This is a genomic window from Aeromonas sp. A04 (genome assembly GCF_047780465.1).
GTDB classification, from domain to species: Bacteria; Pseudomonadota; Gammaproteobacteria; order Enterobacterales; family Aeromonadaceae; genus Aeromonas; species Aeromonas bestiarum.
The window spans coordinates 458,174-515,844 of the sequence record NZ_JBLNHP010000001.1 but is presented as its reverse complement, the minus strand read 5'-3'; the positions used below and the strand labels follow the sequence as shown (position 1 = coordinate 515,844).

General features: G+C 61.7%; 41 protein-coding genes and 1 pseudogene (2 of these 42 running past the window's edge). 22 read left to right on the top strand and 20 right to left on the bottom strand.

Going from position 1 to position 57,671, the window contains the following annotated elements; genetic code table 11:
• A protein-coding gene (locus tag ACM3N8_RS02230) for a hypothetical protein (protein WP_416015387.1) crosses the window boundary here: on the bottom strand, nucleotides 1-446 show its start. 1,555 nt of this gene lie to the left of the window's left edge; only the first 446 of its 2,001 coding nucleotides appear in the window; its start codon is at nucleotides 444-446; its stop codon lies off the left edge, out of view.
• Nucleotides 447-580: 134 nt separating this feature from the next.
• Entirely contained in the window at nucleotides 581-1,132 is a 552-nt protein-coding gene (locus tag ACM3N8_RS02225) for a lipoprotein (protein ID WP_043138398.1), read from the bottom strand.
• Nucleotides 1,133-1,457: 325 nt separating this feature from the next.
• Between ACM3N8_RS02225 and ACM3N8_RS02220 the strand changes: the two genes are divergently transcribed.
• The 7 genes from ACM3N8_RS02220 to ACM3N8_RS02190 are packed head-to-tail and all read left to right on the top strand — an operon-like array spanning nucleotide 1,458 to nucleotide 16,980.
• A complete protein-coding gene (locus ACM3N8_RS02220) occupies nucleotides 1,458-2,621 on the top strand; it encodes an isochorismate synthase MenF (protein WP_290016765.1) in 1,164 nt (387 codons plus the stop codon).
• Nucleotides 2,618-4,285, top strand: coding sequence for a (2,3-dihydroxybenzoyl)adenylate synthase (locus tag ACM3N8_RS02215; protein ID WP_290016764.1), 1,668 nt, complete (start codon nucleotides 2,618-2,620; stop codon nucleotides 4,283-4,285). The genes ACM3N8_RS02220 and ACM3N8_RS02215 overlap by 4 nt, the downstream gene beginning before the upstream one ends.
• Nucleotides 4,286-4,308: 23 nt before the next feature.
• Nucleotides 4,309-5,235: an amonabactin biosynthesis bifunctional protein AmoB gene (amoB, locus tag ACM3N8_RS02210; RefSeq protein WP_290016763.1), complete on the top strand. Its 927-nt coding sequence runs from the start codon at nucleotides 4,309-4,311 to the stop codon at nucleotides 5,233-5,235.
• Nucleotides 5,232-8,345, top strand: a complete 3,114-nt coding sequence (gene amoF, locus ACM3N8_RS02205) for an amonabactin biosynthesis non-ribosomal peptide synthetase AmoF (protein WP_290016762.1) — start codon at nucleotides 5,232-5,234, stop codon at nucleotides 8,343-8,345. The genes amoB and amoF overlap by 4 nt, the downstream gene beginning before the upstream one ends.
• 29 nt (nucleotides 8,346-8,374) lie before the next feature.
• Nucleotides 8,375-9,124 carry a 2,3-dihydro-2,3-dihydroxybenzoate dehydrogenase gene (dhbA, locus tag ACM3N8_RS02200; protein ID WP_103472460.1) on the top strand — a complete coding sequence of 250 codons (750 nt, stop codon included), beginning with the start codon at nucleotides 8,375-8,377 and terminating at the stop codon, nucleotides 9,122-9,124.
• Between the two features lie 21 nt (nucleotides 9,125-9,145).
• Nucleotides 9,146-15,382 (top strand): amonabactin biosynthesis non-ribosomal peptide synthetase AmoG, encoded by a 6,237-nt coding sequence (amoG, locus tag ACM3N8_RS02195; RefSeq protein ID WP_416015386.1) that lies wholly within the window; start codon nucleotides 9,146-9,148, stop codon nucleotides 15,380-15,382.
• Complete coding sequence (locus ACM3N8_RS02190) at nucleotides 15,379-16,980, top strand: amino acid adenylation domain-containing protein (protein ID WP_290016758.1); 1,602 nt, start codon at nucleotides 15,379-15,381, stop codon at nucleotides 16,978-16,980. The genes amoG and ACM3N8_RS02190 overlap by 4 nt, the downstream gene beginning before the upstream one ends.
• Nucleotides 16,981-17,056: 76 nt before the next feature.
• Here the strand turns inward: ACM3N8_RS02190 and ACM3N8_RS02185 are convergent, their stop codons facing one another.
• Nucleotides 17,057-18,001: an amonabactin ABC transporter substrate-binding protein gene (locus tag ACM3N8_RS02185; RefSeq protein ID WP_103472412.1), complete on the bottom strand. Its 945-nt coding sequence runs from the start codon at nucleotides 17,999-18,001 to the stop codon at nucleotides 17,057-17,059.
• Between the two features lie 159 nt (nucleotides 18,002-18,160).
• Here ACM3N8_RS02185 and amoD point away from each other — a divergent pair, with 159 nt between their 5' ends.
• Nucleotides 18,161-18,886 (top strand): amonabactin biosynthesis phosphopantetheinyl transferase AmoD, encoded by a 726-nt coding sequence (gene amoD, locus ACM3N8_RS02180; protein WP_290016756.1) that lies wholly within the window; start codon nucleotides 18,161-18,163, stop codon nucleotides 18,884-18,886.
• A gap of 69 nt (nucleotides 18,887-18,955) precedes the next feature.
• On the opposite strand, the gene ACM3N8_RS02175 is transcribed toward amoD, so the two are convergent.
• The 5 genes from ACM3N8_RS02175 to ACM3N8_RS02155 form a co-directional block, all read right to left on the bottom strand.
• Entirely contained in the window at nucleotides 18,956-19,759 is an 804-nt protein-coding gene (locus ACM3N8_RS02175) for an amonabactin ABC transporter ATP-binding protein (RefSeq protein ID WP_290016755.1), read from the bottom strand.
• Nucleotides 19,759-20,826 carry an amonabactin ABC transporter permease subunit 1 gene (locus ACM3N8_RS02170; RefSeq protein ID WP_290016754.1) on the bottom strand — a complete coding sequence of 356 codons (1,068 nt, stop codon included), beginning with the start codon at nucleotides 20,824-20,826 and terminating at the stop codon, nucleotides 19,759-19,761. The genes ACM3N8_RS02175 and ACM3N8_RS02170 overlap by 1 nt, the downstream gene beginning before the upstream one ends.
• 14 nt (nucleotides 20,827-20,840) lie before the next feature.
• Nucleotides 20,841-21,857, bottom strand: a complete 1,017-nt coding sequence (locus ACM3N8_RS02165; protein WP_043137052.1) for an amonabactin ABC transporter permease subunit 2 — start codon at nucleotides 21,855-21,857, stop codon at nucleotides 20,841-20,843.
• 71 nt (nucleotides 21,858-21,928) lie between these two features.
• On the bottom strand, nucleotides 21,929-23,902 hold the full coding sequence (locus ACM3N8_RS02160) for a siderophore amonabactin TonB-dependent receptor (RefSeq protein ID WP_290016752.1): 1,974 nt from the start codon (nucleotides 23,900-23,902) through the stop codon (nucleotides 21,929-21,931).
• Nucleotides 23,903-23,959: 57 nt separating this feature from the next.
• On the bottom strand, nucleotides 23,960-25,195 hold the full coding sequence (locus ACM3N8_RS02155) for a siderophore amonabactin export MFS transporter (protein ID WP_416015385.1): 1,236 nt from the start codon (nucleotides 25,193-25,195) through the stop codon (nucleotides 23,960-23,962).
• A 256-nt stretch (nucleotides 25,196-25,451) separates the two neighbouring features.
• On the opposite strand from ACM3N8_RS02155, the gene ACM3N8_RS02150 reads away from it, so the two are divergent.
• Nucleotides 25,452-26,204, top strand: a complete 753-nt coding sequence (locus tag ACM3N8_RS02150; RefSeq protein WP_290064454.1) for a hypothetical protein — start codon at nucleotides 25,452-25,454, stop codon at nucleotides 26,202-26,204.
• A gap of 15 nt (nucleotides 26,205-26,219) precedes the next feature.
• Here the strand turns inward: ACM3N8_RS02150 and ACM3N8_RS02145 are convergent, their stop codons facing one another.
• The 3 genes from ACM3N8_RS02145 to ACM3N8_RS02135 all read right to left on the bottom strand — a co-directional run bounded on the left by ACM3N8_RS02145 (nucleotide 26,220) and on the right by ACM3N8_RS02135 (nucleotide 30,241).
• Entirely contained in the window at nucleotides 26,220-26,681 is a 462-nt protein-coding gene (locus tag ACM3N8_RS02145) for a DUF2919 domain-containing protein (RefSeq protein ID WP_042871506.1), read from the bottom strand.
• 152 nt (nucleotides 26,682-26,833) lie between these two features.
• Nucleotides 26,834-27,781, bottom strand: coding sequence for a magnesium/cobalt transporter CorA (corA, locus tag ACM3N8_RS02140; RefSeq protein WP_011705843.1), 948 nt, complete (start codon nucleotides 27,779-27,781; stop codon nucleotides 26,834-26,836).
• A gap of 810 nt (nucleotides 27,782-28,591) precedes the next feature.
• Nucleotides 28,592-30,241 carry an electron transfer flavoprotein-ubiquinone oxidoreductase gene (locus ACM3N8_RS02135; protein ID WP_290016750.1) on the bottom strand — a complete coding sequence of 550 codons (1,650 nt, stop codon included), beginning with the start codon at nucleotides 30,239-30,241 and terminating at the stop codon, nucleotides 28,592-28,594.
• Between the two features lie 126 nt (nucleotides 30,242-30,367).
• Here ACM3N8_RS02135 and ACM3N8_RS02130 point away from each other — a divergent pair, with 126 nt between their 5' ends.
• The 5 genes from ACM3N8_RS02130 (at nucleotide 30,368) to aroG (ending at nucleotide 36,170) form a co-directional block, all read left to right on the top strand.
• A complete protein-coding gene (locus ACM3N8_RS02130) occupies nucleotides 30,368-31,120 on the top strand; it encodes an electron transfer flavoprotein subunit beta/FixA family protein (RefSeq protein ID WP_416015384.1) in 753 nt (250 codons plus the stop codon).
• A gap of 94 nt (nucleotides 31,121-31,214) precedes the next feature.
• Nucleotides 31,215-32,144, top strand: coding sequence for an electron transfer flavoprotein subunit alpha/FixB family protein (locus ACM3N8_RS02125; protein ID WP_043137068.1), 930 nt, complete (start codon nucleotides 31,215-31,217; stop codon nucleotides 32,142-32,144).
• A gap of 224 nt (nucleotides 32,145-32,368) precedes the next feature.
• Complete coding sequence (serC, locus tag ACM3N8_RS02120) at nucleotides 32,369-33,457, top strand: 3-phosphoserine/phosphohydroxythreonine transaminase (RefSeq protein WP_043555460.1); 1,089 nt, start codon at nucleotides 32,369-32,371, stop codon at nucleotides 33,455-33,457.
• 171 nt (nucleotides 33,458-33,628) lie between these two features.
• Entirely contained in the window at nucleotides 33,629-34,912 is a 1,284-nt protein-coding gene (aroA, locus tag ACM3N8_RS02115) for a 3-phosphoshikimate 1-carboxyvinyltransferase (protein ID WP_290016748.1), read from the top strand.
• A gap of 202 nt (nucleotides 34,913-35,114) precedes the next feature.
• On the top strand, nucleotides 35,115-36,170 hold the full coding sequence (gene aroG / locus ACM3N8_RS02110) for a 3-deoxy-7-phosphoheptulonate synthase AroG (RefSeq protein ID WP_103472423.1): 1,056 nt from the start codon (nucleotides 35,115-35,117) through the stop codon (nucleotides 36,168-36,170).
• A 92-nt stretch (nucleotides 36,171-36,262) separates the two neighbouring features.
• Here aroG and ACM3N8_RS02105 read toward each other — a convergent pair whose 3' ends face one another.
• Nucleotides 36,263-37,858 carry a methyl-accepting chemotaxis protein gene (locus ACM3N8_RS02105; protein WP_290016746.1) on the bottom strand — a complete coding sequence of 532 codons (1,596 nt, stop codon included), beginning with the start codon at nucleotides 37,856-37,858 and terminating at the stop codon, nucleotides 36,263-36,265.
• Nucleotides 37,859-38,122: 264 nt separating this feature from the next.
• Here ACM3N8_RS02105 and hutW point away from each other — a divergent pair, with 264 nt between their 5' ends.
• On the top strand, nucleotides 38,123-39,490 hold the full coding sequence (hutW, locus tag ACM3N8_RS02100) for a heme anaerobic degradation radical SAM methyltransferase ChuW/HutW (RefSeq protein WP_098984223.1): 1,368 nt from the start codon (nucleotides 38,123-38,125) through the stop codon (nucleotides 39,488-39,490).
• A 65-nt stretch (nucleotides 39,491-39,555) separates the two neighbouring features.
• Here hutW and xseA read toward each other — a convergent pair whose 3' ends face one another.
• Nucleotides 39,556-40,914, bottom strand: coding sequence for an exodeoxyribonuclease VII large subunit (gene xseA, locus ACM3N8_RS02095; protein ID WP_416015383.1), 1,359 nt, complete (start codon nucleotides 40,912-40,914; stop codon nucleotides 39,556-39,558).
• Nucleotides 40,915-41,318: 404 nt separating this feature from the next.
• Here xseA and ACM3N8_RS02090 point away from each other — a divergent pair, with 404 nt between their 5' ends.
• Together ACM3N8_RS02090 and ACM3N8_RS02085 are read left to right on the top strand one after the other, a co-directional pair.
• The gene (locus ACM3N8_RS02090) at nucleotides 41,319-41,702 is read left to right on the top strand and encodes a hypothetical protein (RefSeq protein WP_290016744.1); all 384 of its coding nucleotides are present in this window, start codon (nucleotides 41,319-41,321) and stop codon (nucleotides 41,700-41,702) included.
• An 11-nt stretch (nucleotides 41,703-41,713) separates the two neighbouring features.
• The gene (locus ACM3N8_RS02085) at nucleotides 41,714-42,079 is read left to right on the top strand and encodes a hypothetical protein (RefSeq protein ID WP_290016743.1); all 366 of its coding nucleotides are present in this window, start codon (nucleotides 41,714-41,716) and stop codon (nucleotides 42,077-42,079) included.
• Between the two features lie 165 nt (nucleotides 42,080-42,244).
• Here the strand turns inward: ACM3N8_RS02085 and ACM3N8_RS02080 are convergent, their stop codons facing one another.
• The 5 genes from ACM3N8_RS02080 to ACM3N8_RS02060 form a co-directional block, all read right to left on the bottom strand.
• Nucleotides 42,245-43,159 (bottom strand): DMT family transporter, encoded by a 915-nt coding sequence (locus ACM3N8_RS02080; protein ID WP_098984220.1) that lies wholly within the window; start codon nucleotides 43,157-43,159, stop codon nucleotides 42,245-42,247.
• A gap of 176 nt (nucleotides 43,160-43,335) precedes the next feature.
• A complete protein-coding gene (locus tag ACM3N8_RS02075; RefSeq protein ID WP_103472428.1) occupies nucleotides 43,336-43,758 on the bottom strand; it encodes an ExbD/TolR family protein in 423 nt (140 codons plus the stop codon).
• Entirely contained in the window at nucleotides 43,758-44,510 is a 753-nt protein-coding gene (locus ACM3N8_RS02070) for a MotA/TolQ/ExbB proton channel family protein (protein WP_416015382.1), read from the bottom strand. The genes ACM3N8_RS02075 and ACM3N8_RS02070 overlap by 1 nt, the downstream gene beginning before the upstream one ends.
• A gap of 2 nt (nucleotides 44,511-44,512) precedes the next feature.
• Nucleotides 44,513-45,268, bottom strand: a complete 756-nt coding sequence (locus ACM3N8_RS02065; protein ID WP_416015381.1) for a TonB family protein — start codon at nucleotides 45,266-45,268, stop codon at nucleotides 44,513-44,515.
• A gap of 261 nt (nucleotides 45,269-45,529) precedes the next feature.
• Complete coding sequence (locus ACM3N8_RS02060; protein ID WP_241278068.1) at nucleotides 45,530-47,398, bottom strand: potassium transporter Kup; 1,869 nt, start codon at nucleotides 47,396-47,398, stop codon at nucleotides 45,530-45,532.
• A 438-nt stretch (nucleotides 47,399-47,836) separates the two neighbouring features.
• On the opposite strand from ACM3N8_RS02060, the gene guaB reads away from it, so the two are divergent.
• From guaB to ACM3N8_RS02035, 5 genes and pseudogenes are all read left to right on the top strand, one after another.
• Nucleotides 47,837-49,300, top strand: coding sequence for an IMP dehydrogenase (gene guaB, locus ACM3N8_RS02055; protein ID WP_290016738.1), 1,464 nt, complete (start codon nucleotides 47,837-47,839; stop codon nucleotides 49,298-49,300).
• A gap of 83 nt (nucleotides 49,301-49,383) precedes the next feature.
• The gene (gene guaA / locus ACM3N8_RS02050; RefSeq protein WP_416015380.1) at nucleotides 49,384-50,964 is read left to right on the top strand and encodes a glutamine-hydrolyzing GMP synthase; all 1,581 of its coding nucleotides are present in this window, start codon (nucleotides 49,384-49,386) and stop codon (nucleotides 50,962-50,964) included.
• A gap of 382 nt (nucleotides 50,965-51,346) precedes the next feature.
• On the top strand, nucleotides 51,347-51,619 hold the full coding sequence (locus ACM3N8_RS02045; protein WP_043140676.1) for a hypothetical protein: 273 nt from the start codon (nucleotides 51,347-51,349) through the stop codon (nucleotides 51,617-51,619).
• A gap of 587 nt (nucleotides 51,620-52,206) precedes the next feature.
• The gene (locus tag ACM3N8_RS02040; RefSeq protein WP_290016736.1) at nucleotides 52,207-55,761 is read left to right on the top strand and encodes an ATP-binding protein; all 3,555 of its coding nucleotides are present in this window, start codon (nucleotides 52,207-52,209) and stop codon (nucleotides 55,759-55,761) included.
• 308 nt (nucleotides 55,762-56,069) lie between these two features.
• Nucleotides 56,070-56,360: pseudogene (locus tag ACM3N8_RS02035) on the top strand (leucine-rich repeat domain-containing protein); the annotation flags it as partial.
• Nucleotides 56,361-56,501: 141 nt separating this feature from the next.
• Here ACM3N8_RS02035 and ACM3N8_RS02030 read toward each other — a convergent pair.
• Nucleotides 56,502-57,329 carry a bifunctional transcriptional activator/DNA repair enzyme AdaA gene (locus tag ACM3N8_RS02030; protein ID WP_290016735.1) on the bottom strand — a complete coding sequence of 276 codons (828 nt, stop codon included), beginning with the start codon at nucleotides 57,327-57,329 and terminating at the stop codon, nucleotides 56,502-56,504.
• A 51-nt stretch (nucleotides 57,330-57,380) separates the two neighbouring features.
• Nucleotides 57,381-57,671, bottom strand: the end of a protein-coding gene (locus ACM3N8_RS02025; RefSeq protein WP_241324820.1) for an SDR family oxidoreductase. 474 nt of this gene lie beyond the right edge of the window; 291 of the gene's 765 nt are visible here — the last part of the coding sequence; its start codon lies beyond the right edge, outside the window; the stop codon is at nucleotides 57,381-57,383.

The following is a 57,671-nucleotide window of genomic DNA, read 5'->3' as shown; positions in this document are numbered from 1 at the left end:
TTGGCGGAGGCGTAGGGCAGGGAGAGGGGATACATGCCTTGCGGCACTTCATCGGCCGGGAAGCCGACGGCCTCGGCCATGGCCAGCACCCGCTTGCCGAGGTCGGCCAGGGTGCCGCCGCGGGCCAGGTTTTGCGGACCGTTCACCAGATGGGGGCCCATGCCGGACTGATAGTTCAGCGCGTACATGGCCTCTTCGGAGTATTCATAGGATTCGATGCCGGCGGCGAAGTCGAACGGAGTCGGCTCATCGGCGCGGTTGGCATCCAGCACATCCAGATCCAGCCCCAGCGCTTCGGCCAGCGGCTCGCCGGAGAGCTCGAATTCGGTATAGGCCAGCATGTTGGCGGCGGTGTTGAATGTCTTGTCTTCCACCTTGACGGCAGCCTGTACGGCGCCACTGAGCAGTGCGCAGGCGATCGCCTGTACCAGTACGGTTTTTCTCATGTCCCTTCTCACCATATGTTTGATTTTATTATGACGCTTCTCATGAATCTAAATGAGAATGGTGTGCATTATGTACCAAGGCGATGGGCTTGAGAAGAGAAAAGCCGCGCTCCGAGAGGGGCGTGGCCTGAGGGTCACAGCAGCTTGAAGGGGATGACCAGTCGGCCCGGTTCCACCTTGAGCGCCTCGACCTTCTCCTTGATCCTGGCTTCGTTCTTGCGACTGCCATCCAGCCGATAGACGGGGGTCTGGGAGAGGAACAGCGAGAGCGACTGGTTGAAGGTGGGCAGCAGGGGGGTGAGGGCGGCGCCCACGTCGGCCGGCTCCGTCTTGACCGAGATGAGCTCGAGATCGCGCAGGTAGATGGCGCCCTGTTCGGCCACATAGTCGGGGCGGGCGCTGAGGGAGAAGCGGATCTTCATCTGCTGGCTGCCAAGGGGGCTGCTGACCTGCAGATCACCGGCAGCATCCAGCTCGACCCGATCGGCGCGGGCGCGGCCGATGCGGCTCTGCATCTCGTCCAGGCGGATCTTGCTCGACATGATGCCGGGGATCCCCAGCTGTTTCTCGAAGGCGACCCTCTCTTTGAGGTATTGGTTGATTTCGCCTTCGCTGACGTTGTACTGGGTGAGCGAACAGGCTGCCAGCAGCAGGCTGAGGGGGAGCAGAAGCAGGTGCTTTAACATCGACAGTTCCGTGAGTTGAGATAAGTGACCAGAAAGATGGCGCCATCTTAGGGGGAAATGCCCCTGGCTGCCAGTCTGGGTACACAGCTGCCGTTTTTGTCGCAGCCTCATATGGGGTGTGGGCTGTGTCTTCATACGAGTAACCCTTTCGGTGCCTGGCATGGCAGGCCGCCAGTGGCGCGGTTTGCCCAATATCCACAGATAAGTTCCAGTTTTATCGATATAAAAATCCCATTGACCGGGTGATTTCAAAGCGAGTATTTTACCGCCGCACAAATACAAATTGATAATCATTATCATTTTGAATCATGTTTGAGGGTGTAACGTGGATACTCTTGTGATGGAAAATAGCGCACCTGCCCAGGCTGCGTCTCCGCCCGATTTCTTGTTTACCTCAGGTCAGGGCACGATCAGCGCCTACGATCTGGGCCAGCCTATCACCACCCCCGCCTGCGAATGGCCCTTGCTGGAGCGACAGATAGCCAGGGCGCTGGCGGCGGCCGAGGCTGCAGGGCAAGCCAATCCGCTGCTGATCGGTGCCTTCGCCTTCGACCCGGCCGACGCCTCCTGCCTCTATGTGCCCGGCAGTTATGAGCGGGGAGAGCGAGCGCCCGCGGCGGAGCGTGCCGCCGAGGCCAACCGGGTCATCTCGGTGCAGAGCACGCCGGCGGCGGCCGAGTTCAAGACATCGGTCAGCTCGGCGCTGGATGCCTTCGCCCAGGGTCACCTCGCCAAGGTAGTGCTGTCGCGCAAGCTGATCCTCACGCTGCACAAACCCGCCGATCCCGAGCAGGTGCTGGCCCGGCTGATGAGCCAGAATCCCCATGCCTTCCACTTCTCCCTGCCGCTCGGGCAAGATCGCCGCCTGCTCGGCGCCAGCCCCGAGCTGCTGTTGCGGGTCAGCGGGGGCGAGGTGTTCACCCACCCGCTGGCGGGCTCTGCCAAGCGCGGCGGCGAGCCGGCGCAGGACCGGCAGGTGGCCCGGGATCTGCTGGCCTCCCGCAAGGATCAGCATGAACACCGTTTGGTGATCGACGAGATCCGCCGGGTGCTGACACCGCACTGCCGCGAGCTGGCCATTCCCGCCAATCCCACCCTGATGAGCACGGATACCCTCTGGCATCTGGGCACGCCCATCGCCGGCCAGCTGCATCCGGGTCAGGCTTCTGTGCTTTCCCTGGCCTGCCAGCTGCATCCGACCCCGGCCCTATGTGGTTACCCCACAGAGCTGGCGCGCCAGTTCATCCTCGAGCAGGAGCCCTTCCGGCGCGCCCTGTTCAGCGGCATCGTCGGCTGGTGCGACAGTCAGGGCAATGGCGAGTGGGCCGTGGTGATCCGCTGCGGCGTGCTCGATGGCCATCAGGTGGAGCTGTTTGCCGGCGCCGGCATAGTGGCAGGCTCGGATCCCGCCATGGAGTGGGCCGAGACCGGCACCAAGCTCGGCACCATGCTCAAAGCCCTGGGCCTGAGTCCGGAGGTGGCACAATGACTCAGCCCAACCGCTTCCTGCCCTATACCCGCTGGCCCGCAGAGCTGGCGGATCAATACCGAGCCAAGGGCTATTGGCGCGGTGAACCCTTGACCGCCATGCTGGCGCGCCAGTGCGAAGTGGCGCCGGATGCCGATGCCATCCTCTGCGGCGAGCGCCGCTTCAGTTATCGCGAGCTGGACGCGGCCTCGAGCCGACTGGCCGGGCGGCTCGCCCGCCATGGCCTGGGGGTGGGGGATACCGCCCTGGTGCAACTGCCCAACGTGGCCGAATTCTATCTGGTGTTCTTCGCCCTGCTCAAAGTCGGCATAGCGCCGGTCAATGCGCTCTTTAGTCACAACCGGCTGGAGCTCCTCTCTTATGCCGAGCAGATCATACCCCGCCTCTTTATCGGCTCGCTCGCCCATCCGCTGTTTGCCAACGGGGATCGCCACAGTGACCTGCTGCGAGGCATAGGTGCCGAGCTGGTGTTGCTGGATGGCGAAGCGGGCGAACTGGGTCTGGCCCACTGGCTAGGGGCGCGAGATGACATGGGCACGGCGCCCCTGAACTATGGCCCTAGCCCGGCGGACGAGGTGGCCTTCTTCCAGCTCTCCGGCGGCAGCACAGGCACTCCCAAGCTCATTCCCCGTACTCACGACGACTATCTCTACAGCGTGCGCCGCAGCAATGAGATCTGTGAATTGGGGCCCCACACCCGCTATCTGTGCGCCCTGCCGGCGCCTCACAACTTCCCCCTGAGCTCCCCGGGTGCCCTGGGGGTGTTCGAGGCGGGCGGCGCCGTGGTGCTGGCGCCGGATCCCGGCCCCATGAGCTGCTTCCCGCTGATAGCCCGCCACGGCGTCAACCTCTGCTCTCTGGTGCCGCCGGCGGTCTCCCTCTGGTTGCAGGCGGCCGAGGCGGACCCGTCCGTGCGCCGCCAGCTCGAGAGCCTGGCCTTGCTGCAGGTGGGCGGCGCCAAGCTGGCCGAGGCGGTGGCGCGCAAGATCACCCCGCTGCTCGGCTGCCGGCTGCAACAGGTGTTTGGCATGGCCGAAGGCCTGGTCAACTACACCCGGCTGGACGATAGCGATGACAAGATAATCCACACCCAGGGCCGCCCCATGAGCCCGGACGACGAGGTGCGCATCCTTGATGAGGCGGGCAATCCGGTCGCTCCCGGCGAGCCTGGCGCCCTGCACACCCGCGGCCCCTACACCTTCCGCGGTTACTACCAGAGCCCGGCCCACAACGCCCGGGTGTTCGATGCCGAGGGCTTCTACTGCTCCGGCGATCTGGTGGTACAGGATGCCGATGGTTACCTCACCGTGGTCGGGCGGCAGAAGGATCAGATCAACCGGGGCGGCGAGAAGATAGCGGCGGAAGAGGTGGAAAACCAGCTGCTGCACCACCCGGCCATCACCCAGGCGGCCCTGGTCTCCATGCCCGATAGCGCCATGGGGGAAAAGAGCTGCGCCTTCATCGTCAGCACGGATCCCGCCTTGAAGCCGCTGGCCTTGCGCAAGTTTCTGCGCGAGCGCGGGGTGGCGGACTTCAAGCTGCCCGACCGTTTCGAAACCCTGGACGCCCTGCCGATGACGGCGGTGGGCAAGATTGACAAGCAGGGGCTGCGGGCGCGCATTGCGCACGCCATCGCCGCCAACCAGTCCCTGACAACAGCATAAAACTAAAAAGGAATCATGACGTTATGGCTATCCCAACCCTGAACAATTACGCCATGCCCAGCCAGTGGAAGGCCAACAAGGTCAACTGGTCTCTGGATCCCAAACGCGCCGCCCTGCTGATCCACGACATGCAGGAGTACTTCACCGCCTTCTATGGCGAAAACAGCCCGCTGATCGCGGATCTCACCGAGCGCCTGGCCGCCGTGCGCAAGCAGTGCAAGGCACTCGGCATCCCGGTCTTCTACACCGCCCAGCCCAAGGATCAATCCCCCGAAGATCGCGCCCTGCTCAACGACATGTGGGGCCCGGGGCTCAACAAGCGGCCCGAGCTGCAGCAGGTGGTGGCAGCACTCTGCCCAGAGCGGGACGATATTGTGTTGGTCAAGTGGCGCTACAGCGCCTTCCAGCGCTCCGAGCTCGAGCAGATGCTCAAAGCGCTGGGACGGGATCAGCTCATCATAGGCGGCATCTACGGCCATATCGGCTGCATGATGACCGCCTGCGACGCCTTCATGCGTGACATTCAGCCCTTCTTCCTGGCGGACGGGGTGGCGGACTTTTCCCTGGCCGACCACCAGATGGCGCTGGACTACGTGGCGACCCGCTGCGGCAAGGTGATCCCCTGCGAGGAGGTGCTGGCCATTGCCCCGGCTTCCACCTCTGCCACCCAGAGCAATCCGTTGCTGACCAATCCATTGCTGACCTACGAGGGGCTCAAGGCGCGGCTGCTGAGCCATATCGACGAGGACGAGGGGGAGTTTGATCCCGACGAGAACCTCATCGACTACGGCCTGGATTCGGTGCGCATCATGTCCCTGCTCACCGAATGGCGCGCCGCCGGGGTGGAGCTCGGCTTCGTGGACTTGGCCAAGCTGCCGACCCTCAACGGCTGGTGGCGCCTGATCGAGAAGAAGCTGGCCGAGCAAAACACCCTGGAGGTGGTGCAATGAGCCGCTTCCCCTTGACCATACCCCAGCAGGGGCTCTGGTCCGGTCATCTGCTCAACGACGACAAGGCGATGTTCAACACCGCCGAGTGCATCGCCTTCGATGGCAAGGTCGACGCGGCCGTGCTGGTGGCCGCGCTCATCCGGGCTGTGGGTGAGTGCGAGGCGCTCAAGGGCCACTTCGAAGAGGATGGGGAGGCGGTCTGCTTCGTTTCGGACGAGGCACAGCTCGCCTATGGCGAGGTGAACCTGGCGAGTGACGACGAGGCCGCCGCCCGCGGCTGGGCCTGGGCCGATCTGCGCCGTCCGTTCGAGTTGACCAAAGAAGCCCCCTGCCGCTTCGCCCTGCTGCGCGGCCCCGGCCGGGATTACCTCTACAGCTGCGTGCACCACATAGCGCTGGATGGCTTTGGCACCACCTTGCTGTTCCAGCGCATCGCCGAACTCTATGGCGAAGGGCTGGCAGGGGCAGTGCCGTCGCCATCGCCGTTTGGCCTGCTGGACGAGGTGCTGGCCGAAGAGCTGGCCCGCGAGGATAGCGGCAAGAACGCCGCCGCCCGCACCTTCTGGCAGGAGCAGTTGCAAGGCTGGCCCGAGGTGAAATCCTTTGGCGAGGCCCGCGCCCCCATCGCCGCCGAGTTTATTCGCGAGAGCCGCCCGCTGCCGGCGGCGCTGTGGCAGGCGCTGACCGGCTTTGCCGACGAGCACAAGTTGGGTTGGCCCGATCTGCTGCTGGCCGGCCTCTCGGCCCAGTTGTCCCTTGCCAGCGGTCAGGAAAAGACCCTGCTTGGCCTGATGATGATGAACCGCATCGGTTCGGCCTCCCTGACCGTGCCCTGCATGCAGATGAACATCACCCCCCTGGCTCTCGCGCTTGGTGAAGAACTGGATCTGGCGGGAGCAGCCGGCGCCGTGGCCAAGGCCAAGCGCGGGGTGCGCAAACACCAGCACTACCGCTACGAACTGCTGCGCCGAGACCTTGGTCTGGTGGGGGGCGACAAGCGCCTGTTCGGCCCACTGGTCAATATCATGCCGTTCGATCATGCCCGCCGGTTTGGCCCCCTCAGTGCCCATATTCTCAACATCAGTGCCGGCCCTGTGGAGGATCTCACCATAGAGGTGCAAGTCGGCGCCGACGGTCAGCCCAGACTGGATCTGGACGCCAACCCCGGTTGCTACCAGCAGGCCGATCTGGCGGCCATCGCCGATACCCTGTTCGCCCTGCTGGGCCGCTGGCTGGCCGAGCCCACCCTGACTCTGGGAAGCCTCAAGGCCGACTGGCTGGCCGAGCAGCGGCTGGCTGCGCTGATCACTGGCCCTGACCATGAAGTGATCAAGGTGCGCCCTGTGCTGGATGCGCTCTGCCACTTCGCCGCCCAGACCCCGCACAAGATTGCCTTGATACAAGGGGAGGTGAGTGTCAGCTACGAGGCGCTGCTGACTCGCTGCGAGCAGATGGCGGCGGCCCTGCAGGCGTCCGGTGTGCAGCCGGGAGATAGAGTCGGCGTCATGCTGGCCCGCACCCCCCAGGCCATCTTCGCCCAACTGGCTGTACTCCTGGCGGGCGCCGTCTATGTGCCGCTAGACCCCGAGCAGCCGCTGGAACGTCAGGGCCACATACTGCGGCTGGGGGAGGTCAAGACCCTGATCACCCAGGCGGAATATCGCCACAAGCTGGCCAGCCTGTTTGAAGGTCGTACTCTCCTGGCGGGGGATCTGGTGAGCGACGATCGGCTCAACCAGCCGGCCGCCGGTCGCGCCGTCGCCTACCTGATGTTCACCTCCGGCTCGACCGGTCTTCCCAAGGGGGTGGCGGTCAGTCACGGGGCGCTGGATCACTTTGCCGCCGCCGCCCGCTGCCGCTATCACCTGGATGAGGGGGCGCGGATGCTGCAATTCGCCCCCTTCAATTTCGACGCCAGCATCGAAGAGGTGTTCGCCACCCTGAGCGCCGGTGCGACTCTGGTGCTGCGCACCGACGCCCTGCTCGAATCCATTCCCGCCTTCGTGGCCGGGGTGGAGGCGCTGGGGATCACCCATCTCGATCTGCCCACCGCCTTCTGGAACGAGTGGGTGGTGTCCCTCGGCGCGGGCCAGGCCCATATCCCGGCCAATCTGGCTACCGTCATCATAGGCGGCGAGGCCGTCTACCCCGAGCAACTGGCCCAGTGGCAGCGTCAGGGCCGCACTGATGTGCGCCTCTTCAACACCTACGGCCCCACCGAGACCACTGTCGTGGTCACCACTCAGGAGTTGCAAGGGGAAGACCCGACTCAGGCCCAGCTGCCCATAGGTCTGCCGCTGCCCGGCATGCAGGCACTGATCCTGGGGGCGGGGGAGCAACCCGCCGAGGAGGGGGAGCTGGTGCTGCTCGGCCCGCAGCTCGCCAACGGTTATGTGGGCAGCGCGCAGAGCGCGAATGTGCAGAGTGCACAGGGCGGTTTCGGTACCCTGAGGGTCGGCGCGCAGGAGCTGCCCGTCTATCGCACCGGCGATAGAGTGCGCTGGGTGGCCGGTCGTCTGGTCTATCTGGGCCGGCGCGACAACGAATTCAAGATCAGCGGCTACCGGATCCAGCCCGGCGAGGTGGAGGCCCAGTTGCTGGCCCTGCCCGGGGTGGACGAGGCCTGCGTGCAGGGGGTGAGCATCGGCAGCGTGCGCCGGCTGGTGGCCTTCGTGGCCGGGTCCGAGCGCGACAGCCGGGTCATCAAGGCGCAGCTCGCCAAGGTGCTGCCTGCCGCCATGATCCCCACGGACTATCGCCACTATGACCAGTTGCCCCGCACCGGCTCCAACAAGCTGGATCGCAAGGCCCTGCTGGCTCAGTACCAGGCGGGGGGGGAAGCCCTGACGCTGGGCAGCGAGACCGAGAACAGGGTCGGCGCCATCTGGCAACAGATCCTGGGGCTGGCCACCATGGCGCCCGCTGACAACTTCTTCGAGCTGGGGGGCCAGTCCCTGCAGACCATACAGATAGTGAACCGGCTCGGCGCCGAGTTCGGGGTACAGGTCAAGGTCTCCGATGTCTTCGATCATCCCCGTCTGGATGAGTTCTGCCGTTTCCTCGATGGCAAGCTGACCGAGGATGAAGAGAGCGTGGAGATGGTCTGGTGATGGGCAAGATGACGAAGGAGCAGCAAAAAATGGCGTTTGATTTCACTGGCAAGCGGGTCTGGGTAACCGGGGCCGGACGTGGCATAGGGTTTGAGGTGGCGCAGCAGTTCGTGGCCGCCGGCGCCGAGGTGATCGGGCTGGATCAGGCCTTCCCCCATGCGGATTATCCCTTCACCACCCGGTTGCTCGACATTCGCGACTCAGGGGCGGTCAATGCCTGCTGCGAGGGACTGCTGGCGGACGGCGGGCTGGATGTGCTGGTGAACGGGGCCGGGGTCTTGCGCCTCGGCCCCACCGAGACCCTGAGCGATACCGACTGGGATGACTGCATGACGGTCAACGCCAGCGGCGTCTTCTACCTGCTGCGGGCCCTGGTGCCCCATTTCAAGGCGCAGCAGCACGGTGCCATCGTCACCATAGGCTCCAACGCGGCCCATGTGCCGCGCATGCAGATGGCTGCCTACTGCGCCTCCAAGGCGGCGGTCACCAGCCTGACCCAGACGGTGGGGCTGGAGCTGGCCCCCTTCGGGGTGCGGGTCAACCTGGTGTCGCCTGGCTCGACGGATACCGAGATGCTGCGCGGCATGTTGCCCGATGAAGGAGCCATGGCCCGCACGATCAAAGGGCTGCCGGATCAGTTTAAACTCGGCATCCCACTGAACAAGATCGCCACCCCCCGTGAGATCGCTAATACCGTCCTCTTCCTGGCCTCGAGCCTGGCCAGCCATATCACGCTGCAGGATCTGGTTGTCGACGGCGGCGCCACCCTGAGCGCCTGATCCAAGAGGCTGAGATAACTTATGAACAACATGATTGCGTTGCTCCAGCAGCTGGAGCGCCAGGGAGTCAAGCTGGCCTTGAACGACAAGGGCCAGCTCATCTCCCAGTCGAGCAAGGAGGCGGTGACCCCCGCCATCGGCGCCCAAATCAAGGCGCACAAGGACGAGCTGGTGCGCTGTCTGGCGGCCCGCGCCGCCTTCGAGGCGCCTATCGTCGCCGAGGGCGCCCTGCAGGGGCCGCTCTCGTCGTCCCAGAGCGGGCTCTGGTTTATCGAGCAGTACGAGGAGGCCTCCCACCTCTACAACATGCCGGTCTATTTTCGCGTCAAGGGAGAGCTGGACACGGCGGCGCTGGAGTTTGCCTTCGACCACCTCTTTGCCCGCCACCCCAGCATGCGCACCCGTTTCGTCAAGGACGAGGCGGGCAGGGGGGCGCAGGAGATACTGCCCCACGCGCCCTTCAAGCTGCATATAGAGGATGTGAGCGCAGAGCCCGAAGCCGAGCGTGAAGCCTATGTGGCCAGGCGAGTGCGCGAAGAGATAGGCCGCCCCTTCTCCCTGACCCAGGGGGATCTGAGCCGGGTGCACCTTATTCGCCTCGGCGAGTGCGAGCACGTGCTGCTGATCACCCAGCACCACATCATCTCCGACGGCTGGTCGGTCAAGAATATGTTTGCCGACTTGAAGCGTGCCTTCCTGGCTCATCAGAACCGTGCGCCCTTGCGTGTGCCCGAGTTGCCGCTCACCTACCTCGACTATGCCCACTGGTTCAACTCGCCGCGTTTTCTGGATTATCACGCCGAGTTCAAACCGTTCTGGGTCGACCGGCTCGGTGGCAGCCCCGAGGTACACGGCCTGCCGCTCGACAAGCCGCGCCCGGCCCATCAGGCCAGCGGCGGCGAGCTGGTCTTCTCCACCATAGACAACGCCCTGTGGGAGAGCTTCAAGCGGCTGTGCCAGCGCCACAACACCTCCAACTTCATCGGCCTGCACGCCCTGTTCGCCCTGCTGATGGTGCGCCAGAGCGGGGAGAAGGAAGTTGTCATAGGCACGCCGCTCGCCTACCGCGAGCGCCATGAGATAGAGTCTCTGGTGGGCTTCTTCGTCAATACGCTGGTGCTGCGCACCCGGCTCGACGGTCGCCCCAGCTTTGTCGACTACCTGCAGCAGTGCCGGGAGGAGGATCTGGCGGCCTTCGATCACCAGCTCTACCGTTTCGAGGCGCTGGCCGAGGCCATAGGCGCCGATCGCACCACCGCCATCAACCCCATCTTCCAGATCATGCTGGTCTATCAGGCCAAGGTGGATTTCAACGATCTCATCCCCGGCTGCCAGCTGGTGGAGGAGACCTCCCCTGTGCTGCCCGCCAAGACCGACATCTCGGTCAAGGTGACCGAGCTGATGGATTCCGTCAGGGTAGACTGGCTGTTTGCCACCGCCCTGTTCGAGCGAGAGACCATCCAGGCTTACGCCGATCGCCTGCTGCACCTGATGCGCGCCGTGGTGGCCGCCCCCGACACCGATATCTGGCAACTGCCGCTGGAGGCGGGCACAGACCAGACGGCGCTGGCCGCCGAGCTCGCCGACCTGCCGCGGGACTACCCGAGCCGGGAGACCCTGCTCTGCCATATCGAGCAGCGGACCGGGCAGTTCCCAGGCGCGCTGGCGGTGAGTGACGGCGAGGGTGCCCTGAGTTATGGCGAGCTGGAGGCCCGAGCCAACCGGCTGGCCCATTGGCTGCAATCCTGCGGCGTCACCCCGGGCGCCGCCATCGGCATCCAGGCCAGACGCGATGTGGCCTTCGTCATCGCCCTGCTCGCCTGCTGGAAGGCGGGGGCGGCCTATGTGCCGCTCGATCCCGCCTATCCCGCCGAGCGGCTGGCCCATATCCTGAGTGACGCCAGCATTGCGCTGGTGCTGGGGGGAGAGCCGGATGCCCGGCTCGCCGAGGCCATCAAGGGCACAGATGCCGGTTACCACAACCTGCATCGGCTGGCGCTGGATGGGCTGCCAACCAGCGCTCCCGCCATCCCCCGGGACGCCGCTATGCTGGCCCAGATCATCTACACCTCCGGCAGCACCGGCCTGCCCAAGGGAGTCATGGTGGAGCAGGGCAGCCTGGTCAACCTGATGGCGGATCATGCAGATCGCATCGCCCTTGATCAGGATGGCGCCATGTTCAACTGCATGTCCCTGTCGTTTGATGCGGGCAACATGACCACCTTGCTGCCGCTCTACTGCGGCGCGGCCCTGCACTTTGGCGAGCCGGGGGAGGGGGTGATCAGTGCCGCGATCGCGCGGGGCGCCAGCCACATGATTTTGCCGACCGCCCTGCTCGCGAACCTGCTGCCCCCGACGGATCTCGGCTCCCTCAAGGCCATCGGCTTTGGTGGCGAAGCCTGCCCGAGCAGCCTGGTGGATCGCTGGGGGGCGCGGGTGGCGCTCTACAACATGTACGGCCCGACCGAGTGCACAGTCACTGCGCTCTGCGCGCGGCTCGTGCCGGGTCAGCCCATCACCATAGGCCAGCCCATCAGCAACCTGAAGGCGCTGATCCTGGACGAGGGGGGCAACCTCTGCCCCGTGGGAGTGCCGGGCGAGCTCTGCCTGGCCGGCCTCGGCCTGGCCCGCGGCTACCTCAATCTGCCTGATCGTACTCAAGAGGCCTTTATCGAGCTCGCCTTGGCGGGTCGTACTTGTCGCCTCTACCGCACCGGTGATCGGGCCCTGCTGCGCCGCGACGGCAAGGTCCAATATCTGGGCAGGCTTGACGAGCAGATCAAGCTGCGCGGCTATCGCATCGAGCCCGGCGAGATAGAGACGCAAGTCGCCGCGCTGTGCCCGGCCATCCGCCAGATCAAGGTGGTGGTGCAGGAGGGTCGTCTGCTGGCGTACGCCTGCCTGCATGCGGGGGAGAGCGAGCCGGACGCCGAGGCCCTGCTGCAACGGGCCGGCGAATGTCTGCCCGAATATATGGTGCCGGTGAAGCTCTGTTGGCTCACCGAGATGCCGCTCACCCCCAACGGCAAGCTGGACCTGCGCCGCCTGCCTGCCATTGACTGGCAGGAGAGCAAGGCCGAGCCACAGAGTGAGCTGGAGCAAACCGTGCTCGCCATCTGGCAGGGGGTGCTCAAGCAGCCCCTCGGGGTGGAGGATGACTTCTTCCGCTTGGGGGGTGACTCCATCCTCAGCATCCAGCTCACCACCCGGTTGCGGGATGCGGGGCTGCACTGCAGCGTCAAGGACGTGTTCGAAGCCAAGACGGTGCGCCGCCTCTGCCGCCAGCTCGGCCAGCAGCAGGCGGTCAGCCACCAGACCGAACAGGGCAACCTGGTCGGCGACTTCCCGCTCCATCCCATACAGCACTGGTTCTTCGAGCAGGGCTTCGCCAAGCCCGGCCACTGGAATCAGGGGGTGATATTGCGCCTGCCCGCCGGGGTGGATGATGACACCCTGGCCGGCTGGCTGACCACTCTGCGCCAGCATCATGACGCCCTACGCCTCGCGGTCACCCCGGCCGGTCAGCGCTATCTGGCCGAGCTGGCGCTGCCGCCCTTGCCGACCCTGGATGCAGGAACACTCGGCGGTGCTGAACTGCAGGCCCGCCTGACCGAGCTGCAGGGGGATCTCGATCCCGCCAGCGGCCACACCCTGGCCTGGGCCCGCCTGCGCAACCTGGCCATAGAGGGTGAGGCCGATCCTGTGGAGGGGCTCTTCCTCGCCTGCCACCATCTGGTCATCGATGCCGTCTCCTGGCGCATTCTGGCCGAGGATCTCGCCCGGGTGAGCAGGGGCGAACCCCTGCCCGCCAAGGGCAGCAGCTATCGCCAGTGGGGCGAAGGGCTGGCCGCCTATGCCCTGCGCGAAGAGGATCAGCTGGCGTTCTGGCTGGCCCAGGGGGAGGGCAACCAGCGAGGACTGCTGGAAGCGCAGCGCGCCGAGGATGGCCGCGCCGCCGCCAGCCTGCTGCAATTGGACAAGGAGACCACGGCCCGCTTGATCGATCCGGCCAACCAGGCCTTCTTCACCCGGGTGCCCGACCTGCTGCTGGCCGCCCTGACTCGCACCCTGAGCGAGCTGGGTTATGGCGCACGCCACTGCGTGATGCTGGAAGGGCACGGCCGTGAGGCCATCGATGCTGAGCTCGACGTGAGCCGCACCCTGGGCTGGTTCACCAGCGCCTATCCACTGGCGCTGGCCGATGAGCCGGAGTGGGATGTGCTGGTGTGCACCACCAAGGAGCGGTTGCGGGCCGTGCCGGACAAGGGGGTGGGTTTCAACGCCCTGCGTCTGCACCACCCCCGTGGTTGGGAGCTGCCCGAAGCCCTCATCGTCTTCAACTACCTGGGGGTCAGCCATCAGGGCGTTGCAGATCAGCCCTGGCAGCCCCTGCCCATGGCGCCGGGGGCACCCTCCTCACCGGACAACCTGCCGCGGGAGCTCATCAGCCTGCACGGGGGCGTCTATGACGGCTGCCTCACCCTGCGTCAGGTCGGCGCCCTCAACCAGCAAGGGAGCGATGCCCTGATGGTGAGATTGGCGGCCAACCTGCGTGCCCTGGTGGATCACTGTTGTGAGGTGAGCGCCCCGCGCCACACCCCGAGCGACTTCCCGGGGCTTGGCCTCTCGCAAGCGGCGCTCGATCGGGTGCTGAGCGGGCGCGAGGTGGAGACACTGCTGCCCATGACCTCGCTGCAGCAGAGCATGCTCTATCACAGGGCGCTGGCGCCTCGTGACACGGCTTACCACCTGCAGACCGAGATGGAGTATCGCCAGCCACTGGACCTGGCTGTCTACCGCCAGGCCTGGCAGGCGCAGATCGCCCGCTGGCCGGCCCTGCGCAGCGAGCTGGTGCTGGCGGATGGGGTGGCGCTGCAGCGCATCCTGCGCCATGCCGAGCTGCCGTTCCATCATCAGGATCTGGTGGGGGATGAGCAGGCCGAGGCGCGCATCTCGGCCTATCGCCAGCAGGATCTGGCCCGCCCGATCCCGCTTGATCAGGCTCCCTTGTTGCGGGTCGCCTGCTTCAAACTGGCGCCCGATCACCACAAGGTCATCTTCAGCGCCCACCATGGCGTGCTGGATGGCTGGAGCGGCCCAGTGCTGCTGGGCTCCCTGCATCGCTGCTACCAAGCCCTGATGAACGGCCTGCTGCCGCAAGCCGAAGCGGATGGGGCCTGGCTCGCATTTGGCCGCCATATCGCGAGCCAAGCCCGCGCCAGCGAGGCCTACTGGCAGGGGCGCGCCGAGTTGCTGGCCCGACCCAACGATCTCTCCCGCCTGTTCGGGGTGGCGCTGGAGCCGCAGTTGACGCAGCACAGGCCTGCGGTGTGCGGCCAGACCCTGGCGCCGCAGGTGTCGGCTCAACTGGAGGCTCGCGCCCGCGAGCTGGGGGTGACCACGGGCTTGCTGGCCCAATACGCCTGGCATCGGTTGCTGGCCCGCCGCTGTGGCGACGACATCACCCTGGTGGGCAACGTGACGCCGGGCCGGGATTTCCCCATCGAGGGGATCACCCAGAGCGTCGGCCTCTATATCAACAGCCTGCCGCTCATCCTGGATTGGCGCACCGAGGCGACCCTGGCCGAGCATATAGGCAGGCTGCAGTCGGACTCGATGGCACTCAATGAGCACGGCACCCAGTCGCTCGCGGCGCTGACGCAAGGCAGGGCTCGCCTGTTCCAGAGCCTGTTCGTGTTCGAGAACTACCCTGTGCCGGCGCTGCCGGAGGAGCCAGAGCCCCATCAGCTGGTGCCGCGCTTTGGCGCCGTGGTGGAGAAGGTGGAACTGCCGCTCTCCCTGGTGGTGAACGCCCGCGGCGGCCGGCTCAATCTGCGCCTCGAGTTCGACGGGGATCTGATCCCCATGGCGAAGGCAGAAGCCGTGCTGGCCGCCTGGCTGGCCGAACTCGGCTGGCTGGCGGGGGCGAGCCTTGCGCTGCCGGCCAGACCCGACGAGATGAGCCTGCCTGCCCCAGTGGCCGTGCGCGTCGCGGCGCCAGTCGCTGAGTCCTGCCCGCCCGCGGCCCGTCCGCTGGTGGCCCTGTGGGAGCGCCAGTGCGGCGTGCCCGGCGTCTGGCAGCAGACCCTGTGTGAACTCGGGGTGGATTCGGTGCAGCAGCTCGCCCTGCTGGCGGCCCTCAATGCCGCCTTCGCCGGCGAGCGTGCGCCGCTCACCCTGCGGGATCTCAAGGCCCATTCATCCCCCTGCCAGCTCTATCAGCACTGGCTGGTGCGACTGCCCGAGGAGGTGCTATGACGGTTCTGACCCAGATTGACCAGGCTCCCGTCAAACCGAAAGCCCATCGGGAGTTGAGCCCTCCGCAAGGCGGGCTGGCAACCGAACAGACCCTGGGCTCGCGCCTGGCCGATTGCCTCGCCGCCACCCCGCTGGCCCCCGCCATCGGCATGGGCGGGGTCGGTATGAGTGAGCAAGGCATGAGTGAGCACGGCACGGGCGAGGCCGGCCCCGGCGCCTGGCTCAACTATGGCGAGCTCAGCCTGCGGGTCGGTCAGATCGCCGCCCGCCTGCAGGGGCTGGCGGTGGGGGAGCGGGTCGGCCTCTATCTCTCCCGCAGCCCCGATCTGGTGGCCAGCCTGCTGGCCTGCCTGCGGCTCGGTCTCACCTTCGTGCCCCTTGAGCCGGACTTTCCGGTCGAGCGGCTGCAGGGGATCGCCCGTCAGGCCCGGCTCTCGGCGGTGATCTGCGATGGAGATCGGGAGGTGCCGACCTTCGGCTGTCCGCTGCGCTCCCTCGCTGGTCTCGGTCACGCGGGGACTGCGGCTGTGCAGTGGCCCAAGGTGGACGATGCGCTGACGGCCTACATGATGTTCACCTCGGGCTCTACCGGCGAGCCCAAGGGGGTGGTCATCAGCCGGCGGGCCCTGCTCTGCTTCCTCGACGGGATCCGCGAGCGGCTCGGGCTCTCACCTAACTGCCATTGGCTCTTTATCACCACCCCGGCCTTCGATATTTCCTTGCTGGAGATGCTGGGGCCGCTCTGGGGCGGGGGCCGCTTGACGGTGGCCGGCGGCGAGCACAACAAGGATCCGCTGGGAATGATGGCGCTGCTCGAGGCGGATCCTTCCATCAACTGGCTGCAGGCCACCCCGGCCTGCTGGCGCATGCTGCTCAAAGCTGGCTGGCAGGGGCGCGAGCGCCTCATCGCCCTGTGTGGCGGCGAGGCGCTGGACTCGGGATTGGCCGAGCAGCTCTGTGCCCGCACCCAGCGGCTGTGGAACTGCTACGGGCCGACCGAGGCCACCGTCTGGTCGCTGGTGAGCGAGGTGCGCTGGCCGCCAGCGGAGGGGCAGATCACCATCAGCCACAGCCTGCCCGGCTACCGCCACTGGGTGCTGGACGAGACGGGGCAGCAGGTCGCAGAGGGGGAGTGCGGCGAGCTTTGCATCGAGAGCCCGGCCCTGTGTGAAGGCTACTGGCGCAAGCCTGGATTGACGGCGGCGGCCTTCCTGCGGGTTGATGCCCATCGCCTCTATCGCACCGGCGATCGGGTGCGCCGACTGGGGGCGGATCGCTTCCTCTACCTGGGACGGCGCGACGATCAGGTCAAGCTGCGCGGTTTTCGCATCGAACTGGGGGAGGTGGAGGCGGGCCTTCGCCGTCAAACCGGGGTGCAGGAGGCGGCGGTGCGCCTCTTTGGCGAGGGGGACGAGGCCATGCTGGTGGGCTATGTGGAGGCCAAGGTCGGGGTGACCCTCAATCGCCTCGCCCTGCGCAAGGGGCTGCAGGCCACGCTGCCGCACTACATGGTGCCGGCGCGGCTCATTCTGCTGGATGCCCTGCCCAAGACCGGCAGCGGCAAACTGGACAGAAAGGCGCTGCCACTGCCTGAATAGGTTCTGCCCGAGTGCCTTGATAAACAAAGAAGCCCGCAAATGCGGGCTTCTTTTTGACTGTCATATGAGGGCGGGCTTATTGGGTGATGGGAGCCGCGTCCGGTTTGGCGAGCAGCTGCTCGACGTCGTCGATCACCTTGAGGGCCGCCTGGGGGCCGCCGGTGGAGGTCCACAGCGAGCCGTCCACGGCGCCAAAGCGCTTGCCCTTGATGGCGTTCAGTTGCTGGAAGGCCGGGGTCTGCTCGGCCTGCTTCATGGCATCCACCGCATCGCCGCTGGCGCTCAGTGTGCCTATCACCAGCCAGTCACCGTCCAGCAGGTTGAGGGATTCGAGGCTCAGGGCCGGGGAGTGGGGGGTCTTGTCGCCGATCTGGTGGGTCGGACGGGCCAGCCCCATCTCTTCCACCACGCTGCTGGCGAAGGTGCCGCCGTGCATGTAGCTCGGGCCCTTCGGGTTCCAGCGCACTATGCTCAGGCGCTCGCCCTGATGCTTGGCAAGCTTGCTGCGGGCCTCCTGCAGGCGGGCGTCATACTGGGCGAGGAAGGCCTTGCCCTCGGCATCCCGGTTCAGCACGTGGGCGCTGCGATTGAAGATCTCCTTCCAGGAATCGCCCCAGTTGCCGGTGACCACTGTGGGGGCTATCTCTTGCAGCAGGGTCAGCAGCTCGGGCTTGGTCTGGCCGGTGAGGATGAGATCCGGTTCCAGATCGATCAGCCGCTCCAGATTGGGGTTGTCCAGATCGCCGACCACGGCGATATCCTTGCCCGCCTTGGTCAGCAGGTAACGGGGCAGTGTGCCCTGGCCGCGACCGTTGACGGTGCCGACCGGCTGCAACCCCAGGGTCAGGGCCGTATCCAGATCGATTTCGCTCAGCACCACCACTCGCTTGGGCTGGGCGGGCACGACCTGGGTCTTGCCATCGGCATCGGTCACCTGACGGGTCTCGGTGCCGGCCTGGGCCTGAAAACCGACCAGGCTGGCCAGCATGAGCGCGGCGGCCAGAGGGGAGGAGATCTTCATCGTTACATCCTTCTTGGTGAAATCAGCGAAAAACCGGGCCCCAAACGGGCGGCCTTATGCTATCACAAATTCAAATGATAAAAATTGTCATTTGTGTTTGTGGCGTAAGGAGAGGGCGGTTTGCTACCATGCTGGTTCTCCAACCAAGGGCTCTTTGTGATGTTCATTGCCACTGCGCCAGCCTGTTCACTGGACCGTTTTATCCTGCAGGCCGATAGCCTGCCGCTGCCCGGTTTTGCGGAACTTGCGCTGCAGCGGGTCTGCTTCGATCCCGCTGCCTTCACCCCGGCTTGCTATGAGCAGGCCGAGATCCTGCTGCCCGCCAGCTTGCAGCGTGCGGCCCCCAAGCGGCTGGGGGAGTTTCTGGCCGGCCGGTTGGCGGCCCGTGAGGCTCTGCACTGCTTTGGGCTTGGCGATCATGTGGTGGCCATAGGATCGGCCCGCGAGCCACGCTGGCCTGCGGGGTTTGAGGGCAGCATCAGCCACAGTCTGTTGCAGGGGCGCGGCATGGCCCTGTGCGCGGTACGTCCGGCCCAGGCTGGTATGGGGCTGGATCTGGAAGCCTGGCTGGAGGATGGGCAGGCGAGCGAGCTCTGGCCCGGTATCGTGGATGATGAGGAGTGGGCGCGGCTGCAGGATTGTCCGCTCGGCCCGGCTCCGGGATTGACTCTGGTGTTTTCCGCCAAGGAGAGCCTGTTCAAGGCGCTCTACCCCAGGGTGGGGCGCTATTTTGACTTTCTCGATGCCCGCTGGCTGGCCATGACGGAGCAGACCCTCACCCTCGAACTAAAAAGTGCGCTGACCCCGGAGCTGCCCGTCGGCTGGCACTGTACCCTGCACTGGCAACGCTTGCCGGGGGGCGTGCTGACCACGCTTGTGCTCTGAACGTGCCTCTGCCGCTCGGTGTCATGGGATAAAAAAACCGCCATCAAGGCGGTTTTTTTGATCCTGCGTTCAGGCCTGCTGCTGCATGGCAAAGGTGTGCGGGCGGCGGCGCGGCACTATGATGGGGGCGCCATCGCCGGGGGCGTGCAGTATGTCCACGTCCGTCTGGTAGAGGCGGTCGATGAGGGGCTTGGTCACCACCTCGCGAGCCGGGCCCATGGCCTGGATCTTGCCCTCGCCGATGGCGATCAGCTCGTCGCAGTAGCGGGCGGCGGTGGCGAGATCGTGGATGACGATGAGCACAGTCTTGCCTTCGGCGGTGATCTGGTGGATGGCCTCCATCACCTCGGTCTGGTGGCCTATGTCCAGCGCGCTGGTGGGTTCATCCAGCAATATGATGTCCGCGTCCTGGGCCAGCACCATGGCCAGCCACACCCGCTGGGCCTGGCCGCCGGAGAGGGAGCTGGCGCTCTGCGCCAAGATGTCGCCAAGCTGCATCCGCTCGCAGGCCCAGCGCACCATGCGGGCATCCTCTTCGCTCCACTGATTGAACCAGCCCTGATGGGGATGGCGGCCGTACTGCACCAGCTGTTCGACCTGAATACCGGCGGGCACCAGGGGGCGCTGGGGCAGGTAGGCGAGCTCCCGGGCCAGCGCCTTCATGCCGTAACTCTCCAGCGGTTTGCCCTTGAGCAATATCTCACCGGATTGGGGCTGCTCCTGGCCCGCCAGCAGCTTGAGCAGGGTGGATTTGCCACCGCCATTGGGGCCGACTATGCCGACCAGCTTGCCCTTGGGAATGGTGAAGGAGATGTCGTTGAAGACGGGCTTTTGCTGATAGCCAAAGTGGAGGCGATTTAGGGTGAGGGTCATCAGTCGGTTCTCTGTCTGTCTTTGATCAGAATAAACAGCAGCAGTATGCCGCCAAGAATACGGGTCATGATGCCGGTGGCGACCTCATGGGGACTGGCCAGCACCCGCACCAGGGTGTCGCTCGCCAGCAGCAGCAGGGCGCCGCACAGGGCGGCGATCCACAGCGGCACTATGCGATCCCGGCTCATCCAGGAGGCGAGTATGGGGGCCGCCATGGCGATGAACACCACTGGGCCGCCGATGGCGGTGCCAAGGGCTGCCACGATGATGGCCTGGGCCAGCACGCCGAGCTGCACCCGGTTGACGTTCACTCCCAGACTCTGGGCCGTGATGGGGCCCAGACGCAGCACGCCCAGGGCGCGGGAGAGATAAATGATCCAGGGGCAGACCAGCAGGATCAGGATCCCCACAGGCACGACTGTGTTGTAACCCTGGCCGACGAAGTTGCCCATGTTCCACAGGTAGAGGCTGGTGAGGTGCACCAGCGACTGGGTGGACATCACGAACTGGCCGATGGCGTTCATCAGCTCGGAGACGCCGATGCCGATCACCACGAACAGATAACCCTGCTCCCCCGGCTTGTTGCACAGGGCGTAGAGCACGGCGGCGGCAAACAGGGCGCCCAGCGGCGCGGCCCACCAGGGCCAGCTGCCCAGGGTGAGATAGAGGGAGAAGGCGATGATGGCCAGCGACGCCCCCTCGTTGACCCCTATCATGTCCGGGGTGGCGAGGCGGTTGCGAATGAGGGTCTGCACCAGACAGCCGGAGAGGCCCATGGCGGCGCCTGCCACCAGCACGGCGACGATACGCGGCAGCCGGATCTTGAAGACAGTCACTTCATCGAGCCGGCTCCCCTCGCCAAGCAGGGTCTGCACTACCCCCAGCATGGTGAGCTTGCTTGAGCCCAGGGTCAGCGCCAGCAGGGAGAGCAGTACCAGGGCCACCAGGAGCCCCAGCGTGATGAGCCAGGCGCGGCGGTGCAGCAGCAGGGTGCGCTCACCCAGTCGCAGGCAGAGGGTGCCGGAGGGGAGGGAAGCGTTCAGCTGTGTGTTCATTGGATTGTTCATGAGGCAGGGCGACCTTATTTGACGGCCAGCAGGGAGCGGAAGCCGCCGCTGCGCACCACCATGATGAGCACGGGGGCACCGATCAGCGCCAGGATCACCCCGTTGGGCAGCTCGAACGGCTGGATCAGCCAGCGGGCCAGTATGTCGGCCCCCAGCAGGAACAGCACGCCAAACAGGGCGGAGAAACGCACCTGGATGGCGAGGCGTACCGGCTCCACCAGACGGGCGCAGTAGGCGGCCAGGAAGCCGACGAAGCCGATGGGGCCGGCGATGGCGATGGCGCAGGCGGTGAACAGGGTGGCGGCCAGCAGCACGCCGATCCGCACCCGGGTCGGCCGTATGCCGAGCGCCTGGGCCTGGTTGTCCCCCATCTGCATCAGGGTGAGCTGGCGGCACAGGGCCAGGGTCAGCAGCAGACCGGCCAGGGCGAAGGGCACCACGGTGAGCACGGCGTCGAGATCCGAGGCGGCCAGCGACCCCAGGTTCCAGAAGCGGAACTGCTCCAGCACCACCTTGTTGGAGAGCAGCAGGAAGTTGGAGAGGCCGCCAAAGGTGGCGGAGAGGGCGACCCCCACCAGGATGAGCTTGAGCGGATTGGAGCGCCCCACCATGAGGCCGAGACCCAGTACTATGAGGTTGCCAAGCAGGGCACCCATGCCGGACCAGAGCAGGTAACCGTAGGCGGATTCGACGCCAAAGTAGGTCAGCCCTATCACCAGGGCGAACACGGCGCCGGCGTTGACGCCGAGCAGGCCGGGCTCGGCCAGCGGATTGCGGGTGGCGCTTTGCAGCATGGAGGCCGCCAGCGCGAGACAAACACCCACCACCAGGGCACACAGGGTGCGGGGCAGACGCAGGGTATGAATGATCATGGCGAGCTTTTCATCGGCCATGAGGGCGGGATCGCCCAGCAGAAATCCGGCGACCTCGCGGCCACCATAGACACCGGCACCCGTGGCCAGTGACAGACAGATCAGCAGGAACAGGAGAACAACTCCCAGCCAGAACAGCTGTGTTTGGTGTCTGAGCACCCGGCTACTCCTTATTGTCGAGGCGATAAAACGGAAAAAGGGAGCCCTGGACCGGGCTCCCGAACGGGGGATTACAGCTTGTAATCCACGCCGGCATAGACGGTGCGACCTTCCAGGATGAAGTCGGCGTCGGTGGCGACCTGATCACGCTGGGTGTTGGTCAGGTTGGTGATGCCGAGTTTGAAGTCGAGCGCCGGGGTCACCTTCCACTTGGTGTTGACGTCCAGGGTCTGGTAGTGCTTGGACTTGAGCGCCTGGGAGTTGTGCATCGGTACCTTGATGAACTGGCTGCCCACGTATTGCCAGGCCAGGTTGGTGCTGACGATCTCGGTGGCTTGCCAATCCAGGCTGAGGTTGCCGGTGTGATCCGGGGTCTTGGCCAGATCCTCGCCCGTGCTCTTGTCTTCGGAGTCCAGCAGACTCCAGTTGCCGGTCAGCTTGAGGTCGTCTCGCACGTCGACCCAGCCGTTCAGCTCCAGCCCTTTCACCCGCGCCTTCTTGACGTTGAGGTAGGTCATGACGGTTGGACGGTAGCCCGGGCCCCACTGATCGCTCTGGATCAGATCCTCGATGTCGTTGTGGAAGCCGGTCACACCGGCGCCGAAGCGAGCGCTCTCGTAGGCGGTGCCCAGCTCATAGCTGACGGCGGTTTCCGGTTTCAGGTTCGGGTTGCCGACCACCTTGCAGGCGCCACGGCAGGCGGTGGTGGCGAAGCCTTCGCTGGACTGGGCCAGAGTCGGTGCCTTGAACGCCTTGCCGGCGCCACCCTTGATCACCCACTCGTCGCTCAGCTTGTAGAGCGCATAGGCGCGCGGGCTGAACTCGTTGCCATAGGTTTCGTGGTGGTCGAGGCGGCCGGAGAGGGTCAGCGCCAGATCTCCCAGGCTGAACTCGTCCTGCAGATAGAGGGCGCTCTGGCTCGCATCCACGCTGCCGTTGGTGATGCTGCGGCTGTGCTCCAGCTCGGTCTTGCGCATCTCGGCGCCCGAGGTCAGCAGGTGATCCCCCAGATAGCCGCTCAGCTGGCCATCGACCGTGTGGTTGGTCTGGGTGACATCGGCGGCGCCGCCATTGAGCTGGGAGTCATCCATCAGATCCGTCTGCTCGAAGTAGTAGCGGGCGCGGCTGTCGAAGTGCTCCCAACGGCCGTTGTGGGTGACTCCCAGGCTCAGGCGATCGAGCTTTTGCACGTTGTGCGGAGTGGCCGGTGCGGTCGGGGCACGGGGCACGTTGTTGAAGTAGCTGTCCATGTCGTTCTGGTTGTAGCCCAGATCGAAATCGATATCCTGGTTGTCACTGACCAGCCACTTCAGGCTGGAGAGCATGTTGACCACTTCCCGTTTTTCCAGCGCATCGGCATCCGGGTTGTTGGACTGATCGCTGTGCCAGCGGTCGCGCTGATAGCCGTCCACCACCACGCTGCCCAGCAGCTTGTTGTCGATCAGGGCACCGGAGACAAAGGCGCTGCCTTGGTTGGCATCGCCACCGTCGCCCTTGGTGGGCATGGTGTGGGTGTAGCCGAAGGCCGCTTCCGTCTTCTCCTTGGCCTGGCGCAGGATCACGTTGACCACGCCGCCCAGGGCATCGGCACCGTACAGGGAGGAGACGGGGCCACGGATCACTTCGATACGCTCTATGGCCGCCATGGGGATGGAGCTCAAGTCGAAGTCATTGCCAAAGGAGCTGCCTAGGGTCTCGCGGGCGTTGACCCGTTTGCCGTTGATCAGCAGCAGTGTGTAGTCGCCGCCCATGCCGCGGATCTTGATCTCGCTGCGGCCCGTGGGGTTGGTGCCTATGATGTTGACACCAGGCACGTGCTTGAGCGCTTCGCCTATGTTGTTGGCGTTCATCTTGTCCAGATCGGCGCGGGTCACCACAGAGACGCTGGCCGGGGCGGACAGCTCGGTGTGCTGGGTCTGGGTGGCGGTGACCACCATGGTCTCGTTGGCCTTGACCGATTCGGCCTGGGCCAGGCCCGGCAGGGCAAACAGGCCGAGGGAGAGCAAAATCGGGTTCAAGCGAAATACGCCAGGCTGCAACTGCATAGTCAAAACTCCATGAATAAAACAGAGGTTATGGGGTCCGGCTCTGGGGCCGGTAGCTCACTGACTTCCTTGTCTGGCGGCGCCAGACTCGGGGTTATTGTTATTCCTTGTCTGCGCCAGCCCCTTGAGCAGGAGCCAGACACCGCCGCAGGCCAGCAGGCCGCAGCCGATATTGATCCAGGCGAGCCCCGCAAAACCGTGCAGGGCGCCAGTGTCATCCGAGAAGAGATACCTGGCCGAGAGCAGGCTGCCGAGCCCGGCCGCCACATTGGTCACAGTGCCCTGGAAGGACATGAAGGCGGCGCGCTGATGGGGGGCCGGAATGGCCGCCGTGATGGCGAGCGTGGTGCTGGATCGGGCCGAGCTTAGCGCCATGAAGAGGGTAAACAGCAGGTAGACGGGCACGCCGACGGGGGCGGCGAAGCCGAGCAGGGTGATCAGCGCCAGTAACAGGCTGGTGATCAGGATGGCGGCCAGCGCCCGGCCCTGATCGATCCAGCTGCCGCACAGCCGCATGGTCGCCATGCTGGCGAGGCCGCCACACAGATAGAGGGCGGCGATCTGCTCGCGCGGGAAGGCGAGGTTGAACTGGAAGTAGTTGGCAAAGTGCGGGATCAGCAGGAAGTGACCGAACATCTGCAAACAGAGAATGAGCAGGGCGCCCTGGCAGAGCGGCGAGCCCAGCAGCTGGCGCAAGCCGCTGCCGTGAGGGGCGCGGCTGACCGGCAGGGAGGGCAGCAGCCGGGCGCAGAGCAGGGCCAGCAGCAGGCCGCCAGCGCCAAACAGCAGGAAGGGGCTCTGCCAGCCGAGCCACTGGGCCAGCACCAGGGCGATGGGCACCACCAAAATGGCGGCCAGCGAGAAGGCCATGCCCACGTAGGCGAGGCGGCGGCCCCGTTCGGCCGGTGGCACCAGGTCCAGCACGGCGGCCATCAGGATGGCGGAGAGGGGCCCGGCCACGCAGCCTGACAGAATGAACAGCATCAGCAGTTGCTGGCTGTTATGCACCAGGGCGCAGGCCATCAGCAGCAGAAAGCGCAGGGTCAGCAGCACCAGCAGGGCGGGTTTGCGGTTGACGCGATCGAGCCAGGGCGCGGCGATGAGGCCCATCAGGGCAGCGCCCAGGGTGGCACCGCCGCTGAAATAACCTGTCTGTTCCGGTTGCATGCCGAGGCTGATGACCAGATCCGGCCCGAGCGGCATCACCATCATCATGCTGCCCATGGAGAGCATGTTGATCAGCATCGCCAGATGGATGATGGCAGGGGTGGTGGTGGCGGTAACAGGCTTCATCAGCGGCTGGCTCGAAAAAATGAGTCCGAATTGTATCCGAGCGATTTTTTCGTGACAACAAATGGTAATCATTTTTATTTGTATTATTTGATCTATCTCCGTCCTTTCGGCTCGCAGGCCGTCAAGGGGGGCGCTCCGGCCCATGCCGCCCTTGCCCCTGGGGTGCAAAGTCATTGAAATGCGAGACAGATGGATCATGATGGTGATAGCCAGACTGGCAGAGACGGTGAGCCGGGCTCCCGGACAGGAGAGAGAGATGAAAAGGTGGCGTTGGAGCGGGATCTTGTGGCTGTGCGGGCTCTGGTGCCTGCCGCTGCGGGCCGAGGTCAAGGTGATCCCGGTATTCGAGGCCCAGGCGGCGGTGCAGACCCTCAAGGAGATCTACCCGGATCTCGGGGTGAGTACCATGGGCAATCAGCTGGTGCTGAGCGGCAGTGCGGCCCAGTTGCAGGAGGCCGAAGCGACCCTGGCCAAACTCAACCAGCCGCCCCAGAGCCTGCTCGTCGAATGGCGGGTGGATGGCGCCTCAAGCGGTCAGCAGATAGAGGCGGGTATCGGTGGTGATGCGGCCAAACGGCAATGGCTGCTGGAGGGCAATGCCCGGCAATACCAGCGCAGCCAGAACGACAGCTGGCAGGTGCGCGGCCTGTCAGGGCGGCCCGTGTTGCTGCAGATGGGCTCCTACCAGCCGGTCACCTTCTATCAGTGGCGCGGTGGTCAGGTGGTGGGCTTGATGCCGCTCATCAACGGCCTCTACGCCACCGCCACCCTGATAGGGGACAGGGTGCAGATAGCGCTCAGCAGCGAACAGGCCAGGCTGGAGCAGGGCACCATCAGCACGGGGCAGAACGCCACCGAGGTGAGCGGTGCCCCCGGTCAATGGCTGACGGTGGGGGAGCTCTCCACCAGTTCGGCCCAGCAAGGCAGCAGCCTGGGCACCCAGTTGCAGGGAGGCCGCGGCAGCCAGAGCGATCGCCAGACCCTGCAGATCCGGGTCACTCGTCAATGAGTGACCCCTATTTTCTCAGTGAGGTTGATCGGCCGCGTATTCGCGGATCTGGCGGCTGCGCAGCAGATACCAGAGCGCCCAGAGGCTGCCGATCAGCACCAGGGCGGTGGGCCAGCTGAACGACCATTTCTGCAGGTTGAGGCTGTGCAGCTGCATCAGCAGGCCGCTGACGGTGGAGCAGAGCAAGAGGCCGCGGCTGTGGCGCCTGAGCCAGGCGCGCACGCTGTTGGTCTGCTGATAGGTGCCGCCAAAGGCGAGCAGCGCCAGCATGGCGGGCACGTCGGTCAGCAGGCTGATGTAGAGGCTGATCTTGTCCGGATAGAAGAGGGTCAGGATCTCGCTGCCGCTCTCGCGGGTGACCCCTGCCATCAGAAACAGCCAGACCGAGCGGGTCAGCAAGAGGGCGATGGGCCAAAACCAGAGGGGAGGGCGCAACTGGCCGTGATCGTCATATCTGTGTTCGGGGTAGAGGGTCATGGTCGCCCGTTATCCGCTTGGGTTGTGCAAGTGATGAAGAGGATATGGGGCAGGCTGGTGCCCTTTGCAAGGCGTGCCGGGGGATACGAATTAATCGGGGGGCCAGTGCCCCCCAATCCATCGTCTCTTTCTATCGCACTTTCTGGCGGCGTTTACAGCCAGCCCTTGCGCTTGAAGAAGAGGCCTGTGCCGAGCGATGACATCACCATCAACACCAGCGAGAGCGGATAGCCATACTCCCAGGCGAGCTCGGGCATGCGCCCAAAGTTCATGCCGTAGATGCTGGCGATAAGCGTCGGCGGCAGGAAGATGACAGCTGCCACCGAGAAGATCTTGATCACCTTGTTCTGCTCCAGATTGGTCACCCCCATGGAGGCCTCCAGCTGGAAGTTGATCTTGTCGAACAGGAACTGGGTGTGGGGCAACAGAGATTCCACGTCGTGCAGCATCTCGTCGATCCACTTGTTCTGCTCGTTGCTCATGCGCTGGCGCAGGCTGCGCTTGAGAAAGCGCAGGGCGCGACGGGTATCGTGCAGGGAGAGGCGGATCTGACCGTTGGCCTCTTCCTGTGCCATCAACTCCTTGAGCATGGGATTGATCTGATCCGGCTCGAAGATCTGATCGGCGGTGTTCTCCAACGTCTTGTAACCGTCTTCGATAAGGTCGGAGAGGTACTCCACCTTGAGGTTCTGCACCTCCAGCAGGATGTCGAGGGCATCCTCCACCTCCAGCCGGTCCTGGCGCATGTAGTGGCGCAGCAGGCGCACCAGGCCGATGTCATCCTCGCGGATGCTGATCAGCAGGTTGTTGCGCAGGGTAAAGGAGACGTGGACACCCTTGGTGTCACGGCCGATCCGCTGGGGGAACAGGGAGTGAATGTGCAGACCATCGGTATCCCAGTAGAAACGGGCGGATGCTTCGATGTCGTCCAGCTCTTCCTTGTCGGGAACCTCTTCCAGAAACAGGCCCGTCAACCATTCTCGCTCCGCCGTGTCCGGCTTGTAGGCATCCAGCCAGACGGTGTTGTCAGGCACTATGTCGTCAGGCCCGAGCGTGACTATGTCCAGTACCTTGTTATTGAGAATGTAGGCGGTGATCATCTGTCCCCCCTTAAGAAGTCATGGGTAATCAGGGATGGTTGCACAGGTCATGCGGCCTAGATCGCATAGAAAGCGATCCCGTGGACAAGCAAAACGGGCCGATGGAAAACCTGAATGCGGCGAACTATACAGGGGCGGGGCGCGCTTGTCAGGGCCTATTCATCCGAGGTTCAGCCTGTTCGCTCAAAAAAACAGCGAGGTCGGATCAGCGGATCCGGCCGTGAAAGTGACAGCCTGTTGACTGCCGCATGGCGCCGGGTGCCCGTCTGGGGGGATAGGCCTCACCTATTGGGATAATGGGACCCCTAGCCCCCAAAAGCGGCGCCCAGACCGCGGTCTGTCTGGGCTCCTTCCTTGGTGTCGCCGCTGATCTACATGGGCAGTCTCATCACATATTGGGATAGTTGGGGCCCGAACCTCCCGGCGGTGGTGTCCAGACGATGTTCTGGGGCTGCGCATCCTTGGTGTCGCCGTAGCGCAGCGGGCCTCCCGTCACATATTGGGATAGTTGGGACCCGAACCTCCCTGCGGTGGCGTCCAGATGATGTTCTGGGGCTGCGCATCCTTGGTGTCGCCGCTGATCTGCATGGGCAGTCCCATCACATATTGGGATAGTTGGGGCCCGAACCTCCCTGCGGTGGTGTCCAGATGATGTGCTGGGGCTGCGCATCCTTGCTGTCGCCGCTGGTCTGCATGGGCAGTCCCATCACATATTGGGGTAGTTGGGGCCCGAACCTCCCTGCGGTGGTGTCCAGACGATGTTCTGGGGCTGCGCATCCTTGCTGTCGCCGTAGCGCTGCAGACCTTCCATCACATATTGGGATAGTTGGGGCCCGAACCTCCCTGCGGCGGCGTCCAGATGATGTTCTGGCTGGGATCCTTGATGTCGCAGGTCTTGCAGTGAATGCAGTTGGCCGCGTTGATCTGCAAGCGCGGCTGGTTCTCGCTTTCCACTATCTCGAACACCCCGGCCGGACAGTAGCGCTGGGCGGGCTCGGCCCAGGTGGGCAGGTTGACCGCCACCGGGATACTCGCGTCCTGCAACTTGAGGTGGCAGGGCTGATCCTCATCGTGACTGGTGTTGGCGAGATAAACAGAGGAGAGCTTGTCGAAGCTGAGCCTGCCGTCCGGCTTGGGATAATCGATGGGATCGCAGCGGCTGGCCATGCGCAGCTGGCGGTAGTCCGGCTCCCGGTCCAGCAGGGTAAAAGAGCCCATCAGGGGTAAGGAGGAACCCCGCTGCTCCAGCCAGTTGAAGGCGCCACCAAGCAAGGGACCCCAGCGATGCAGGGCGGCGCCGAAGTTGCGGGCGGTCTTCAGCTCCTGCCCCAGCCAGCTCTGTTGCAACGCATCGCTGTACTCGGCCAGATCCCGGCCACCCTCATCGCCGCCGCGCAGCGTCATGGCGACGGTTTTCGCCGCCAGCATGCCCGACTTCATGGCGGTGTGAATGCCCTTGATACGGGAAAAGTCGAGGGTGCCGGCATCGCAGCCGATCAGCAGACCACCGGGAAAGTGCATGCGCGGCAGCGAGTGCCAGCCGCCCTTGGTGATGGCACGGGCGCCGTAGCTGATGCGTTCGCCTCCCTGCAGGGTCTGCGCGATGAGGGGGTGGTGCTTGAGGCGCTGGAACTCGTCGAACGGGCTGAGCCAGGGGTTGCTGTAGTTGAGATCGACGATGAGCCCGACCGCCACCTGATTGCCCTCCATATGATAGAGGTAGAAACCGCCCTGGCTCTTGCTGGCTCGACGCTCGACCAGCGGCCAGCCGCTGCCATGGAGCACCCGGCCCGGCTTGGCCTGATCCGCGGGCACCTGCCACAGTTCCTTGAAGCCGATGGCATAATGTTGCGGCTGGGCGCTGTTTTCCAGATTGAACTCGGCGATCAACTGCTTGCCCAGATGGCCGCGGGCCCCTTCGGCAAACAGGGTGTAGCGGCCATAGAGCGCCATTCCGGGCACGTGATCCGCCTTGGGATTGCCGGCTCTGTCCAGCCCGAGATCGCCGGTGATCACACCCCGCACCCGTCCCGCTTCCATGATGAGCTCGCTTGCGGTAAAACCCGGGTATATTTCGACTCCCAGTTGCTCCGCCTGCTGACCGAGCCAGCGGCAGAGGTTGCCCAGGCTGAGAATATGACTGCCATCGTTGTGCATGCGCGGCGGCACGGCCCAGTGGGGCAGTTGCAGGGCGCGGCTGTCGTTTTGCAACAGATGAACCCGATCATCGTTGACGGGAATGCCAAGGGGCGCCTGCTGCCAGCGGTCCGGCAACAGCTCCTTGAGGGCTATGGGGTCGAACAGGGCGCCGGAGAGCAGATGCGCGCCGATTTCCGCTCCCTTCTCCAGCAGACAGACCGAGAGATCGGCATTGTGCTGCTTCAGGGCGATGGCGGCGCTGAGCCCTGCCGGGCCGCCACCGACGATGACGACATCAAATTCCATTGCTTCGCGTTCCATCTTGCCTCTGCGCTTGACTTGGCCTAGGGTAGTGCTGGTAGTTTACGTAAACGTAAAGCAATTGTAAGCAAAAAAATGCGAGGGCTCGTCAATGGATTCACTCAACCGAAGCGAGGGATGCGCGTCATGAAGCTGCTGGTCGCGATCAAGCGGGTACTGGATTACAACGTCAAGATCCGGGTCAAGAGCGATGGCTCCGACGTGGAGCTCGCCAATGTGAAGATGGGGATCAACCCGTTTTGTGAAATTGCGGTGGAGGAGGGGGTGAGGCTGCGTGAAGCCGGTATCGCGACCGAGCTGGTGGTGGTGACCTTCGGGCCTGAGGCGGCGGTCGAGCAGTTGCGCCATGCCCTGGCGCTGGGGGCGGATCGGGCCCGCCATTATGTGACCGATGAGACGCTCACTCCGCTTACCGTGGCACGCGCCCTGCAACAGGTGTGCGAGCAGGAGCTGCCCGATCTGGTGCTGCTCGGCAAGCAGTCCATCGATTCTGACAACAACCAGGCGGGCCAGATGCTCTCAGCCCTCAATGACTGGCCGCTGGCCACTTTCGCCTCCGCCATCAAGCTGGTGGACGGCGAGCTGCAAGTGACCCGCGAGATCGACGGCGGCCTGGAGACCCTCGGCATGCCGCTGCCTGCCGTGGTGACCGTGGATCTGCGCCTGAACGAACCTCGCTTTGCCTCGCTGCCCAACATCATGAAAGCCAAGCGCAAGCCGCTCGAGAGTGCCCCCTTCGCGACCCTAGGCGTCGAACCCGCCGGCCATACCCGGCTGCTTGGGGTGATGGCGCCAGCCGTGCGCCGTGCCGGCGTCAGGGTCGGCTCGGTGGACGAGCTGCTGGACAAACTCAGGCACGAAGCCAAGGTACTGCCATGAGCGCACCTATGATGGTGAAACATATTGGGTGCCTGCCCCAGGCTGGGATGAGGGCTGGTGCGATGAAACGCGTTGCTAACGATAGGGTGTTGTCATGAGCGTACTGGTTATTGCTGAACATCATCAGGGCAGGCTTGCCGACAACGTGGCCCAGCTGGTCACGGCGGCGGGTCAGCTTGGCGGCGAGGTGCATCTCCTGCTGCTGGGTCAGGGGCTGACCGAGGCGGGTGAACAGGCCGCCAGCCTGCAAGGGGTGGACAGGGTTCTGCTGGCCGAGCATCCCATGCTGGCGGAAGGGCTCAACGACGGCGTCGATCCCCTGCTTGCCCACATAGCACGCGACTATCAGCACTGCCTGATGGCGGCCAGCACCCAGGGCAAGGATCTGCTGCCGCGGGTCGCGGCCAGGCTCGGGGTCGAGATGCTCTCCGAGGTGACCGGCATAGAGAGCGGTGATACCTTCCTGCGGCCCATCTACGCGGGCAATGCCGTTGCCCGGATGGCGAGCAGTGCGCCCATCAAGGTGCTCACCATCAGGCCGACCGCCTTCGCCAAGGCCGAATTCGGGGCTGGGCAGGCGGCTGTCGAGCGGCTGCCGGTGGCCGATGTGGCCTGCCGCACCCGGCTGGTCGAGCGGCGCGCCGTGCGATCCGCCAGACCCGAGCTTGCGGCGGCGCGGGTAGTGGTCTCCGGCGGACGGGCGCTTGGCTCCAAGGCGCAGTTTGCCCTGATCGAGGCGCTGGCCGACAAGCTGGGCGGCGCGGTCGGGGCGTCGCGGGCGGCGGTGGATGCGGGTTATGTGGCCAACGATCTGCAGGTGGGCCAGACCGGCAAGGTGGTCGCCCCCGAGCTCTACATAGCTGTCGGCATCTCGGGTGCCATTCAGCATCTGGCGGGCATGAAGGAGTCGAAGGTGATCGTCGCCATCAACAAGGATGGTGAGGCCCCCATCTTTCAGGTAGCAGACTATGGTCTGGTGGGGGATCTCTTCACCCTGTTGCCCGAGCTCACCGCCAAGCTGTGAATTTGTTGAAAAGGGGCCTTGCCTGTCATTGATGCGGCCTGTCCCCCATTTCCATGCATGTTCCCTGCAAGCCCTGACCTGTTCAGGGCTTTTTTCATCATGGCCTGAGCCGGGCCGGGTGACAAAAGGTTGAGCCAGCTCCCAAAAAGCCTTTGATCCTGGGGCGGCTCTTGTGTAAAACCAGACAAGTCATCGATTACTCTCATCCACTCACGGAAAGCGTCATGAGCAAACAGATTTACAACTTCTGCGCCGGCCCCGCCATGTTGCCGGTTGAAGTCATGGAGCGCGCCCAGCGCGAATTTTGTAACTTCCAGGGGCTGGGAGCCTCGGTCATGGAGCTCTCCCACCGCGGCAAGCCCTACATGGCGGTCGCCGCCAAGGCGGAAGCCGATCTGCGCGAACTGCTGGCGGTGCCGGACAACTACAAGGTGCTCTTCATGCACGGTGGTGGTCGTGGCCAGTTTTCCGCCGTGCCCATGAACCTGCTCGGCGGTGCCAACAAGAAGGCCGATTATCTGCTGACCGGTGTCTGGGCCCAGAGCGCCGTGGATGAAGCCCACAAGTACGGTGACATCCAGACCTTCCCTGGGGTCGCCAAGAACGCGCAGGGGATCTCCCACCTGCTGCCGACCCCGGCGTTTCGTGCCGATGCGGCCTTTGTGCATTACTGCCCGAACGAAACCATAGACGGCATAGAGATGTTCGACATCCCGGCCACTGGCGATGTGCCCCTGGTGGCGGATTTGTCCTCCACCATCCTCTCCCGCCCCATCGACGTGAGCCGCTTCGGCATCATCTACGCCGGTGCCCAGAAGAACATAGGCCCGTCGGGCCTGGCCATCGCCATAGTGCGCGATGACCTGTTGAACCAGGCCCGCGCCGACGTGCCCTCGATTTTTGACTACCAGCTCACCGCCAAGAACGACTCCATGTTCAACACCCCGCCCACCTACGCCTGGTATCTGGCCGGTCTGGTGTTCGAGTGGCTCAAAGAACAGGGCGGGCTCGCCGCCATGGAGGCGCGCAACAAGGAGAAGGCCGATTTCCTCTACGGCTACCTCGACCAGTCGAGCTTCTATGGCAACAAGGTGGATGCCAGCTGCCGCTCCCGCATGAACATCCCGTTCCAGCTGAAAAATGCCGAGCTGGACGCGCTCTTCCTGGCTGAGTCGGAAGCCGCCGGTCTGCTGGCGCTCAAGGGGCACCGCATCGTCGGTGGCATGCGTGCCAGCCTCTACAACGCCATGCCGCTGGAAGGGGTCAAGGCCCTGGTGAGCTTTATGGATGGCTTTGCCAAGCGTCACGGCTGAGGCGTTTTTCCCCAATTGCAGACGCCGGGGACTCCCCGGCGTCTGTTTTTTCAGTGGATCCTGATCGACCGCGAGTCTGGCCCGCTTTTGTGCCACGCGCGGTCTTGCCGAGCAAGGCGCGGGCTGCTAACGTCCGGTCAGGTGAATTATTTGAGACAGTACAGGAAGTTTATGAATTCGTTGCGTTTGGAACCTATTTCTCGTGTGGCCGGTGAGGTCAATCTGCCCGGCTCCAAGAGCGTGTCCAACCGGGCCCTGCTGCTGGCAGCGCTGGCCCGCGGCACCACCCGGCTCACCAACCTGCTCGACAGCGATGACATTCGTCACATGCTGGCGGCACTGACCCAGCTCGGGGTCAAGTACAAGCTCTCCGCCGACAAGACTGAGTGCACTGTGCACGGTCTGGGCCGCAGCTTCGCGGTGAAGGAGCCGGTCAATCTGTTCCTCGGCAACGCCGGTACCGCCATGCGCCCGCTGTGCGCCGCGCTGTGTCTGGGCTCGGGCGAATATACCCTGGGCGGCGAGCCACGCATGGAAGAGCGTCCCATCGGCCATCTGGTGGATGCCCTGCGCGAAGCGGGTGCCCATATCCAGTATCTGAAAAAAGACGGCTACCCGCCGCTGGTGGTGGATGCCAAGGGCTTGTGGGGTGGTGATGTGCACGTCGACGGCTCCGTCTCCAGCCAGTTCCTGACGGCGTTTTTGATGGCGGCGCCCATGGCGGCCGGCGACACCCGCATCCACATCAAGGGGGAGCTGGTCTCCAAGCCCTACATCGACATCACGCTGCACATCATGAAGCAGTTTGGGGTGGTCATCGAGCACGACAACTACAAGCTGTTCTACATCAAGGGCAACCAGAGCTATGTCAGCCCTGGTGACTTCCTGGTGGAAGGGGATGCCTCCAGCGCCTCCTATTTCCTCGCGGCCGGGGCCATCAAGGGCAAGGTACGGGTGACCGGCATCGGCAAGCACAGCATCCAGGGCGACATCCATTTCGCCGACGTGCTGGAGAAGATGGGCGCCCGCATCACCTGGGGTGACGACTTCATCGAGGCCGAGCAGGCCCCGCTGCACGGCATCGACATGGACATGAATCACATTCCGGACGCAGCCATGACCATCGCCGTTGCGGCGCTGTTTGCCGAGGGACCCACTTCCATTCGCAACATCTACAACTGGCGGGTGAAGGAGACGGATCGTCTGCACGCCATGGCCACCGAGCTGCGCAAGCTGGGTGTGGAGGTGGAGGAGGGGCACGACTTCATTACCGTGACGCCGCCAGCCCAACTCAATCACGCGGCCATCGATACCTACAACGATCACCGCATCGCCATGTGCTTCTCGCTGGTGGCGCTGTCGGATACCGCCGTCACCATCAATGATCCGGGTTGTACTTCCAAGACCTTCCCGGACTACTTCGACAAATTGGCCAGTGTCAGTCAGGCCGTTTGAGCCAGTTTCGATTGCTCCAAGGCCCGCCTCAGTGCGGGCCTTGTTTTTCAGTCCGCCAACCATCCGCTAGCAGTATTATTGCAACTTGCAAGACTACGTTACTAAATTCATTTCATGAGGATGTAATTTTCTATTTACACCGCTGCCCGTGCGGGCTAGATTGAAGTTTCTTTATCGCAGTCATCTAGCAGGAAGCCTTGTCATGCAGCATCAAACCGACGACGTTCGTATCAGTGAAATCAAAGAGTTATTACCCCCGGTTGCGGTGCTTGAGAAGTTTCCGGCCACCGAGACCGCCTCATCTACCGTATTCGAATCCCGCCAGGCCATTCATCAGATCCTGGCCGGTGAAGATCAGCGCCTGCTGGTGGTGATCGGCCCCTGCTCCATCCACGACCCCGCCGCCGCACTGGAATATGGCAAACGCCTCAAGACCTTGCGTGACGAACTCAAGGGGCAGCTGGAAATCGTGATGCGGGTCTACTTCGAGAAGCCGCGTACCACTGTGGGCTGGAAGGGGCTGATCAACGACCCCTACCTCGACAATACCTGCCAGATCAACGACGGCCTGCGCATCGGTCGCAAGCTGCTGCTGGATCTCAACGACATGGGGCTGCCGACCGCCTCCGAGTTCCTCGACATGATCACCCCGCAATACGTGGCGGATCTGATGAGCTGGGGTGCCATCGGTGCCCGTACCACCGAATCCCAGGTGCACCGTGAGCTGGCCTCGGGTCTCTCCTGCCCTGTGGGTTTCAAGAACGGTACGGATGGCACCATCAAGGTGGCCATCGATGCCATCGGTGCCGCCAGCGCGCCGCACCACTTCCTGTCGGTCACCAAGTACGGCCACTCCGCCATCGTCGCCACCCGGGGCAACCCGGACTGTCACATCATACTGCGTGGCGGCCGCGAGCCGAACTACAGCGCAGCGCACGTTGACGAGGTGGTGAAGGGGCTGGACAAGGCCGGTCTGCCACAGAAGGTGATGATCGACTTCAGCCACGCCAACAGCAGCAAGCAGTTCAAGAACCAGATGCTGGTGGCCGAGGATGTGGCCGGTCAGCTGCGCGCCGGCAGCCGGGCTGTGTTCGGTGTCATGGTGGAGAGCCACCTGGTGGAAGGGCGCCAGGATCTGGTGGACGGGTGCGAGCTCACCGTCGGTCAGAGCATCACGGATGCCTGCATCGGCTGGGCCGATACCGAAGTGCTGCTGCGCACGCTGGCCGATGCGGTGGCCACTCGCAACGCGGGCTGATCCTGATCTGTCCCGGCTGACTGCCTGCGGCAGTAGCAAGGCAATAAAAAGCGCGACCTCGGGTCGCGCTTTTTTGTTGGGGGCGTTGCGCCTTACCAGCGGTAGGTCTTGAGCAACTGCTCCAGCTTCTGGCACTGCTCCACCAGCTGGATGCTGGCGAGGTTGGCGGCGTGCGCCTGGCCCAGGGTATCGTTGGAGGTGTTGCGAATGTCGCTCACCGAGCTGTCCACCTCGCTGCAGACCCTGTCCTGCTCCTCGGCGGATTGTGCCATCTGGGCGTTGAGATCATTGATGCTGGCGATGCGACCTATGATGTTCTGCATGGCGGCCAGGGTCGCCTCCGTCTTGTGGATGCTCTCGTCCGCCTTGGATTTTGCATCCCCGATCACCGCCACGGCGCTCTGGGCCTCTTTTTGCAGGGCGGCGATCATCTGGGAGATCTCCTCGCTGGCGGCGCGGCTGCGGTTGGAGAGGGCGCGTACCTCGTCGGCCACCACCGCAAACCCGCGACCCTGCTCGCCGGCACGGGCCGCCTCTATGGCGGCGTTGAGGGCCAGCAGGTTGGTCTGATCCGCAATCCCCTTGATCACCTCCAGCACGCCATCAACGGCCAGACAGCGGTTGTCGAGCTGCTGGATCACCCGATCGACCCGTTCAATCTCGGCCGACATCTCGCCCATGTCGGCGATGGAGTGCTGGGCGAGGCGACTGGTGTCGGCCGCATCCTGGTTGGTGAGGGCGGAGAGCTCGGCGCTGTGGCGGGCGTGCTCGCGCACCTCGTGGGAGCTGGCGGCCAATTCGCTGACGGCGGCGGCGACCTGGGTGGTCATGCTCTCCTGCTGGCGGGCCGAGCCTTCGGTCTGGGTCGCGACCTGCCGGATCTGGTTCGACTCCTGATAGAGCTGCCGAGTCGCGTGCTCCACCTCCTGCAGGCTGTGGCGAAAACCCTGCACCATGTCGCTGACGGCGCGGGTCATCTGGCCCAGCTCATCCTGGCTCGGGTTGAGCAGGGGGAGGGAGAGATCCCGCTCCTTGGCCATGCGGGTCATGGTCCGTTGCAGGTGGCGCACCGGTCGCTTGATGTAGCGCTGCAGCACCCAGCCAAGCAGGCCGAACCCGAGCCCGAACACAGCCACCAGGCTGCCGCTCAGGATCAGGTTGTTGTGGCGAATTTCGCCGAAGGTGTGGCTGAGGTCGTAACTGATCCGCACCGCCCCCATGACGGTGCCTTCTGGCACCTGATGGCAGGTGGTGCACTGGGTGCCACGGTACTCCTTGTACGCCTTGAAGGGCTTGACCAGGGTGAGTCGGTTGCCCTGCTGCTCGAGTATGGTCTCCCCTTGCGTTATGGCGCGCTGATCCCAGTTGTCCTCTGCCTGCTGATCCGGGTGACCCGGCCCGAACAAGTCGGTCACGGCGGGGGCGCGGATCAGGCGAGCCTCGACGATCCCTGCCTCGCTCTTGAGCTTGGTCTGCACGATTTGCCGGTTGGCGATGGCTCCCGTCATCATCATGACGTTGAGCTGATCCATGTAGGTGTTGGCGGCGCTCTCGACCTTTTCACCGGCCAGCCGGATGGCGAGATCCCGTTGCAGCCAGGCGGAGAGTTCGAAACTGAGGGCGAAGGTACAGCCTATCACCAGGGTGAGGGGGAGGAAGATTTTCCAGTTCAGTGACAGATTTTGCATCGTTTGCAGGGTCCATGCGCAAGTGGGCGAGCGTCAATGCCGGGCGACTCTCCTCACGCTCGCTCGTCAGGGCGGGGGAGATGGTTCTCTATCGGCACACCCTACCCCATCTTGAGTAAATTATCTGTTAACTGGATCCATGATGGAGGTTAAGGATGGGTAGCAAAGCTGGGTTGTCTGAGCCTGGTTTGATCCAGCACAAGCTCGGCATTAATTGATAGTGGTTATCATTTGCATTATTTCCATGCGGTAACCCAGCCAGTGATGACATTACAACTGACCCCGACCATGACCGGACTCGACACACCGGATCCCCTCAAGTTTGCCTTCGGCGCCAAAACCTCGGCCCATGCCAGCCGGGGTGGCATTCGCCCCTTCACCCTCGACCATGGGCGCTGGCAAGCCTGGTGGCAGCAAGAGAGCGAGGCCGGGGAGCGGGCGCTCTACATCCATATCCCGTTTTGCCGCAAGCGCTGCAGCTTCTGCAATTTCTTCGAAAATGGCGCCAATCCGGCGCGCATGAGCCGCTACATGGTGGCCCTGTGCGCCAGCCTGCAGCAGGCGGCGGATACCCCCTTTGGGCAGAGCAAGCCCTGCTCGGCCGTCTATGTGGGGGGTGGCACACCGACCGACATGGCGGTCGAGGATCTGGCGCGATTGGCCAGGGCCATCCAGGGTTTTCCGCTGACCGCAGATGCCGAGGTGACCCTGGAGGGGCGCCTCAACGGCTTTGATGATGCCAAGTGGCAGACAGCGCTGGCGGGGGGCTTCAACCGCTTCTCGTTCGGGGTGCAGAGCTTTGATACACAAGTGCGCCAGCAGGCGGCCCGCTTCGATGACAGGGAGACCCTGCTGGCCCGGCTGGCCGAGCTGACCCGGGATGATGCCGCCGTGATAGTGGCGGATCTCATCTTCGGCCTGCCGGGGCAGGATGATGCCGTGTGGCGCCAGGATATCGCGGATGTGATGGCCAGCGGAGTACACGGCGTGGATCTCTATCAGCTGATCGCCATGGCGGGCACCAATCTGGATCGGGCACAGGATAAGGGTACGCTGGGCTGGGCGGCCGATGGTCAGCAGCGAGCCGGCATGTATGCCTATGGCGCCCAGACCCTGGAGCAGGGCGGCTGGCAGCGACTTTCCTGCAGCCACTGGCGGCGCGGTGATGCCGAGCAGAGCCGCTACAACCAGATGGCCAAGCGCGGCGCCGAGATCCTCCCCTTCGGGGCGGGGGCAGGAGGCAGCGTGCACGGCCATGGCCTCATGTATGGCCGGGATCTGGCGCTCTGGCACGAGGCGCTGGCAGGCGGTGTGCGGGCGCCCGGCATGGTGATGGGGAAGAACCCCAATGCCCTCATGGACGGCCTGCTGCGTGGCGCCCTCGACAGCGGCTGGTTGACGCTGGCTCGTCTGCCCGCGCCGCTACGGGCCCACCTGCTGCCGCTGTTTGAGGCCTGGCAGCGGCACGGGTTGGCGACGCTCACGCAAGTGCGGCTTGAACTGACCCTGGCGGGGCGTTTCTGGAACGTCAATCTGCAGGCAGGAATGTTTGAGTACTTGCAACTCAATCCGCTGGCGGGATCTGATGCGGCGCCGGCGCCGGCCGACATGGTGCGCCATTCGCTGGTGTGACGGACAGGCGTCAACGACAGGGAGGGGGATCAAACGGGGGCGCTGCAAAGCGCCCCCGTGTTCAGTTATCGGTTGTGCACCTCTTCCACCCGCACCTGCAGGTGCCCCTCGGCGAGCGTGGTGACCAGGGTTTGCCCGGCGTTCACCTGGGTGGCGCGGCTGATCACCTCACCGCTCTGGGTGCGGGTGATGGAGTAACCGCGACCCAGGGTGGCGAGCGGGCTCACACCGTCGAGGCGGGCGGTGAGCATGGCGAGGCGGTGGCTGGCCAGATCCTGGCGTTTGGCGATCAGCGCATAGAGTCTTTCTTCGGCCAGCTGATGGCGGCGCTTGCCAGCGGCCAGCAACCGCTCCGGGCTCTTGCCTTGCAGGCGCAGCTCCAGGTTGGCGAGGCGCCGCTCCCCCTGATGCAGCCGTTGATTCATCAGCTGTTGCAGGCGGGCGGAGAGCTCGTCGAGGCGCTGGGACTGCTGCTCCAGCCGTCGCTTGGGATCCTGATGGTCGAGCCGTTTTTGCAGCAGCGCGAAGCCGTGGCGGGCGGCAGTCTGGTGGCGGCCTATGCCCTGTGCCAGCCGTTGCCACAGATGGGCGAGGCGCTGGATGCGGGCCTGGTTGTCCGGCGCCACCAGTTCGGCGGCGGCCGACGGGGTCGGGGCACGCAAGTCGGCGGCAAAGTCGCTGATGGTCACGTCCACCTCGTGGCCCACCGCGCTGATGACGGGGATGCTGGAGTTGGCAATGGCGCGCGCCACCGCCTCCTCGTTGAAGCACCAGAGATCTTCCAGCGAGCCGCCGCCGCGACCGACGATCAGCACGTCCACCTCGGCGCGGCGGTTGGCCAGGGCAATGGCCGCCACTATCTGGCCGATGGCGGCGCTGCCCTGCACCTGGGTCGGGTAGATGAAGACGGGGAGATCCGGGGCGCGGCGTTTGAGCACGGTCAGCATGTCGTGCAGGGCGGCGCCGGTGGCTGAGGTGACCAGCCCCACGGCGCGCGGTTCACGGGGCAGGGAGCGCTTGCGGCCCTCGTCAAACAGCCCTTCTGCACCGAGGCGGCGTTTGAGTTCTTCGAAGCGCAGGGCCAGCACGCCATCACCGGCGGGCTGCATGGATTCGATGATGAGCTGATAGTCGCCACGCGGCTCATAGAGGGAGACCCGTGCCTGCACCAGCACCTGCATGCCATCCTGCGGGCGAAACGCCACCCGCCGGTTGTTGCCCTTGAACATGGCGCAGCGCACCTGGGCACCGAGATCCTTGAGCGAAAAGTACCAGTGGCCCGAGCTTGGCATCGCCAGGTTGGAGAGTTCCCCGGTCAGCCACACCAGGCCGAGATCCTGCTCCAGGATCATGCGCACTGCGCTATTGAGGCGGGTGACGGTAAAGACCTGTTGTTGCTGGCTGGATGGGTTGAGGCGATTCAAGGGGGATCCTGCTGCTGTGCCCCGGGCAAGGGGAGAAAACAATGGCGCCATCTTAGCGCAGTTCGGCGCAAGAGCCGAGTCTGGGAGTGGCCCGGCTTGATCTGGTGCTGCGACCGGAGGGGGGTGAGCACCCATTGGGTAAACAACTATCATCAATCGTATCTTGAACATTCGACCGACTGCCAGAGCGAGCTGGGAACAGGTGATGTCAGCATGGACAAGGGGTGTGGCAAGGCGGTTGCGACCAAGCGCCAAGCAAGCAGAGACAGGCCGCATCGAGAGTGCTGCAGCAACCCAAATCAACGGTTTTCTCATCGCTGATATTGAATATTTTGGGATGGTTCAGGTGAGCGTAAATAAAACACGCTTGCCTGCACCTGCCCCCTCATTCAGGAGGCATTACCATGAGTATCTTTCACCGGGAAGCGCTATTGCTTGTTCTTGTCTCTTCTTTGTCATGGGGGGCAACCGACATTGATGTTGCAGTCTACCCATTCAGTCCGTTTGTTGAAAAAACCAGTGACAATGAGTGGCATGGGGTGACCTTCGATATTATTGATGCACTCAATGCTGTCCAGTCCGATTATCACTATCGCCCCGTTGTTACCAGCCCTTATCGTGTATATGCAGAAATGTATATGGGACGATTTGATATGCTCCTGTTTCAGGATGTCAGCTGGGGATGGGATGTCAATAAAGTGATTATATCAACCCTCTGCTGGATTACTCGGAATGCTATGTCGCACGTTATAAAGCGGGTCGGGATCAAAATTTTTTCAATGAGTTAAATAAACTGACCATGATAGGGGTAAGAGGGTTTCATTATTTTGAGAAAAAGACCAGTTTGCTGTTGAGAGATGATAGCCAGATAGTCAATGCCCTGTTGAGAGATCGGGGGGATTTTATCCGGCTGGGTTTTTATCGTCTGCAAGACATGCTGAAGCAGGATCCTGAATTACGGAGCAAACTGATCATATCCATTCATCCGGCACAAAATTATCATTTACGAGCCATATTCGCCGCTACATCCGATATTTCCATTATGGTTTTTCAAGAGCACCTGGCAAGCTTGGCTCGGCTGGGGTTGCTTGACGATATATGGAAGAAATATGGTATTCAGAGTCGGGTTGATGAAGACTCCACACTGGATTGCAATTTCAAATAAAACGGTCAAGAAACGACGCCGGCATCTTGTGTCGATGTCAGTCCCATGGCACAGAATGACGTTTGTTTCCCATGTCAGGATCGGTGCCGTGTCACAACGGAAGATTGCTGGCATCTGCCATGGAGTCGCGCTGTGGGCAGGCATGTTGCGGCCCACCCGGGCGGCTCAAGAGTCCTTCATCCGTGCCAGGCTGGCTGCGGATCTGGTCGGGCTGACCACCAGCCAGACTGCGAGACAGACGATGGCGCCACCGACCACAAAGCCCTCAGTGATGGTCTCCCCGAGCACCAGGTAACCCCACAAGATGCCAAAGGGAGGAATGAGAAAGGTGACCGTCAATGAGCGCAGCGGCCCGATATCCGCGATCAACCTGAAGTAGATGAGGTAGGCGAGGGCGGTACAGATGAGACCGACCGCCAGCACGCTGGCCCACACCTCTGGGATGGTCCAGTCCACCGCAGGCCCCGCCGTCACCGAGTAGCCGAAGAAGGGCAGCAGGAACACGCATGCCCCCAGCTGGCTGCCGAAGGCCACCAGTTTGGCATCGAGGCCGCCGCGTTCCGAGATCCAGCGCCGGGTCAGAAACCCGGCGCAGCCGTAGCAGGCGGTGGCGATCAGACAGGCCAGCACTCCCGTGATCAGGTTGCCGCTCACATTCACCTCGCTGGTGGTGGTGATGAGGGTGATGCCGACTATGCCCAGCATGACCCCCAGCCATTTGCGCCCGCTCAGTTGCTCGTTGAAGCAGGAGAAGCCGATCAGAGCCCCCATCAGCGGCGTCGTCGCGTTCAGGATGGCCGAGTAACCCGCCGGCAACCAGAGTGCGGCGATGGCGTACATCAGAAACGGGATGCCTGAGTTGATGATCCCGAGCAGCATGGCGGACTTGAGCTTGCCCTGGAAGAGCATGGGAGAGCGCAGCAGTAGCAGTATGACGCCAAGCCCCACCAGGCCGAAGAAGACCCGCAGGAAGGCGGTGTTGACCGAACCAAAGGCCGGCGCGGCAATGCGCATGAACAGAAAACTGGCGCCCCAGATCGCGGCCAGGAGCAGCAGTCTCACATAATCCGATGTTCTCATCTTGCTTCCTTGAAATGATGGCCGCAGGCCAACCTGATGCGGGTCAGACTCGGCATCATGCCGGGTACGGGCGTGGGATGGCAACTGCGTGTATGGGGGGCGTCCTTGTGCAAAAGGCATCACCCGGGGTGATGCCTTTTGCACATTGCCAGGTGGCGGGCGCCACAAGGCCGGGGTTAGCCTGCGTCCGGCTGGCTGACAAAGGCAATCTTGTGCAATCCATGCTGGGACGCCTGCGCCATCACCCTGGCTATGATGCCGTACTCGACCCGCTTGTCGATGCGCAGCTGGATCTCGGGCAGCTCCCCATCGGCCTTGCCGGCAGTCTCCATCTGGGCAAGCAGGGCGGCCTCATCGACCTCCTTGTCGTTCCAGTAGATCTTGCCGGTGCCATCGATGGCGAGGGTGATGTCCTCCTTCTCCGGCTGATTGAGCTGGCTGCTGGCCTCCGGCAGCTCGAGCTTGACCGCATTGGTGAGCAGGGGGGCCGTGATCATGAAGACGATGAGCAGCACCAGCATGACGTCTATCATGGGGATCATGTTGATCTCGGAGAGGGGCTGATCGTCTCCGTCGTCCGACAATTTGCCAAATGCCATTACCCGTGCCCCTTCTTGGCTTCCCGCTCGGTCAGCTGGGTTACGTTGGAGGGGGCCTGCTCAAATCCCGTCACCAGCAGGGCAAACAGGTCGTAGGCAAAGGCCTCGAGCGCGGCCAGCTTGAGGCGATTGCGCCGCACGAAGAAGTTGTAGACAAGCACGGCCGGCAGGGCGACGGCGAGGCCAAAGCCGGTCATGATCAGCGCCTCGCCCACTGGGCCTGCCACCTTGTCCAGACTGCTCTGGCCGGCGGCACCTATGGCCAGCAGCGCATGATAGATGCCCCAGACGGTGCCAAACAGCCCGATGAAGGGGGCCGCCGAGCCCACGGAGGCGAGGAAGGCCAGGCCGTGCTCCAGCCTTACCCGCTCGTGGGTAATGGCCTGGCGCAGCGCCCGCAACAGATACTCGTCCGGTGAACCCAGCTTGAGCGACACGGTCCGCTCCCCGGCCCGGTTCAGTTGCGCTACCGTCGCCAGCGCAGTGCTGGTCACGCGACCATAGGCCTCCTGCGGCGGGAGATGGGCCAGCTGACGTTCCATATCCTGCACGCTCTCGTGCTGCCAGAAGCGGGTCACGAATTGTGCGTTGAGGCGGCGCTCGCGCTGACCCAGCACGATTTTCAGCAGGGTGTAATAGCAGGTGCCGAGGGACATCAATACCAGCAAAATGAATGGCTGCAGCCCCACACCGGTATTTTGACTGAGCAGATGGGCGACGCCCATCCCGTTGTTTGCGATTTCCGGATCCATATTCAAGCCCTTAATTTAAAAATGATGGTGACCTTTGCCCAGGCCTCGACGGCCGTATTGTTCTGTTTGGCGGGAATAAAGCGCCAGCGACTGACCGTCTTGCGCGCCGTCATGTCCAGCCGCCGATAACCGCTGCCCTTGTCTACCTCCACCGAGGAGGCGGTGCCATCGGCCGCCACCAGTACATTCAGGATGACGCGCCCCTCCTCACCCCGTCTTCTTGATTCATAGGGGTAGGGTGGCTCAGGGTTGTTCAGCCGCGCATCGCGGGCGATGGGGGCGCTGCTGCCAGCCCCGCTGCCGCTCTGCCGGGACTTGACCGGCGCTGTGCCACTGCCGCCTTGTTGGGCATTGGCCGCCACCGGCGTGGCAGGGGCCGAGGGCGCCGCGACCGGTTCTGCCCTGGCCACCTGAGTAGCCTTGGGCGTTGGCGGTGCCGGTACCCTGGGGGCCGGTTTGGGAATGGTTTTTTTGACCGGTTTTTTAACGACCTTCTTTTGAACCGGTATGGGCTTTTTGACCATGGGCGGCGCCGGGGCGGCTGCCGGCGCCTTGGCCGGCGCGTCATTGGCGCTGGCCTCACCGACCCAGCGGGCCGACAGGGTCAGCGGCAAGGGCGGGGTGATGGGCGCAGGCTGGTGTTCATAGAGCCACCAGAAGGCGGCAAGATGCAGGACGACCGCGATGGCAAGGCAAGCGAGGCGGGCGGCATCGGGATCGTTGGCGGGCAGTGTTGGCCTCGGGCTGCAGGCTTCCATCACTGCCCTCCATTCCAAATTTTCATGTTCATACTCAAACGGATAGTGTGGTAGAGCCAGTACAGTGCACTAGCATGCCTGATGATGCCAATCGCAAACAACAACCATTATCAATCGCATTTTAATCGAGAGATACCACCGCCAGATGCTGACCGGGCTGTTCCCTGTCGCGCGGGATCCGGTCTGCGCTGGCCAGCCGGATCCTGCTGGCCGGGTGAACTGGGTCGAGTGCCATCAGGATGTTTGCATCTGGCGCCGCAGTTACAGCTCCAGCAGAACCCCCAGCTCCACCACCCGGTTGGCCGGGATATGGAAGAAGTCGGTCGCCTTGAGGGAGTTGCGATTCATCCAGACGAACAAGCCTTCCCGCCAGCGTGCCATGCCGGGCAGGTCGGTACTGACCAGATTTTCGTGAGAGAGGAAGAAGGAGGCATCGCGCATGGAGACCTTCAGGTCTTGCTGGGCACAGGCTTGGAAGATCTCCTCGATGGAAGGGACCTCCTTGTAACCAAAGTGCGCCACGACCTGCCAGAACCCCTCCCCAAGGTGGGTGAGAAGGATGCGCTCCTTGAAGGACAACCAGGGCTCATCCTTTATCTGTATGGTCAGAAAAATGACCCGCTCGTGCAGGATCTTGTTGTGTTTCAGGTTGTGCAGCATGGCGTGGGGCACCACCTGCACCGACTTGGAGAGGAACACGGCCGTCCCCGGCACCTGCAGTGGTGGATGAGCCAGCATGTTGTCGACAAACCCTTTCAGCGCCAGTGACTTGTGCTCAAGCTTGTCGAGAACCAGCTCGCGACCGCGCTTCCAGGTGGTCATCACCACTATGGTCAACAGCGCAAACAGGATGGGCAACCAGCCGCCGGCCAGGAACTTGGTGGTATTGGCGGCAAAGAAGGTGACATCGACCAGCAGGAGAGGGGCTCCCGCGATCACGATCAGCCAGGTTGGCCATTTCCAGCGATGGGCGGCGACCACCATCAACAGCAGGGTGGTGATCGCCATGGTGCCTGTCACCGCTATGCCATAGGCGGCGGCCAGATTGCTGGAGCTTCTGAACCAGAATATCACCAGCACTATGCCGGCCAGCAGCAGCCAGTTCACCACTGGCAGGTAGATCTGGCCAATCTCATGCTCGGAGGTATGGCGGATCTCCTGGCGTGGCAGATACCCGAGCAGGATCGCCTGGCGTACGACTGAATAAGTGCCGGAGATGACGGCCTGGGACGCGATGACAGTCGCCATGGTCGCCAGGATCAATAAGGGTATGGCCATCCAGGTGGGGGCGAGCAGATAGAATGGGTTTTCAATGGCGTCAGGACGGCGCAGCAGCAGCGCCCCCTGGCCAAAATAGTTGAGCAGCAGGGACGGCATCACCAGCGAGCCCCATGCCAGCCGGATCGCACCTCGGCCAAAATGGCCCATGTCGGCGTAAAGCGCCTCAGTACCGGTGACGCAGAGCACGACAGCGCCCAGGGTGATGAAGGCCACACCTGGCCGGCTGAACATGAAATCAAGGGCATAGAGGGGATTGATGGCCTGCAGGATGGCCGGGTTTTGCACAATTTCCTTTGCCCCGAGTCCTGCCAGCACGCCAAACCAGAGCAACATGATGGGACCGAAGAGTCGGCCTATTCCTGCCGTGCCGTAATGCTGAATGCCAAACAGTATCACCAGCACTATGAGGGTTATGGGCAAGACGAAAGAGGCCAGTTCGGGGGCAACCACCTGCAGGCCCTCGACGGCAGACAGCACCGAAATCGCGGGTGTGATCACCGCATCCCCGATGAACAAGCCCACCCCGATCAGCCCCAGCAACATGGCCAGGGATCGAGCCTTGGGCGACAGGCGGCGTGAGGCCAGGGAAGCCAGGGTCAAGATGCCTCCTTCACCCTTGTCATCAGCCCTCAATACCAGCAAGACATATTTAAATGAGACCACGATCATGATGGTCCAAAAAAAGAGGGAGATGATCGACAGGATATCGTCAGGGGTTGGCTGCAGGCCAATATGCCCGGCAAAGCTCTCCTTCAAGGCGTAGAGCGGGCTGGTGCCAAGGTCGCCGTAGACGACGCCCAGTGCGGCCAGGGTAATCGCCATGCGTCCTTGATGATGTCCGTTGCTCATCATGAAATTCCATTTCAATTCATAATGTTAATTATGATACGCGAGGTTTGGTCAAAGTGAACACAGTGTCGGACACCTCGATATTCCCCATGGCATCGGACCCGGCTGATCTGCATGCCTCCATGCGTTGCCTCGGCCATGTCAGAACTGCCTGAGTCGCGTCAATATGAGAGTGTCTTGGCAAGCGAGGATGTGACCTCGGGATCCGGGTTGGCGACTGAGCAGGGGGCCTCTTTGCATAAAACAGCAGTCTGGCAACTCTTCTACCCCCAAAGTGCCTGTTTAGGACTGATAATCTTGTTTTTTTGGCCTTTTGGCACGTCAAACACGGGCTACGCCATAAAAAATTCAAAAAACTTCTTTACCAGTGACCAATCGGTGAGTAAACTTCGTCGGCAATATTTTACACCCCCACTTCCTCAACGGTGAGATATTGCCATGCTCAGGATTGCCAAAGAAGCGTTAACCTTCGACGATGTACTGTTGGTTCCCGCCCACTCCGATGTTCTTCCCAATACTGCCGATCTGCGTACCAAGCTGACCTCCTCTATCAGCCTGAATATCCCCATGATTTCCGCTGCCATGGACACAGTGACCGAAGCCCGTCTGGCTATCGCACTGGCCCAGGAAGGCGGTATCGGCTTTATCCACAAGAACATGTCCATCGAGCAGCAGGCTGCAGAAGTGCGCAAGGTCAAGAAGTACGAGAGCGGCGTGGTCACCGACCCCGTCACAGTACGCCCTGACATGACCATTGCCCAGGTCAAGGAGCTGAGCCACAAGAATGGCTTCGCCGGCTACCCGGTCGTGACCGAGGGCAACCTGCTGGTCGGTATCATCACCGGCCGCGATGTGCGCTTCGTGATCGATCTCTCCCAGACAGTCGAACAGATCATGACCCAGAAAGATCGTCTGGTGACCGTGCGTGAAGGGGCCCCTCGTGAAGAGGTGGTTGCCCTGATGCAGAAGCACCGTATCGAGAAGGTGCTGGTGGTCAACGCCGATTTCAAACTCAAGGGCATGATCACCGTCAAAGACTTCCAGAAAGCCGAGCGCAAGCCGAACGCCTGTAAAGACGAGCGTGGCCGCCTGCGGGTCGGTGCTGCCGTCGGTGCCGGTGCTGGCAACGAAGAGCGCGTCGCCGCCCTGGTGGAAGCCGGTGTGGACGTGCTGCTGATTGACTCCTCCCACGGCCACTCTCAGGGCGTGCTGGATCGCATCAAGGCGACCCGCGATGCCTATCCTGAGCTGCAAATCATCGGTGGCAACGTGGCCACCGCCTCTGGCGCCCTGGCGCTGGTCGCCGCTGGCGTCAATGCCGTCAAGGTGGGTATCGGCCCTGGCTCCATCTGTACTACCCGCATCGTGACCGGTGTCGGTGTCCCCCAAATTACCGCCATCTCCGACGCCGTTGACGCGCTGGAGGGCACTGGCGTGCCCGTGATTGCCGATGGTGGCATCCGCTTCTCCGGCGACGTGGCCAAGGCCATCGCCGCTGGCGCCAGCTGCGTCATGGTGGGCTCCATGTTCGCCGGTACCGAAGAGGCGCCGGGCGAAATCGAGCTCTATCAGGGCCGCTCCTTCAAGTCCTACCGTGGCATGGGTTCTCTGGGCGCCATGTCCAAGGGCTCCAGCGATCGTTACTTCCAGACCGACAACGCCGCTGACAAGCTGGTGCCGGAAGGGATCGAAGGGCGCGTACCCTACAAGGGCCGCCTCAAAGAGATCATTCACCAGCAGATGGGCGGCCTGCGCTCCTCCATGGGCTTGACCGGCTGCGCTACCATCGACGACATGCGCACCAAGGCCGAGTTCGTGCGCATCTCCGGCGCCGGGATGAAAGAGTCCCACGTCCACGATGTGACCATTACCAAAGAAGCCCCCAACTATCGGATGGGCTGATAAAACGGGGCTGCGGCCCCGTTTCTCCACCAGTTTTTATCCCCGAGCCTTTTGTTACAACATCAGCCTGATGCAGGAATAAAATGACTAAAGACATTCACCAGCACCGTATCCTGATCCTGGATTTCGGTTCCCAGTACACCCAGCTTATCGCCCGCCGTGTCCGTGAAATCGGCGTCTACTGCGAACTGTGGGCCTGGGACGTGACCGAAGAGCAGATCCGCGAATTCAATCCGAGCGGCATCATCCTCTCCGGCGGCCCCGAGTCCGTGACCGAGGCTGGCAGCCCCCGTGCCCCCGAGTATGTGTTCAATGCCGGCGTGCCTGTGTTCGGCATCTGCTACGGCATGCAGACCATGGCCGAGCAGCTGGGTGGCAAGGTGCAATCTTCCACCGAACGTGAATTCGGTTATGCCCAGGTTGAAGTGCTGGGCCAGACCAATGCCCTGCTGCGCAGCATCGAAGATGCCATCGCCCCCAACGGCAATGCGCTGCTGGACGTCTGGATGAGCCACGGCGACAAGGTCACCGCCATCCCGGCCGACTTCACCACCATAGCCCAGACTGCCACCTGCCCCCATGCCGCCATGGCGTGCGAGGCCAAGGGCTTCTACGGCGTGCAGTTCCACCCGGAAGTGACCCACACCCGTCAGGGTGCCCGCATGCTGGAGCACTTCGTCAAGGACATCTGCGGCTGCGAATGCCTGTGGACCCCGGCCACCATCATCGACGACGCCGTTGCCCGCATCCGCGAGCAGGTGGGTGACGACGAGGTGATCCTGGGCCTCTCCGGCGGTGTCGACTCCTCCGTGGTTGCCATGCTGGTACACCGTGCCATCGGTGATCGCCTGACCTGTGTGTTCGTCGACAACGGTCTGCTGCGCCTGAACGAGGGTGAGCAGGTGATGGAGATGTTTGGTGATCATTTCGGTCTGAACATCATCAAGGTCGAAGCCGAAGAGCGCTTCCTCTCCGCCCTGGCAGGTGAAGCTGAGCCGGAAGCCAAGCGCAAAATCATCGGCCGCGTCTTCGTCGAAGTGTTCGACGACGAAGCCAAGAAGCTGAAAAATGCCCGCTGGCTGGCACAAGGCACCATCTATCCGGATGTGATCGAATCGGCCGCCAGCAAGACTGGCAAGGCCCACGTCATCAAGTCCCACCACAACGTCGGCGGCCTGCCGGCCGAGATGAAGATGGGTCTGGTCGAGCCGCTGCGCGAGCTGTTCAAGGACGAAGTGCGCCGCGTCGGTCTGGAGCTGGGTCTGCCCTACGACATGCTCTACCGTCACCCCTTCCCGGGCCCGGGTCTGGGCGTGCGCGTCCTTGGCGAAGTGAAGAAAGAGTACTGCGATATCTTGCGCCGCGCCGACGCCGTCTTTATCGAAGAGCTGCGCAAGGCCGACCTCTACAACCAGGTCAGCCAGGCGTTCGCCGTCTTCCTGCCGGTGCGCTCCGTTGGCGTCATGGGCGATGGCCGCAAGTACGACTGGGTGATTGCCCTGCGCGCCGTCGAAACCATCGACTTCATGACTGCCCACTGGGCCCATTTGCCCTACGACTTCCTGGGTCATGTGTCGAACCGCATCATCAACGAGATCAATGGCATCTCCCGCGTGGTGTACGACGTCTCTGGCAAGCCGCCTGCAACTATCGAATGGGAATAAGCGGCTCGCGCCCTTCTGCCCTTCGAGCATAAAAATGCAAAAAAGACGCCCTTGCGGCGTCTTTTCTTTTTCCAATCGTTTGCGCCTCAATTTTCTGCTCATTAGCCGCTTTTGGACCTCTTCGCCCCTGTCAGATATGACAGAGGCGCTTTGCGGATCCGGTACTAGGCTCTGCCATGCCAATTGAGACCGGTGCTGTGAGGCGGCGGCCGTGGCAAGAGGGGAAGCAGGGTGCCAGCAGGCCTTCATTCACGCTGCCGGCACCGGACATACTGATACATGGTCGGTATGGCCCCCGGTGGAGTCCGGACACCACTTGAATAAACGGGGCGGAACCCGAACAGCCAAACGAGTAGGGACAAGAGATCACGGAGGGTTTGCTATGTCAGAACAAGCAGTGTTGTTGGGTGGATGGACCGCATACCACAAGCTGAGCGCAAAAGATCAGGCGGTATTTGACCTGGCACTGAAAGGATTTGTCGGGGTGCAGTACCAGCCGTTTGAAGTCTCCACCCAGGTGGTGGCTGGCACCAACTACCGTTTCAAATGCAAAACCACAGTGCCGCTGCCCAACCCGATCCACGGGGAAGCCGTGGTGCAGATCTTCCAATCTCTGGATGGGTCGGCCCATATCACCTCCATTACCCCGATCTGATTTGGGTGCGGGGCAAGGCGGGGAGGGGGAATGGTCCCCAACCGGTTTGACCCACATATCAGTGATAAGAAAGACGCCTTAGGGCGTCTTTTCTATTGTTTGCAAGAACGTTGTCCCCAAAGCTGAACGAAGCTGCGACTTGTAGATGCAATGATTCCGTACTCGGAGGAAATTTAACCTGACCTTCGGGCGTGTTTTTTGCCGATCTAGGAAGGTCTTTCCCCATCCTGCACACGGCATATCCCTATGTCACCAGCAGCTACAACACTGCGCCGGCTTGGGGATATCCTATCCATCAATGGCAAGGATTAGCTCGAACAATGGAAACGTGGGTGTCCCAATATCTTGTCTTGCAGCAATAAGCTTGTAAACCGTGTGTAGTTCAGTTGAAATGAATGAACGTCAAGGCGCGATCACAGAACTCCAACACCAAAGCATCACTACGTATAGGCTGTCGAATGATAAAAGTGACTTGAAAAATTTTCGTCTGTGTGTTTTCTATTTTTAAGGGGGCGTTAATTCCGTATCATATGATAAAGACAATCATCTCTCTAACACGAAGGTTTGCTAATCGCCTTGATAGTGTTGTGTCTTGGCTGGAAAGTAAAGACCGTTCCGTCAACACACCATCTAAGTTCGTGGACCTTGCGCCAACTGATGAAGCAGACAAGACAGGAATATATTCCGAAGCGATTCTGTTTGCTACGAATAATTCTAAGATATCCAACATCGCTCTAACTGGTCCCTACGGGTCAGGAAAGAGTAGTATAATTCAGACCTTCTTGCGAAATTATCGACGACCTGCACTTCATATTTCTCTGGCTTCGTTCGTTCCCGAAACAGATTCGGAGGGAGGTAAGGTGAGCCGCCAAGAGATTGAAAGGAGTATCCTACAGCAGATGCTGTATGGTGCTGATGCAAATAGACTTCCACTGTCACGATTTAAAAGAATTCAGTCTCCAAGTGCATTCGCTATATTTAAATCTCTCTTCATAATGCTTGGTGTTTTCTCGCTTTGGTACGTTATTCGTCAGCGAGAGTATATTATAAGTGGCACTTACTTCACTCCATTCGAATTCAGCAATGGCATAAATCTGGCCGTTTTTACTGTCGCGGTAGTATTTTTCTGGGCGATGCTTCATCATTTTTATGTTGCTAGCTTTGGACTGTCACTGAAAAGCATCTCGTTAAAAGATATTGAAATAAAGCCTGCGTGTGATGACCAAGCCTCTATATTAAATAGGCACCTAGATGAAATAGTCTATTTTTTCCAATCAACGAATTACGATCTTGTTATTATTGAAGACCTAGACCGATTTGATAACTCAGAAATTTTTGTAACACTGAGAGAAATTAATAATCTGGTAAATGAGAATGCTGGTGTAAAGCGCACTATAAGATTTCTCTACGCCCTTCGCGACGACATGTTTGACAATACTGATAGAACAAAATTTTTCGAATTTATCATACCTGTCATACCGATCATCAACACATCGAATTCGATCGATATGGTATTGGCGCAAGGAAAGAGACTTGATCTCGATGGGCGCCTTGATCGGCAGTTTCTGAGAGAGGTATCACGATACCTTAATGACCTCAGGTTGATTCAGAACATCTTTAATGAATACTCTATTTATGTGGCTAATTTGGAAACAGATGGAGAAAATCTCCTCGATGCTAATAAACTCCTTGCGGTATTGATCTATAAAAACGTCTATCCAAGGGACTTTGAGAAGCTGCACCGTGGCAAAGGTAATCTTTCGGAAATATTAAATCAGCAGGATAAGCTGATTGAGTCTGGTGAAGCTACTTATAGAGCTGAAATCACGGAGGTAGAAAATCAGCTTGAAATTACTGAGCGACAAACACCTTCTAACCTGAAAGAATTACGGCAAATATATGCTATGGCTCTGGTAGATATGCTTCCAGCAAATACAATGAGCATTAGTAATAATCAGCAAGCATGGATTGAACTTCCAAAATTGGCCAGCAACGATATGTTCGAGCAGCTAATAGTCGCTTCATATATCTACTGTTATTCCAGTAATTATGGCTCCCAAAGAGTCTCTATTTCCACCTTGCAAAACGAAGTTGACTCTCAGAGATCCTACCAGCAACGTAAAATGGAGATAGAAGGTAAGGCTATTGATATTAAGAGCAAAAGCTTGCGCCGCATACAAGACTTAAAATCAAAGATTGCAACTCTTCGTACAATTAAGCTTAATAAGCTGCTACGTTTGAACGTCGAGCGTGTTCAGCATCTATTCGAAAATTTCGAGGAAAACGGAGAGTTGGCTCGTTTTCTTATTTTAGAGGGCTATCTAGATGATACCTACTATCAATATACTTCACTTTTTCACTCAGGGCGTTTATCGCCTAATGACAATAAGTTTCTTATCCAGATCCGAGCATTTGTCACCCCAGAACCAAATTTTCCTATCGATAATCCACATGAAGTAATCGCCGCGATGCGAGAAGAAGACTTCCGACAAAACTATATTTTGAATGTGAAACTTGTCGATAGTCTTTTAAGTGACCGAGGGAGATACCTTACTCAATTGCAAAAGTTTTTCAAATTTATCTCGTCAGAGTTCGAGAGTTGCGAGGTTTTTTGGGAAGCTTATTATACAAGTGGTCGAGAAGTTGTAGGACTACTTTCGGGGCTTGCCAACGTTTGGCAAGGCTTTATTCCTACTGTTTTGGCAAGCCACAATGATATATCCCACGTAACTCAACTCGTTTCTAACTTGCCAGAAAGCCAACTAGAAGAGCTGGCAAAGAGTTTCGAAGAACTACCTTTATTTGTTTCGGAGAACTTACCTGAAATTTTGGTAAATTCACCTGAAATTGCACCAGAACGTCTTGTATGTCTTGGCTTTGATGCCAAAAATCTGGCCGCAATCAAAGAACATTCTGAGATTGTACGCACCATGTTCGAGAAGGGGCGCTTCGAACTTACAATCGCCAATCTGGAGTACATCTATCAAGCCATTTTGGGAGAGAACGATCTCGAGCAACTACGTGAGAGAAACTTTACAGCTATACGTTCGACGAATAACACAACCTTGATGACGCGGATCGAACGCAATTTCGAACGCTACCTACATGATATCCTTGTGGTGCTTGAAAGGAATTCAAAGGAGGATGCCTCGGCTATTCTTGCCGTTATGCAGCATGAAGGACTTAATCAGGATGATCTACTGAAATTTCTTGAACGACAGACGACCTTGTTGCCAATGCTAGCGGATGTTCCAGAGAAATTGCACGCAACACTGTTCAAGTTAGGTTTGATCGAGCCAACTTGGCTGAACTGTCTATCTTTTATGGAAAGTAAAGAATTCGTGGCGGAGAGTTTAACAGAGTATCTTGATCAAGATACTGTCCGTACAGCTATCCTGAAGCAGCCTATTCCTAGTGATGATGATTCACAGAGATTGCGTAGCTTCCTCTTCAATGCTGGTTCTCTGTCTGACTCCGCTTATAGAGAATATATTCATGCTCTACCGACGCCGTTCACAAAACTACCAGAAGGGTTTGCACCTGCAAAGCTTCGCATTCTGATTGATGAAGGTAAAATTGTCTTTAGTAATGAGAGTCTTGATGGACTCGCTGATAACAAGGATCTGCAGGTTTTATTTGTAGCAGCAAACATCAATACATACCTTGAAGAGCCAGACGAGTTCGCTCTCGATGATGATTTTAGAGATAATCTTCTTCGCGCTGAAATTGATAATATAGCCAAGCTTGGGATTATTGATTTGATGGATCTGGAGATACTTGTGAACCATCCTGAACGGTCGGCTCTCATCGGTCAAATTATTAATAGTACTGATGCCAACCTGTCCAATATCAATAGTGGTGTTGCTCAATCCTTAGTAATTAACTCCATGCCTATTGCGACGAAAATTTCACTCTTTAATAATTACTATTCTCTTATGACGGATGATGAAGTACGTTTTGTCTTGGCAAATCTACCGAAGCCATATTCGGAAATAAAAGTTGGATATAATACGCCGGTATTGAAAAAAACTCCTGAGAATCAGGCTCTTGTCATATGGCTTGACTCAAGAAAAATTATATCGTCTTGGCGTGAGAGCCCTATCTTCACTGACGAGATCAGAGTGAATCTTTATAGGCGCTGATAAGAGAAAAGGCTGATTGTAGTGCCGTAGGGTGCAATGAAATTGCACCCTAAATTTTGAGCCTCATACCTTGCACAAAATCCGTTCAGCAAACGGTGCAATGCGCTGCGCTTATTGCACCCTACGTGTTTCGTCAATTCGACGGGGGCGTTGCTTAGCGCCATACCCCGTCACCAAGACAACAAAAGGGGCGATCTGCGCCCCGAATTCTCTATAATGCCCCCCTTTAAAACCGCCGGACGCAGGTCCGGCGCGCGTTGATGGGCGTGTTGCGCCGTCAGAGCGGTCATCAGGATTGAGAAACGGTTATGCATACTCTGGAACAGCTGCGCGCGGGTGAACTCTGTGGCGCCCGCCATCTGAAGCTCTCTGAAAACCTCGCGGTTTTCCCGCCCGAGATCCTGAGCCTTAAAGAGACGCTGGAGGTGCTGGATCTTACCGGCAACCAGTTAAGCATGCTCCCTGGCGAGCTGGCCGGATTTAGCAAACTACGCATCATTTTCTGCTCCGAGAACCGTTTCACCGAGCTGCCCGAGGTGTTGGGGCGCTGCCCGTCACTCACCATGGTGGGTTTCAAGGCCAACCGGATTGCCACAGTGTCGTAGGGTGCAATGAAATTGCACCGCTATTTGTGTGCTTTATATCGCCGCACGCTTGTCTGGCGCTACCTGATTGTCTGCTGACTCACAACCAACAGTCCTGTTTCTCCCCCCATCAGGGCGAGCAGAAAAAAGCCACGTTCACTCATACCTCGCAGCTTCCCAGACATGTATCGCCTGTTTGCGGGTTTCGCCCCAGTGATAGCCGCCGAGTTTGCCGTTTTGCTGGATGACCCGGTGGCAGGGGATCATCAAGGCGACGGGGTTGGCGCCCACAGCCAGCCCCACTGCGCGGGCGGCCTTGGGATTGCCGACGGCGCTCGCTACCTGGGCATAGCTCACCACCTTGGCTGGCGGGATCTGCAGCAGCGCCCGCCAGACGCTGATCTGAAAGTTGGTGCCGCTCACGTGCAAGGAGATGGGACGATCCGCCGTCTTGCTGCCATCGAACATGGTGTTGATGACCCCCTGGGTGCGTGACGGCGATTCTCGCAGCTCTGCCGCAGGCCAGCTCTGGGTGAGGGCGGTCAGCGGCGCCTGTGGGGCCTGGTCATCGAGAAACGAGAAGTTGCACACACCCCGCGGGGTCAGGGCGACGAACGCCTGACCGAAGGGGGTGTCGTGCACCCCGTGATCGATAACCAGCCCGGCCCCGCGCTGTTTGTACTCGCCCGGCGTCACCGCTTCGAGCTGCACGAAGTGATCGTAGAGCCGCGAGCCGCTGCTAAGGCCCAGGGTATCGGCCACCTCCAGCAGCGGGCGCGACTCCTGCAGCAGCGCCTTGGCCCGCTCCAGGGTCAGCACCTGCAGATAGCGCTTCGGGGTAACCCCGGCCCAGCGGCTGAACAGCCGCTGGAAGTGAAAGGGACTTAAGTGCACGTGCGCCGCTATCTCGTCCAGGGTGGGCTGGCGCGCCACCTGGCTTGCGATAAAACGGATGGCATCGGCGATGCGGGCGTAATCAGACATAAGGCGCTCTCACAATAAGTTTGCAGCCGCAGGATCTTGGGTGCGACAAGGTCATGTGCGACAAATAGATACCCCACCATCGGCCAGCAGGGCAATGCCGGTGGTAAAGCTCGATGCATCGGACGCCAGATAGAGTGCCGAGCGGGCGATCTCCTCCGGTTGGGCCAGCCGTTTGAGGGCATGCATATTCTGCACAAAGGCGAGACTCTGTGGCGTATTGGTAAAGGCCCGCCCCATGGGGGTGTCGGTGCCCCCCGGCAGCAGGGCGTTGACCCGCACCCCTTGCGCCCCATACTCGGCGGCCAGCACCTGGGTCAGGCCGATGAGGCCCGCCTTGCTTGC

Bases quoted from the DNA above. Each gene is read 5' to 3' on its own strand.
- ACM3N8_RS02225 (WP_043138398.1), bottom strand. From the start codon at position 1,132: ATGTTAAAGCACCTGCTTCTGCTCCCCCTCAGCCTGCTGCTGGCAGCC.
- ACM3N8_RS02070 (WP_416015382.1), bottom strand. From the start codon at position 44,510: ATGGATCCGGAAATCGCAAACAACGGGATGGGCGTCGCCCATCTGCTC.
- ACM3N8_RS02145 (WP_042871506.1), bottom strand. From the start codon at position 26,681: ATGACCCTCTACCCCGAACACAGATATGACGATCACGGCCAGTTGCGC.
- ACM3N8_RS02160 (WP_290016752.1), bottom strand. From the start codon at position 23,902: ATGCAGTTGCAGCCTGGCGTATTTCGCTTGAACCCGATTTTGCTCTCC.
- serC (WP_043555460.1), top strand. From the start codon at position 32,369: ATGAGCAAACAGATTTACAACTTCTGCGCCGGCCCCGCCATGTTGCCG.
- corA (WP_011705843.1), bottom strand. From the start codon at position 27,781: ATGATCACCGCCTACATTCTCAATAACAAGGTACTGGACATAGTCACG.
- dhbA (WP_103472460.1), top strand. From the start codon at position 8,375: ATGGCGTTTGATTTCACTGGCAAGCGGGTCTGGGTAACCGGGGCCGGA.
- ACM3N8_RS02045 (WP_043140676.1), top strand. From the start codon at position 51,347: ATGTCAGAACAAGCAGTGTTGTTGGGTGGATGGACCGCATACCACAAG.
- ACM3N8_RS02130 (WP_416015384.1), top strand. From the start codon at position 30,368: ATGAAGCTGCTGGTCGCGATCAAGCGGGTACTGGATTACAACGTCAAG.
- ACM3N8_RS02135 (WP_290016750.1), bottom strand. From the start codon at position 30,241: ATGGAACGCGAAGCAATGGAATTTGATGTCGTCATCGTCGGTGGCGGC.
- ACM3N8_RS02080 (WP_098984220.1), bottom strand. From the start codon at position 43,159: ATGAGAACATCGGATTATGTGAGACTGCTGCTCCTGGCCGCGATCTGG.
- guaA (WP_416015380.1), top strand. From the start codon at position 49,384: ATGACTAAAGACATTCACCAGCACCGTATCCTGATCCTGGATTTCGGT.
- ACM3N8_RS02175 (WP_290016755.1), bottom strand. From the start codon at position 19,759: ATGACCCTCACCCTAAATCGCCTCCACTTTGGCTATCAGCAAAAGCCC.
- ACM3N8_RS02030 (WP_290016735.1), bottom strand. From the start codon at position 57,329: ATGTCTGATTACGCCCGCATCGCCGATGCCATCCGTTTTATCGCAAGC.
- guaB (WP_290016738.1), top strand. From the start codon at position 47,837: ATGCTCAGGATTGCCAAAGAAGCGTTAACCTTCGACGATGTACTGTTG.
- amoG (WP_416015386.1), top strand. From the start codon at position 9,146: ATGAACAACATGATTGCGTTGCTCCAGCAGCTGGAGCGCCAGGGAGTC.
- ACM3N8_RS02190 (WP_290016758.1), top strand. From the start codon at position 15,379: ATGACGGTTCTGACCCAGATTGACCAGGCTCCCGTCAAACCGAAAGCC.
- ACM3N8_RS02065 (WP_416015381.1), bottom strand. From the start codon at position 45,268: ATGGAAGCCTGCAGCCCGAGGCCAACACTGCCCGCCAACGATCCCGAT.
- ACM3N8_RS02155 (WP_416015385.1), bottom strand. From the start codon at position 25,195: ATGAAGCCTGTTACCGCCACCACCACCCCTGCCATCATCCATCTGGCG.
- aroA (WP_290016748.1), top strand. From the start codon at position 33,629: ATGAATTCGTTGCGTTTGGAACCTATTTCTCGTGTGGCCGGTGAGGTC.
- ACM3N8_RS02105 (WP_290016746.1), bottom strand. From the start codon at position 37,858: ATGCAAAATCTGTCACTGAACTGGAAAATCTTCCTCCCCCTCACCCTG.
- ACM3N8_RS02085 (WP_290016743.1), top strand. From the start codon at position 41,714: ATGATAGGGGTAAGAGGGTTTCATTATTTTGAGAAAAAGACCAGTTTG.
- amoF (WP_290016762.1), top strand. From the start codon at position 5,232: ATGAGCCGCTTCCCCTTGACCATACCCCAGCAGGGGCTCTGGTCCGGT.
- ACM3N8_RS02060 (WP_241278068.1), bottom strand. From the start codon at position 47,398: ATGAGCAACGGACATCATCAAGGACGCATGGCGATTACCCTGGCCGCA.
- ACM3N8_RS02170 (WP_290016754.1), bottom strand. From the start codon at position 20,826: ATGAACAATCCAATGAACACACAGCTGAACGCTTCCCTCCCCTCCGGC.
- ACM3N8_RS02125 (WP_043137068.1), top strand. From the start codon at position 31,215: ATGAGCGTACTGGTTATTGCTGAACATCATCAGGGCAGGCTTGCCGAC.
- ACM3N8_RS02150 (WP_290064454.1), top strand. From the start codon at position 25,452: ATGAAAAGGTGGCGTTGGAGCGGGATCTTGTGGCTGTGCGGGCTCTGG.
- ACM3N8_RS02185 (WP_103472412.1), bottom strand. From the start codon at position 18,001: ATGAAGATCTCCTCCCCTCTGGCCGCCGCGCTCATGCTGGCCAGCCTG.
- ACM3N8_RS02075 (WP_103472428.1), bottom strand. From the start codon at position 43,758: ATGGCATTTGGCAAATTGTCGGACGACGGAGACGATCAGCCCCTCTCC.
- amoB (WP_290016763.1), top strand. From the start codon at position 4,309: ATGGCTATCCCAACCCTGAACAATTACGCCATGCCCAGCCAGTGGAAG.
- ACM3N8_RS02090 (WP_290016744.1), top strand. From the start codon at position 41,319: ATGAGTATCTTTCACCGGGAAGCGCTATTGCTTGTTCTTGTCTCTTCT.
- ACM3N8_RS02215 (WP_290016764.1), top strand. From the start codon at position 2,618: ATGACTCAGCCCAACCGCTTCCTGCCCTATACCCGCTGGCCCGCAGAG.
- amoD (WP_290016756.1), top strand. From the start codon at position 18,161: ATGTTCATTGCCACTGCGCCAGCCTGTTCACTGGACCGTTTTATCCTG.
- hutW (WP_098984223.1), top strand. From the start codon at position 38,123: ATGACATTACAACTGACCCCGACCATGACCGGACTCGACACACCGGAT.
- aroG (WP_103472423.1), top strand. From the start codon at position 35,115: ATGCAGCATCAAACCGACGACGTTCGTATCAGTGAAATCAAAGAGTTA.